Origin of the sequence: Streptomyces hydrogenans, assembly GCF_014656075.1 — a bacterium.
GTDB lineage: Bacteria > Actinomycetota > Actinomycetes > Streptomycetales > Streptomycetaceae > Streptomyces > Streptomyces hydrogenans.
This window is the reverse complement of the sequence record NZ_BNBS01000029.1, coordinates 1-56,152: the sequence shown is the minus strand read 5'-3', so window position 1 is coordinate 56,152 and position 56,152 is coordinate 1. Positions and strand designations below refer to the sequence as shown.

The window sequence follows — 56,152 nt, the reverse complement described above, 5'->3', positions numbered from 1 at the left end:
CATCAGGATCCGCTGCTCGCGCTCGGGCAGCTGGACGAGCAGGTGCCGGACCAGGTCGCGGTGCTCGACGCCGGCCAGCGCAGGGTCCTCGTAGCCGAGCCGGTCGAGCAGTCCGGGCAGCCCGTCGCCCTCCTGCGCCGCCTCCAGGGAGGTGGCGTGGTAGGACCGTCCGGCCTCGATGCAGGCGAGCACCTCGTCCTCGCCGATCCGCAGCCGTTCGGCGATCTCGGCGGTGGTGGGGGAGCGTCCGTGAGCCGTCGTCAGGTCCTCGGTGGCGCCGTTCACCTGCACCCACAGCTCGTGCAGCCGACGCGGCACGTGCACGGTGCGGACGTTGTCCCGGAAGTACCGCTTGATCTCGCCGACCACGGTGGGCATGGCGAAGGTCGGGAACTGCACCCCGCGGTCCGGGTCGAAGCGGTCGATCGCGTTGATCAGCCCGATGGTGCCGACCTGGACGACGTCCTCCATCGGCTCGTTGCGCGAGCGGAAGCGGGCCGCCGCGTACCGCACCAGCGGGAGGTTGGCCTCGATGAGCGCCCCGCGCACCCGGTCGTGCTCGGGAGTCCCCGGCTCCAGGTTCTTGAGCTGCCCGAACAGCACCTGGGTGAGGGCCCGGGTGTCGGCGCCGCGGCTGCTCCGGGGGCGGGGGGTGTCCGCCGCCCCGGCTCCCTCGTGCTGGGGCGGGACCTGAGGCGCTGTACTGGCCGGCACGTTCACGCCACCCCTTTGGCTGGTGTAGCTGGCTATGGGTCAACTACAGGCAAACGATCAATTCATCCATCAAAAGCGGTCATAGCATCACAAGACATGTCCACTGTGTGCAAGCACCGCATAACCACGTGTTGAAGGCATGGTGGACGAAAAAGCGGAGGCCAGAGGCGCCTGAGGTGGAAACGCGCGAGACCCCCCGCCCGTACGGCGGGGGGTCTCGGAGACGCGCGGGGCCGAACGGCCCGGATCAGCCCTCGAAGGGGTAGTCCGCGATCACCCAGGTGGAGAACTCGCGCCACAGCCCGACACCGGCCTGGTGCGCCGGGTGGTCCAGGTAGCGCTGGAGCGCCTCCAGGTCCTCCACGGCCGAGTTGATCGCGAAGTCGTAGGCGATCGGCCGGTCCGACACGTTCCAGTCGCACTCCCAGAACCGCAGCTCGGGGATCTGCCCGCCGAGCGCGCGGAACGCCTCGACGCCGGCGACGACGCGCGGCTCGTCGCGCTTGACGCCCTCGTCGAGCTTGAAGAGGACCAGATGGCGGATCACGGAGGGCTCCTAGTTGATGAGTTCGGTCATGAACTCTCCGACACCCTTGGCGGCGCTGGAAAGGCCCTCGAACCCTATCTGGACCAGCTCCGCGGAGCGGTCCGGGGCCGTGATGATGGCGTACAGGATGAAGACCCCGAACGCGTAGACCGCGACCTTCCTCGCCTGGGACATCGGCCCCTCCCCTCCCCGTACCGTCACCCCGCCTCGGCGGTGGCCCACTCTAACCGAGGCTTTATGGACCAAGGGCCCGGCGTTCGGGGTCTTTCGCCGTCCCCCGGAAGGGTGAGGGGGGAGCAGGATGGATGTCGAGCCCGGCGGATCTGGCAGGAATCCGCGGGGCACATGGAACCGGACCGCACTGCGGGGTCCGCGCCGCGAGCTTCCCCCTGACTGCGGCGCAGGACTTGTCGGACCGGTTCTCATCGGGGGGAGCGGCTTGTCCCCCCGATGCCGCTCCCCCCGTCCTCTTCCAGGGCGGACGGCACGAGAGAGGGCCCCGGCGGCGCGCCGGGGCCCTCTCCCGTACGCGGTCGTACCCGTCGCGGCAACGCCGAAGGGCCCGACGCTTTCGCGTCGGGCCCTTCGTAGTGGCGGTAGCGGAGGGATTTGAACCCTCGGTGAGTTTCCCCACACTCGCTTTCGAGGCGAGCTCCTTCGGCCGCTCGGACACGCTACCGAGAGAGAGCTTAGCCCAAAGTCGGCCAGGCAAGAAATCCGTATCCCCGCGCAGGTCAGCGGGTGCTTCGACGGGTGGCCGACGGGTGGCCGACGGGTGCTCAGCGGGTGCGGAAGAAGGCCGTGAGCTGCTCCGCGCACTCCTCGCCGAGGACGCCGCGGACGACCTCGGGGCGGTGGTTGAGGCGCTGGTCGCGGACGAGGTCCCAGAGGGAGCCGGCGGCGCCCGCCTTCTCGTCGTCGGCGCCGTAGACGACCCGCGCGACCCGGGACTGGACCAGGGCGCCCGCGCACATCACGCAGGGCTCCAGGGTCACGACGAGGGTGCAGCCGGTCAGCCGCCACTCGCCGGTGGCGGCGGCGGCCCGGCGCAGGGCCAGGACCTCCGCGTGGGCGGTCGGATCGCCGGTCGCCTCCCGCTCGTTGCGGCCGAGGGAGAGGACCTCGCCGGAGGGGGCGAGCACGACCGCGCCGACCGGTACGTCACCGGCCGGCACGGCCGCGGCGGCCTCGGCGAGGGCGAGGCGCATGGCGTCCCGCCAGGATTCCGGCACGGGGCCGGGTGCCGCGGACTGCACTAGCGGACGGCCTCCAGGATGTCGGAGGCGCCGATGGCGTCGGCGATCTCCCCGAGGGCGTCCTCGGTCAGCCCGAGCAGGGTCCGCTCCGGCATGCCGAGGTCCGCGAGGATCCGGCCGTCGCCGAGCGGGCCGGCCGGCGCGATGCCGGCGCTGCCGGCGGAGGCGTCGTCCTCGTCACGGTCCTCGCCGGCCGCGTGCTCCGGCTCGCCGTCCTCGGTGCCGTCCAGGTCCGCGAGCTTGTCGAGCTCGTCCAGCTCGCGGTCCGGGTCGTCGTCGCCGAGCAGTTCCGAGGTGAGGATCTCCCCGTACGAGGAGCGGGCCGCGGCCGCCGCGTGGGAGACGTAGACCCGGGGGTCGTCCTCTCCGTCGACGCGGACGACGCCGAACCACGCGTCCTCCTGCTCGATGAAGACGAGGACGGTCTCCCCTTCGTCGGCCGCCGCCTCACGGGCGAGATCGACCAGGTCCGCCAGCGTCTCCACGTCGTCGAGCTCCGTATCGCTCGCTTCCCACCCGTCTTCGGTGCGCGCGAGCAGTGCGGCGAAGTACACCTGACTCTCCCACTGATCAGAGGTGTGATGATCCGGCGGCGCGCTCCTGAGCCCCGCCCAATCGGCATCGTGACAGAAACGACGGCCTCAGGAGAGGTCTTCGGCTCTTGCGTCGTGCATCAGTCTGAACCACACCGCGTTCGGGTGGGCGTACGACCCCGGCGCACAGAGGGGGCGCACGGCGGGCGCGGGCCGGGCGGGTGCGGCGGGGGCCGCCCGGGCCGCGCCCGGGGCCCGGTGCGCTCACCAGCGGAAGGTGCGCATGCGCATGGCCTGTCTCATCCGGGCCGCCCGGGCGCGCCGCGGCTGGACGCGGTCGCGCAGCGCCTTCGCCTCGCCGAGCTCGCGGAGGAACTGGGCGCGGCGCCTGCGGCGCTCCGCGTCGGTCTCCGTGCCGGTCTCCGGCTGTGTCTCCGGCGCCCGGGGCTCCGTGTCGGCCCCGGCCTGGCCGGATCTGTTCTTCGGGTCGGGCATCGGCCACACCACCCCATCGCTGGGTCCCTGTGCTCCCCACCTTGCCGCAGCGGTCCGGATCCATGCCAGTGGTAGGTCACCGACTTGCCAGGCCCGTGGGAGCGCCGGGGCGCAGGTCCGGGACGGGGCGGTGTCTTCCGTGCCCCGGCCCGGGTCGGGGACGGTGTCGCCCGTGCCCCGGTCCGGGTCGGTGTGGACGGCGCACGGCGCGGGCTACTGTTGAGTCATGCGTCTCCACGTCGTCGATCACCCGCTGGTCGCCCACAAGCTCACCACCCTGCGCGACAAGCGCACGGACTCCCCGACCTTCCGCCGGCTCGCCGACGAGCTGGTCACCCTGCTCGCCTACGAGGCGACCAGGGACGTGCGGACCGAGCGGGTCGACATCGAGACCCCCGTGACGCCGACGACCGGCGTGAAGCTGTCGTACCCGCGTCCGCTGGTGGTGCCGATCCTGCGCGCCGGGCTCGGCATGCTGGACGGCATGGTGCGGCTGCTCCCGACCGCCGAGGTCGGCTTCCTGGGCATGATCCGCAACGAGGAGACGCTGGAGGCGTCGACGTACGCCACCCGGATGCCGGAGGACCTGTCCGGGCGCCAGGTGTACGTGCTCGACCCGATGCTGGCGACCGGCGGCACGCTGGTCGCGGCGATCCAGGAGCTGATCCGGCGCGGCGCGGACGACGTCACGGCCGTGGTGCTGCTGGCGGCCCCGGAGGGCGTCGCGGTCATGGAGCGCGAGCTGGCGGGGACGCCGGTGACGGTCGTGACGGCCTCGGTCGACGAGCGGCTCAACGAGCACGGCTACATCGTCCCGGGCCTCGGCGACGCCGGTGACCGGATGTACGGCACCGCCGAGTAGCGGTGCCCCCGGGCCCGGCGGCCGCCGGGTTCAGCAGCGGGTCGGTGCCGGCTTGGGCTTGTTGAGGGCCACCAGTGCCGCGTCCGCGGTCGCCTTGGGCGACAGGGCCTTGAAGGCCGTACCGATGATCAGGTCGACGTCCGCCGTGGTGCGGGCGTCGACCTTCGTCGTGGCGCCCGCGAGTTGGGTGCCGAGGACGGCGAAGGAGCCCTTGGTGGCGGCCGGGGCGCCCAGCAGCAGTCCGGCGCCGGTGACCTTCTTGTCGTAGGCGGCGGGGGCGTTCCCGATCTTGCCGATGGCGAAGCCGCGCTTCTTCAGCTCGTCCGCGGTGGCCTTGGCGAGCCCCTTGCGCGGGGTCGCGTTGTAGACGTTCACCGTGACCTGCGCGGGCTTCGGCGGCTTGGCGGCGGCGGGGGTGGCGCTCGGCGCGGGTGCGGGCTTGCAGTCGGCCTGCTTGCCGGCGGTGGTCTTCCTGGTGTCGTCGCCACCGGAGAAGACGTCGACGAGCTGGAGCGTGCCCCAGCCGGCCGCGCCGAGCACGACCACGGCGGCGGCGGAGGCCAGGACGATCCTGCGCCGGCGGTGGGGTCGACGCATGCGCGGGTAGACATCCCCCGTGATGCGGTACTTTCCGCCCATGCCGGGGGGAGTGAGCATGCTCATGGGCGCAGCGTAATGCCGCCCGTGCGCGATGCCTACTTGATGATCATGTGATCACGGCCGGATGGGGGCGAACTGCCCCCGAAAGGATCAGCGCGCGACGGCCTCCGGCGAGGCGTCAGTCCAGTTCGAGCACGCGGGCGTGGAGCACCTGGCGCTGCTGGAGGGCCGCGCGGACGGCGCGGTGCAGTCCGTCCTCGAGGTACAGGTCGCCCTGCCACTTCACCACGTGCGCGAAGAGGTCGCCGTAGAAGGTGGAGTCCTCCGCGAGCAGGGTCTCCAGGTCCAGCTGGCCCTTGGTGGTGACGAGCTGGTCGAGGCGGACCGGGCGCGGGGCGACGTCCGCCCACTGCCGGGTGCTTTCCCGGCCGTGGTCGGGATACGGCCGGCCGTTTCCGATGCGCTTGAAGATCACACGGAAAGCCTACCGGGCGAGCGGCTCCCGGCGCAGCCACGCGGCACCGATGGGATGCTGGTGCAGACCATGACATAAGCGACATTGGGGTGCCGCATGAGCGAGACGGAGCAGCCGCCGACGACCCCGGAACGGCCGCCGGCGCCCCCGGAGCCGGTGCCGGGGCCGGTCGCGGAGATCGCCGCCGGGTACGCCTTCGAGGGCCCCGCGCTCGACCTGGGCGCCGTGCTGTGGGACGGCGTCTGTCACCCGGACGCGCGGGTGCGGATCCCGCTGCCCGTCCTCAACCGGCACGGCCTCGTCGCGGGCGCCACCGGCACCGGCAAGACCAAGACCCTCCAGCTGGTCGCCGAACAGCTCTCCGCCCAGGGCGTCCCGGTCTTCCTCGCCGACATCAAGGGCGACGTCTCCGGCGTCTCCGCCCCCGGCCGGGACGGCGAGAAGGTGCGGGAGCGGGCCGCGCAGGTCGGCCAGGAGTGGACGCCCACCGGATTCCCCTGCGCGTTCTACGGCCTCGGCGGCATCGGCCCTGGCGTCCCGGTCCGCGCCACGGTCACCAGCTTCGGCCCGGTGCTGCTCTCCAAGGTGCTCCAGCTGAACCGGACGCAGGAGCAGTCCCTCGGCCTGATCTTCCACTACGCCGACTCCAAGGGCCTGGAGCTGGTCGACCTGAAGGACCTGCGGGCCGTGGTCGCCTTCCTCGTCTCGGACGTCGGCAAGCCCGAACTGAAGGGGATCGGCGGCCTGTCGACGGTGACCGCGGGGGTGATCCTGCGCGCGCTGACCGCCTTCGAGCAGCAGGGCGCGGCCGGCTTCTTCGGGGAGCCGGAGTTCGACACCGCGGAGTTCCTGCGGACCGCCCCGGACGGGCGGGGGACGGTCTCCGTCCTGGAGCTGCCGTCCGTGCAGGAGCAGCCGCAGCTCTTCTCCACCTTCCTGATGTGGCTGCTCGCGGACCTCTTCCACGACCTGCCGGAGGTCGGCGACCTGGAGAAGCCGAAGCTGGTCTTCTTCTTCGACGAGGCCCACCTCCTCTTCAAGGGGGCGTCGAAGGCGTTCCTGGAGTCGATCACGCAGACGGTCCGGCTGATCCGGTCCAAGGGCGTGGGCGTCTTCTTCGTCACCCAGACCCCCAAGGACGTGCCGGCGGACGTCCTCGCCCAGCTCGGCAACCGGGTGCAGCACGCGCTGCGCGCCTTCACCCCGGACGACGCCAAGGCCCTGAAGGCGACGGTGCGGACCTTCCCCGACTCGGCCTACGACCTGGAGGAGGTGCTGACCTCGCTCGGTACGGGCGAGGCGGTGGTCACCGTACTGAGCGAGCGGGGCGCGCCGACGCCGGTGGCCGCGACCCGGCTGCGGGCGCCGGAGTCCCTGATGGGTCCGGTCGACCCGGCCGTGCTGGAGGCGGCGGTGAAGGGCTCGCCGCTGTACGGGCGGTACGCGCAGGCGGTGGACCGCGAGTCGGCCTACGAGCGGCTCTCGGCGGACGAGGCGGCGCGCTCCGCGCGGGCTGCGGAGACCGCGGCCCGCGCGGAGCGGGAGAAGGCGGAGCGGGAGGCCGCGAAGAAGGCGGCGGGAACGGAGCGGGCGAGGGCCCCGGAGGAGGAGCCCTCGCTCGTCGATCAGGTCGTCGGCAGCGGGATGTTCAAGTCCCTCGCCCGGTCGATCGGCACCCAGCTGGGCCGGGAGATCAGCCGCTCGATCTTCGGCACGGCCCGCCGCCGGCGCTGAACCACCCGGCTCGCGTCCGGACCTACTCGGTCACGCCGTGGTCGTGGTCGTGGCCGCCGCCCGCCGTGCCGCCGGCGGTCGGCACGGAGTCGACCGGCTTGCGCAGCGAGGAGATGTCGTGGGCGTAGGTGCCCACGGCGTTGGCGATGACGTCGATGTTGGCGTCGAACGCCTTCATGTTGACGTTGGTGATGTCGTCGCCCTTGGCGTGGTAGTTCACGTCGTAGGCGACGCCCGCCTCACCGCCGAACAGGGCGGCCTGCTCGGGGGACTTGATGCCCTCGGCGCCGGTGAAGGTGCCGCCGGAGGCGATGCCGGCGTCGACGAACGGGCCGTAGTCGGAGCGGCCGTCGAAGTCGGTGCCCAGGTGCGGGAGACCCTGCTTGTCCATGAAGTCGGTGATGTCGCGCTCCAGCTGGGCCGAGCCCGCCGGGCCCGCCTCGGCGCCCACGCCGTCCGAGTTGTCGCCGTCGTACACGAACAGGCCGTAGTTCGGCGAGGCGATCATGTCGAAGTTCAGGTAGAGCTTGATCTCCTTCCTGTCGAGCTCCGACAGGTTGGCGACGTAGTGCTCGGCGCCGAGCAGGCCGTTCTCCTCCGCGGACCACCAGGCGAAGCGGACCTTGTTGCGGACCTTGTCCTTCGACTGCGCCAGCTCCAGGGCGGCCTGGAGGATGCCGGCGGAGCCGGAGCCGTTGTCGTTGATGCCGGGGCCGGCGGTGACGGAGTCGAGGTGCGCGCCGAGCATCACGGTGTTGGCGGCGTTGCCGCCCTTGGTCTCCGCGATGACGTTGTTGGTGGAGCGCTTCTCGTTGAGCTGGCGGACCTCGAAGGAGAGGTTCACCGCGCCCTTGGCGAGGTCGGCGGCGAGCTGCTCGCCCTCGGCCTGGGAGAGGCCCGCGGTCGGGATCTTGCCGGCGTCGGCGGCGCCGAGGGTGCCGGAGAGCAGGCCCGCGGTGTTGTTGTAGACGATCGCGCCGACGGCACCGGCCGCGGCGGCGTTCTCCTGCTTGGCGGCGAAGGTGCAGCCGCCGCGCTTGATCAGGGCGATCTTGCCGGTGAAGGTGCCGGAGGCGAAGTCGCCCGGCTCGCAGCCGGTGGTGCCGTCGGCGTCGACCGGGACGGCGGCCAGCGCGGCGGTGAGGCCGCCGACCGGGGTGGACTTGGTGTAGGTCATCGCCCGGATGTCGAGCGCGCGGGGCGCGGAGCCGAGGACGGAGGCCTTCTCGGCGAGGGTCTCGGTGTAGACGAAGTCGAACTTCTGGTACGAGACGTTGTAGCCGGCCTTCTTGAGCGTCGTGTAGACGTAGGCGGCCGAGGCGTCGTGGCCGAGGGAGCCGGCCGCGCGGTGACCGCCGGCGGAGTCGGCTATGGCCTGGAACTTCTGCAGGTGCTTGAAGGCGTCCTTGCCGGTGGTCTCGCGGACCAGCTTCTTCGCCAGCTTCGCGGCGTCCCGGGCGGGCGCTGCGGCGGGGTCCTTGACGGCGGTGGCCGGCGAGGCGAGGACCAGGGGAGTGGCGAGGGCCGCCGCGGCGAGGATGGCCGCGGCGCGACGCTGTGTTGCGTTCACAGAAGTCCTTCCCGATGGGGACGAGGTTGAGGGGAAGTTAGCCACCGTGAGGGTGTTCTGTGAACACGTTCGGCGCAATTCATGTCACCTTGAACAGGATTGACATCTGGAATTCTCAGTTCCCGGACGATTTGCTGTCCTTGGCGGCTTTCGTGGCCGCTTCGTCGGCGGCGGCGGAGCGGTGGCCGCCCTCCTCGCCGTACGCTCCGGTCGTCTTCCGCCGGCCCCCGGGCCGGGGACACGTCGAGGGACGCGGCGAGCGGGGAGCGGCCGGTGCGCGCGTCGGTGGCGGGCCGCCGGGCGAGGGGGGTCCCGGGGCCCTGGGTGCCCGGGGTGCTCTCGGGGCTCATGCTTCGATGATCCCGCCGCGGGCGCGGGGCCGCCCGGTGGAGTCAGCCGTCCGCGAAGCGCTCCAGGGCCTCGACGACCAGCCGGCGGGTCTCCCCGCCGCCCAGGTGGCCCGCCCGCTCGACCACGCGCAGCTCGGCGTCGGGCCAGGCGCGGGAGAGCTCCCAGGCGGTGGTGAGCGGCCCGCCCATGTCGAGCCGGCCGTGGATCAGCACGCCGGGGATGCCGGCGAGCCGGTGGGCGTCCCTGATCAGCGCGCCCTCCTCCAGGAAGGCGCCGTGCGCGAAGTAGTGGGAGCAGATCCGGACGAAGCCGAGCCGGGTGTCGTCGACGCGGTCGGTGTACGGGGTTCCCATGCCCTCCATCGACAGGACGGCGTCCTCCCAGGCGCACCAGTCGGCCGCGGCCCGCTCCCGGACGGCCCGGTCGGGGTGGTTCATCCGGGCCGCGTAGGCGCCGACCGGGTCCTCCGCGTGGTCCACGCCGGCCCGGAACCGCTCGTGCGCCTCGGGGAAGAAGCGGCCGACGCCCTCGTACAGCCAGGCCGTCTCGGAGCGGCGGGTGGTGGTGACGGCGGGGATGACGATCTCGCTGACCCGCTCCGGGTGCGCCTGCGCGTAGGCCAGGATCAGCGTCGAGCCCCAGGAGCCGCCGTACAGCAGCCAGCGGTCGACGCCCAGGTGGGCGCGGAGCCGCTCCATGTCGGCCACCAGGTGGGCGGTGGTGTTCACCGAGAGGTCGGCGGCGGGGTCGCTCGCGTGCGGCAGGGAGCGCCCGCAGCCGCGCTGGTCGAACAGGACGATCCGGTACTTCTCCGGGTCGAAGAGCCGGGTGGAACCGGGGGAGGACCCGGAGCCCGGCCCGCCGTGCACGACGAGCGCGGGCTTGCCGTCCGGGTTGCCGTGGACCTCGTAGTGGACGCGGTTGCCGTCGCCGACGTCGAGCAGGCCGGTCGCGTACGGGCTGGTCTGGGGGCGCATCCGCCCGACGTTACTCGGCGCCGACGATCCGGGTCTCCGGGTTTTCGCACCAGCGCAGGACGGCCGGCCAGGGCCCGAAGCCGGTGTCGGGGTTGAGGTGCCCGCCGCCCGCGACGAGGTCCGGGTCGAGGCCGAGCGGGGTGCCGTAGTGCGCGTCGGCGCCCTCGGGGCAGTACGGGTCGCCGTCGCCGTACACGAGCCGTGCCGCCACCCCCTCCTCGGCGAGGTCGAGGCCGTCGGCGAAGGCGGCGATCTCGGGGATGGAGGCGGTGACGCCGGGGGAGGGCGGGGCGACGAGCAGCACCCGGTCGCCGGCCGGCCGGCGCGCGCCCGCGCGCAGCCAGAGCAGCACGGACAGGCTGTGCGCCAGGACGACGAACTCGCCCTCGGCCGGCCGCTCGCCGTGCTTCTCCAGGGCCGCCAGCCAGTCGTCGAGGACGGGCGCGTCCGGCTCGGGCAGCTGCGGATGGCGGACCTCGTGGCCCCGGGCGCGCAGCTCGCCGGCGAGCCAGTGCTGCCAGTGCCCGGCGGGCCGGTGGTTCTGGAAGCCGTGGAGGATGAGGAAGGTCTTCGGCGCGGTGGTCATGGGGCGATCGTGGGTCGTCGCCGGAGGCCCGGTCCAGGGGATTCCGAGGGGTGGACGGGCGGGGCGACGGGGTGGACGGGCGGGGCGCCGCCCTACGTCCGCAGTGCGAGCAGCTGCCGCACCCCCGCCTTGACCCGCTCGGCGGGCAGCCCCTGCTCCACCGTGAGGTGGTGCATGAGGTCCGGCGAGAAGGACCCCAGGAGGAGGTGGGCGAGCAGCGCGGAGTCGGCGCCGGGCCGGATGCGGGACAGCAGCATCGCGACGTGCGTGTGCATGACCTGGTAGGCGCCGCTGTGGTAGCGCGCGCGGGGGGCGGCCGAGTGCGCGGCGAGCAGGATGGCGCGCTGCTCGGCGACCCGGTCGACGAGCGCGTCGAGGAAGGCGTCGAGCCGTTCGCCGGCGGGGGCGCCGGGGCCGAGCGGCGGCGGGCCGCTCATGTACGCCTCCTGGAACTGGCGCTCGCGGTCGTCGAGGAGCGCCCACAGCAGCTGGGAGACGTCGCCGAAGCGGCGGTAGACGGTGCCGACGCCGATGCCGCTGGCGTGGGCCACCTGGTTCATGGTGACGGCGTCGGGGCCCTTCTCGGCGACGATCCGGGCGGCGGCGTCGAGGATCCTGCGCCGGTTGCGGGCGGCGTCGGCGCGCTCGGTGGCGGGGCCGGCGGCCGGTCCGGTGCCGGGCGCGGCCGGCAGCACGGTGAGCAGCGGCGGGGATCCGTCGCCGGTCCCCGGTGTGCCCGGTGTTCTCGTGCCCATCGGCCCGTCCCTGCCCTTCCTCGCGCCCCCGGTCGTCGGTCTCCCCGTCCTTCGAGCATACCTGCCCCGGTTGCCATCCGGATTGCTATCCGTTTAGGCTCGCCCCAGCTAAACGGAAACGAATCCACTTAGTCGGTCCGCAGGGATCGGTCCGCAGCGAGGAGCCCGTCATGTCCGTCAAGGTCGCCGTCGTCTACTACTCGTCCACCGGTGCCGTGCACCAGCTCGCCCAGGCGGTCGCCGAAGGCGCGGAGAAGGCCGGCGCCGAGGTGCGCCTGCGCCGGGTCCCCGAGCTGGCCCCGGACGCCGCGATCGACGCCAACCCGGCCTGGCGCGCCCACGTCGACGCCACCGCCGGCGTCGAGCTCGCCACCCTCGACGACCTGGAATGGGCGGACGCGTACGCGCTCGGCTCGCCCACCCGCTTCGGCAACGTGGCGGCCCAGCTCAAGCAGTACGTCGACACCACCGGCGGCCTGTGGCAGCGCGGCGTCATGGCGGACAAGCCCGCCACCGCCTTCACCAGCGCCCACAACCTCCACGGCGGCAACGAGTCCACGCTGCTCGCCCTCTACAACACCTTCCACCACTGGGGCTCGGTCATCGTCTCCCCCGGCTTCACGGACCCCGCCGTCTACGCGGCCGGCGGCAACCCGTACGGCACCGCCCACCCCGCCGCCAACGGCGCCCCCGCCGAGAACGTCCTGGCCGCCGCCCGCTACCAGGGCACCCGCCTCACCACGATCGCCAAGCGCCTGAAGGGCCTCCCGGTCGACTGACCCCCTCCCCCGCACACGCGCGCACCCCCGGCGGAAGGCTTCCACCGGGGGTGCGTACGCGTCGTACGGGGTTACGCGGGCGCCTCGGCGCTCAGGCGCTCAGAGGCGGGGGCGCTCGGTGGCACGGGGGCTCAGGCGCTCGGGCACTGAGACGCCAGGGTGCACGGGCGCCCAGGTGTTCGGGCACTCAGATGTCCGGGTGCACGGGCGCCCAGGTGTTCGGGCACTCAGGCGCGCAGGCGCGCAGACGCTCAGGCGAGCGACAGGAACAGCTTCTCCAGCCGGGCCCGCATCTTGTCCGGGTCCTCGCCGTCCCGCTTCCCGTTCTCCATCTCGGTCAGGCACTGCTGGAGCCCGGTCGCGATGATCGCGAACCCGGCCCGGTCCAGCGCCCGCGAGGCGGCCGCCAGCTGCGTCACGACCTCCTCGCAGTCGCGCCCCTCCTCGATCATCCGGATCACGCCGGAGATCTGGCCCTGCGCCCGGCGCAGCCGGTTCAGCACGGCCTTGAGCTCCGCGCCCGCGAGATCGAGTTCCACAACCACTCCTCCAGCAGATACCCCAGGGGGCAGTACAACCCCCGCACCGGGGATCCATCGACTTCCAAGGATGACACCCACCCCCGCCATTCCCGGCGCCACGGTCCGGACCCGCGCCCCTCCCCACCCGCCCCCTCCGGGCCCGGCCCCGCTCAGTCCCGTGAAGGCCCCATCTCGTCGATGCGGCGGATGACCACCGGGTGGGTCGGGGCGCCGGGGGGCTGGGGGCAGCGGTTGATGCGGGCGGCGATCTCCGTGACGCGGTCCAGGTCGGCGCAGTCCAGGACCCAGTAGCCGGCCAGGACCTCCTTGGTCTCGGCGTACGGGCCGTCCGTGACGACCGGGCGGCCCTCGGCGTCCAGGGAGACCAGCCGGGTCTCGCCCGGGTCGGCCAGGCCCTGGCCGTCGAGCATCTCGCCGCTCTCGATCAGCTCCTTGTTGAGCGCGTTCATGAAGTCGAACATCGCCGTCAGGGACTCCTGGTCCCAGGCCGGGCTCTGCGCCGCGCCGCGCCCGGACATCGCCTCGTAGTCGGCGTGCGATCCCTGCACCATCACGAGGTACTTCATGGTGTCCTCCGTACGTGCGTGTCGTGTGAACCTCTCTCGAAGGTGGGTCGGAACCGGACCGGGGCTTTCGACACCGCGCGGGTGGAATCCCCAAATCCATCCGGAATCACCCGACCACCCCATGATGTCCGCTGTGCAGTCCTTCACCTTCTCCGCCGCGTTCATCACGTTCTTCTCCGTCATCGGCCCACCGAAGGTGCTCCTCGCCTTCGCCGGACTGGCGCAGGCCCACCCGGTCCGGCAGCTCCGCACCATCGCCCTGCTCTCCTCCGCCGCGGCGGTCGTCGTCGGCATCGTCACCGGCGGCACCGCCCCCTGGCTCCTCGACGTCTTCCACATCAGCACCCCCGCCCTCCAGCTCGCGGGCGGCGTCATCTTCTTCATCTACGCCGTCGGGCTCGTCCTCGGCATGCACCTCGGCTCCGACGGCCCGCACGACGACTCGCCCGACACCGTCAGCGGCGTCCGCGAACTCCTCATGCCGTACGTCGTCAGCCCCCTCGCCATGACCGCCCTGCTCATCGAGGCCGCCGCCCGCTACTCGGTCAGCTGGCGTTCGACCGTCGTCGGCGCCTACATGGCGGTCATCGCGCTCGACCTCGTCTGCGTCCTGGCGCTCGCCCGCGTCCTGCGCCGCACCCACCACACCACCATCGAGCTGCTCGGCCGGCTCCTCGGCCTGCTGCTCGCCGCGGTCGGCGTGGACCTCGTCCTCGACGGCCTCTCGGACCTGGGCGTCCCGGGCCTGGGCCGGTACGAGTGACCGAGCGGCCCGCGGGCCCTCGACGGCCTCACACGTCCAGGAAGTCCGTCACCGTCCGCACGAACTCGTCCTCCTTCTCGAAGAAGACGACGTGCCCCGCGTCGATCTCCGCGTACGCGCTGCCGCCGATCGCCGCCGCCAGCTCCCGGCTGTTCTCCACGGGCACGGTCGCGTCCCGGGTGCAGCCGACGACCAGCACCGGCGCGGTGATCCGGGGCAGCAGCGCCCGGATGTCCACGCCCAGGTCGAGCGCGACGTGCCGCAGCGTGCCGGGCGTGGGCGGCATGTTGGGGATCAGCGCCTCGACGCCCTCGCGGCCCACCCCGTTGAGGAACCCCCGGCTGAACCCGGTCATCGTCACGCTGCGCCCGAAGCCCGCCGGGTCGTGCTCGCCCAGCCGCTCCCACAGCGTGAACAGGTTCCGCAGGTACTCGTCGCCCTCGGTGTGCGCCCAGCCGGCCACCAGGACCAGCCGGTGGACCAGGTCGGGCCGGAGCGCGGCCACGGCCGCCGCGACCGGCGCCCCCATCGAGAACCCGAGCAGGTCCACCGGCGCGCCGCCGGCGTCCTCGACGACCCCGATCACCTGCGCCGCGAGCCCCTCGACGGTCAGCTCCCCGCCGTCGTCGACGGTCCGGTCGGCACCCGACAGATCGGGGGTGATGACGGTCCGGGAGGACGTGAACCGGGGCGCGGTCCGCCCCCAGTTGATGACCGCGCCGCCCGAACCGGTGCCGTGCACGAGCAGCAGGGCCGGTGCGGCGGAGGCGTGCCCGGCGGACGTGTTCCCGGAGGCGTGGACGTCGTAGTGGACGCGGGCGGCGCCGACGGCGACGGTGCGGGCGGTGACGGTGGGGACGGCGGGGACGACAGAGGTGGCGGGGGTGGCGGTGGCAGTGGCAGTGGCAGTGGTGGTGATGGTCATGGCGGTGGGTGCTCCCGACGGATACGGATACGGATACGGACGCGGATCGGATACGGATCGCGCTCCGGCCGGCCGCCGCGGCGGACCGCGGCGTCACCGGACCGGCTGACACCGAGGACGATGCCGCCGTACGGAGACCACCGGGAGAGCCCTCCTCACCCTGGGACCGCCGGTCCCTGGTTCGGCCCCCGTCCCTCCGGCAGGATGATCGTCATGGCCACGACGATCGACCGGCGTGAACTCGCCGACTTCCTGCGCCGCCGCCGCGAGCGGGTCACCCCCAAGGACGTGGGCCTCCCGGCCGGTCCGCGCCGCCGCACCCCCGGGCTGCGCCGCGAGGAGGTCGCGCAGCTCGCGGGCATGTCGGCGGACTACTACATCCGCCTGGAGCAGGCGCGCGGCCCGCAGCCCTCGCCGCCGATGCTCGCCGCCCTCGCCCGCGCGCTGCGCCTGGACGCCGACGAGCGCGACCACCTCCACCTGCTGGCCGGTCACCGCCCGCCGGCCGGCGCCGTCGCGGGCGAGCACGTCGCCCCCGGCCTGCTGCACCTCCTGGACCAGCTGCCGACGACCCCCGCGCAGGTCCTGAGCGACCTCGGCGACGTCCTCGCCCAGAACGCCCCGGCCCGCGCGCTGCTCGGCGGCGTCTGCACGGTCTCGGAGCACGGGCGGAACGTCGTCTGGCGCTGGTTCGCCGACCCCGCCGCCCGTACGGCGTACCCGGCGGAGGAGCACGCGTACTACAGCCGGCTCCACGTCGCCGACCTGCGCGCCGCCTACGGCCGGCGCGGCGGCGACCCGGCCTCGACCCGCCTGGTGCAGCGGCTCCGGGCGGCCAGCGAGGAGTTCGCCGGGCTGTGGGCCGAGCACGAGGTGGCCGTCCGCCGCCACAGCCGGATGCGCGTCCAGCACCCGCTGATCGGCCCGGTCGACCTGGACTGCCAGGTCCTCCTCGCCCCGGAGGGCGAACAGCGCCTGGTCTTCCTCACCCCGCCGCCCGGCACGGACACCGCCGACCGCCTCGCCCTCCTCACGGTCGTGGGCACGGAACAGTTCGACGCCGTCTGACCGGCCAGGGGAGGGGAGGGGAGGGGAGGGGAGGGGAGGGGCCGCCCGGTCATGATCCGGAGGACGGGGGCCCACCCCGGCCGGTCAGGCCCGCCCCGGCCGGTCAGGTCCCGTTCCGGCCGGCTGGGACCCTCCAGCCGCCCCGCTCGCCCCGTCAGGACCCGGCGGCCGCCCGCTCACCCAACGGCCGCCTCCGCAGGGCCGGTTCGGTGAGCGACGGCGGGCGCCAGACGCCGTCCGCCCGGTAGAGGTCCGTCCCCGGCGGAACGATCGCGTCGATACGGTCGAGCACCTCGTCGCTCAGCACGAGCGAGGCGCCCTTCAGCAGTCCGTCCAGCTGCTCCCCGGTCCGCGGCCCCAGGATCACGGAGGTGACGGCGGGGTGCGCGGCGACGAAGGCGACCGCGAGCTCGGGCAGCGTGCAGCCGATCTCCTCGGCGAGCAGGGCGAGTTCCTCGACGGCGTCGAGCTTCGCCACGTTCTCGGGGAGGGCCGGGTCGAAGCGGTGCGGGGTGATCGCCGCCCGCCCGCGCGTCAGATCGACCCCGCGCCCCTTCCGGTACGCCCCCGACAGGTAGCCGGAGGCGAGCGGCGCCCACGTCAGCACGCCCATCCCGTACCGCTGCGCCACCGGCAGCACCGCGGTCTCCACGCCGCGCGCGAGCAGTGAGTACGGCGGCTGCTCGGTCCGGAACCGCCGCAGCCCGCGCCGCTCGGCGACCGCGTGCGCCTCGACGATCCGCTCGGCGGGGAAGGTCGAGCAGCCGAAGGCCCGGATCTTGCCCTGCGAGACGAGGTCGCCGAGGACGTCCAGGGTCTCCTCGACGTCGGTGCGGTGGTCGGGCCGGTGCACCTGGTAGAGGTCGATCCGGTCGGTCCCGAGCCGCGCCAGGCTGGCCTCCACGGCCCGCGTGATCCACCGCCGGGACAGCCCGCCGCGGGCCGGCCCGTCCTCGCCGACCGGGAAGTACACCTTGGACGCGAGCACGGTCTCGTCCCGGCGGCGCGGATCGCGCAGCGCCTTCCCGACGATCTCCTCGGACTCGCCCGCCGAGTACATGTCGGCGGTGTCGACGAAGTTGACGCCCCGGTCGAGGGCGGAGTGGATGATCCGCACGGCGTCCTGGTGGTCGGGGTTGCCGACCGATCCGAACATCATCGTGCCGAGGCAGTAGGTGCTGACTTCGATCCCGGTCCCGCCGAGTATCCGATAGCGCATGCGCCGCACCCTAGGGCCTGGAGCGGACTCCAAGGCAAGCCCCGTCCGGGTCCGCCGGCCCGTCGAGCTCCCGCAGGAACGCCGCCACGGCCCCGTACACCTCGTCCGGCCGCTCCAGGTGCACGTCGTGCCCGGCCCCCGGCAGGCAGACCCCGCGCAGCCCCGGCCGCCGCCGCGCCATCCCGTCCCACTGCTCCGCGTCGACGATCCCGTGCTGCCCGAGGACCGCGAGGAGCGGTACGTCGACGGCGTCCCACTCCTCCCACCAGGAGCGGACGGCGTTCTCGGCGAGCGAGGCGGCCAGCACGCCGGCGTCGAACCGCGGCCACCACCCGCCGTCCCGCTCCTCCAACCCGGAGGCCCACCCCTCGCCGACGGCCCCGCCCCCGAAGTGCGCGACGGCCGCCTCCCGGCTCGCGAACGGCACCGGCCACCCCCGCAGCCACCCGGCGACCCCCGCCACGTCCTCGGGCGTGGACCCGGCGGGCCCGGCCTCCACCAGTACGGCCCCGGTGACCCGGGGATCCCGCCGCGCCGCCGCGAGCAGCGCGGCATGCCCGCCGTACGACTGCCCCACGAGCGCGAACGGCCGCCGCCCGGACCCCCCGAACGCCTCCACCACCCCCAGCACGTCGTCCACGTACGCCGCCCGCGACACGTCCTCCGGAGCCCGCTCGCTCCCCCCGTGCCCCCGCTGGTCGAGCGCGAGCACCCGGTACCCGTCCCCCCGCAGCGCCCGTGCGAGCCCGTCCCACTCCCCGCAGTGCCCGGCGAGCCCGTGCAGCAGCAACACCCCGACCCGGCCCTCCTCGTCACCGCCCCAGTCGCGCAACGACAGCCGCACACCCGCCCGCACGAACTCCCGAGTGACGTAGCTCACACCCATCCGCCCCCTGCCCCTGTCACAACCGCCCCCCGCCCTCCGTCAACCCATTGAAAGCACAAGGAGCCCCCGGAGAACACCCCGGCAAGGCACCACCCGACACACCCAACACACCCAACACACCCAGCTCACGCAGAACTCACGGAGGAACCCCATGGACGCCCGCCTCAACCTCTTCGCCAGCCCGATCGCCGCCAAGGTCGTCAAGCACCTCGCCTCGGCCGGCTTCGGCATCCCGGACGCGGTCCTCCCGCACAGCACCCAGGAACTGGTGAAGATCCGCGCGAGCCAGATCAACGGCTGCGGCTTCTGCCTCGACATGCACACCAAGGACGCCGCCGCGGCCGGCGAGACCGCCCTCCGCCTCCACCTGGTGTCCGCCTGGCGCGAGGCCAAGGTCTACACGGAGGCGGAGCGCGCCGCCCTCGAACTCACCGAGCAGGGCACCCGCCTCGCCGACCACCACACCGGCGTCACCGACGCGGCCTGGGAGAACGCCGCGAAGCACTACGACGAGGAGCAGCTCGCCGCGCTGGTCTCGCTCATCGCGCTCATCAACGCCTTCAACCGCCTCAACGTCATGACGCAGCAGCCGGCCGGCGACTACGTCCCGGGCCAGTTCGCCTGACCGCCTACCGGCCGTCCTCGGCCCGGACGGCCGCCACGAGCGCGTTCGCGTGCCCGTGCCCGAGCCCGTACTCGCTCTTCAGCCAGGCGACGAGATCCATGTGCCTGTCGAGCGGCGAGGAACGGATGACCTCGAACCACTCGGACACGGGCCGCCCGTACTTCTTCTCGATCGACGGGAAGTAGCTGGCGGGACCCTTGGGAGCGGAAGCGGTGGACACGATGACCTCCAGGACGACTCGGAAACGGGGACAGGACATGAGACCCCTCATCCCCCGGAAACTCATCGCACCGCGCCCACCCGCTCCTCAGTCCCGCCGGATGTGCTCCGGATCCACGTGCCGCCGCACCATCGGCACGGAGGCGACCCCCGCCACCACCAGCACCCCCACCGCGCTCCCCACCAGCACCGGCAACCCCTCCCAGTCCCAGTGCACGGCCCCGCCCCCGGTGATCAGATAACTGGCCTCGGCCAGCCACCCCGCCACCACGGCCCCTCCGAGCCCCACCCCCAACGGCACCACCACCTGCACGACCTGCACCCCCCGCAACGTCCCCGCCCGAGCCCCCAACAACCCCAACGCGGCCACCTGCCCCCGCCGCTCCAACCCCCGATCAGCCACAGAAACCACAAACGCGGCCACACCCACGACGAGCCCCAGCACCATTCCGGTGCCGAGCAGTCCCCGCACGACGGCGAGCTGGGCCAGTGCCTCGACGGCGATCCCCACTGGTTCGACCGGCGCGGTGGGGACCACGGCCCCGATCCCGTCGAGCACCTTCCGTACGGTTTCGGCATCGGCCCCGGAAACCAGCGTCAGACTTCCGGACCGGGCCGCGAGCCCCCTGGGTGCCAGAGAAGGTGGCACGAGCAGGCTGCCGGAACTGGCGATGGAGATGTCGTACGGGCGGATGTCGACCCGGTCGGGCGGGACGGCGAGCGCGGTCTTCCGGCCGCTCTCCAGCTCGAAGGGAAAGCGCCCACCGGGTTCCGGGTCCTCCCAGTACGGCGCCTGGACGTCACGCAGCTGCTGGATCCTGCCATCGAGGCAGCCGGCCGCCCGCTCGGTCAACGCCTTCAACTGCGCGCAGGTGGCGACGATCGCCGTCACCGTCGGCTTCGTCTCCCCGTCGAAGTCGGTCCATGACTCGTACGACACGACGTGGTTTCGGACACCCGGTACCCGCGTCAGCGTCGCCCGTTGCGCGGGGCTGACGTTCTTCAAGTCGATCCGGTACTCCTGAACCGGTGCCGTACGCCGGCTCACCTGGTCCAGCTCGATGAGCACGCCCTGGGTGAGCGAGGCCCCGAACACCAGCAGGACCAGCCCGGTGACCACCCGCAGCGAGGATCCCGGGTCGACTTCCGTACGCCGCATCGCCAGCGTCAGGGGAAGCGAGGTGGAGACCTTGGCGATCCGCCGCGCCAGCCAGGCGGTGACCGGAGGCAGCCCGAAGACGAGCCCCGCCCCGGTCAGCAGGACGGCACACGGTACGAGCGTCGAACTGGCGGAACCACCGGACGGGTCCTTGCCCATGACGCTCATCGCGCAGTAGCCGCCGATCACCCCCAGCCCCGGGACCAGCAGCAGCGCCCCGAACCTTCGCGGCGGCGTGCGCTCAGCGGTCCGGCGCACCGAGATCGGCGAGAGCGCGGCCCGCCGGGCGCTGAACAAACCGACGACCCACGCGAGCGCGGGACATCCCACCAGACACACCGCCACGGTCGACCACTCCGGCCGCCCGTCCGCCGGGTACCACCGCAGCCCGGGGAGCCCGGTCCGCGACACGACCTCGTTGACCGCGAGGTATCCGGCGAGCCCGAGCACCGCTCCGAACGACGCCGCCGCGACGGTCTCCCCGGCGTTGACCCGCACGGTGCCTTTGATGCTGAGACCTACCAACCGCAAGGCCGCGAGCCTTCGCGCGCGCGACTCGCCGGAGAGACGCGCGCAGACGGACAGGAAGATGACGAGGGGAAGGAGGACGACGCAGGCGAGCGTGAACCGGAGGATGTCGAGCGTCGAGGGTTCAAGAACGGGATGCCAGGGGTGGGCGTTCCCGAAGCTTCCGAGGGGAAGCGCCTCCGGGATCCGGTCGGCTGTGGTCCCGATGTAGGCGTAGAGGTCGTCGGGTCCCCCCAACCCTTCCGGGGCGATCATGCCGATGACCTCTCCCGGAACGAGCCCCCGTGCTCCGGGGTCGGTCGCCATGATCCGGCGGAGCTTCGGCGACACGATCGCTTCGCCGGCGGCGGGCAGCCGGTCGATTCCTGGAGGCAGCGGAGTGGTGCCCGGCGCCGTGCGGGCCAGGAACGTCCGCTGGAACGGCTGCGAGCCGTAAGGGTCCAGCAACTCGTAGAAGAGGACGTTGCTGTGCTTGGCGGGCAGGAGCTCCCTGGCCTGCGTCCTCGCGTCGTGTGCCGAGATGATCGTGGGGATGGTCATCACGGCGGCGAGGCAAGCCACACCGACTGCGGCTCCGAGCGACATGAGCAGGAATCGGATGCGCCCCCGCCGGCCGCTGCCCCAGAGGAGACGCAACCCGAGCAGGAAGGGGCTCACGCCATCACCCGCTGGGCAAGGACCCCGTCCGACATCGTGTACTGGGAGTCGGCCTTCGCCGCGACAGCGGCGTCGTGAGTGACGATGACGACCGCTGTGCGTTGGCTCCTGGCCAACTGCAGGAACTCATCGAGCACATGGGCCGCGTTCGTGCTGTCGAGGGCTCCGGTCGGTTCGTCCGCGAAAACGACGTCCGGCCGGTGTACGAGGGCGCGGGCGACCGCGACTCGTTGCGACTGCCCGCCGGAGAGTTTCGAGGTCCTGCGGCGAAGGAGGTCACCCATGCCCAGTCTGCCCAGCAACTGGGCGGCGATCACGTGCGCACGAGCCTTGTCGATGCCGGCGAGGCGCAGCGGCAGGGCCGCGTTCTCCTCCACGGTCAGCTCGGAAAGCAGCTCTCCGTACTGGAAGACGAACCCGATCCGCTCGCGACGTAAGGCGCTCAACTCCGTGTCGGGAAGCGCCGAGAGCTGCACTCCGTCGAAGGAGACGCTGCCGTTGGTGGGTGGGAGCACGCCGGCGAGGCAGTACAGCAGCGAGGATTTGCCCGACCCGCTGCTGCCCATGATCGCCGCCACTTCGCCGCGTGCGAGGGTGAAATCGGCGGAGCGAACCGCATGCTGCTCGCCGTAGAAGAGGTCCACGCCCTGGGCGCGGAGGATGATGTCCATCGTTCGAGCTCCCATGAGAAGGGGAGCCGCCCGAAGGCGGCTCCCGTGACTGTCGACTACTTCCGCTTGTACAACCGGAGCGGCGTGCAGTTGTCCGGCCTCAGGGAGCCGCGGTCCCGGCAGAGATGCATGCGGACCTCTTTCGTGACGAGGACCGCGCCGTCGGAGAGCACCTTGTCCACCTTGACGGACTTCCGCTGGACCCCCCTGATCTCGCCCCACGGGTAGGAATAGACCCTCAGGCGGAGATACACGTTGTGCCCGTCGTTGGCCTTCTCGTCCTTGAGGACGCCCTTCACGTGCAGCCCGCTCGGGACGACCTTCTTGGACTGCCACGCCCACGCGCCCTTGAAGCTGGCGCCCGAGGTGGTGAGGTTCAACTCGTGCCAGGAGTCCGCGACCGCGACCCCCGCCCCACCGAAGAACAGCCCCGCGACGATCGCCGCGGTCATCGACTTCCGCAACTTCCCCATGAATTGCTCCTGTTCGCTAAAGAGCCGACTGGCCGTCACAGAAAGTATCGGCTCCGCTACGGACAGATCCGAGCAGGAACGTAAATCCCCTCCGATCAGCCCCCGATCCGGTGAACGGAAGGTCGAAAAAGAAGCTCTTCGGTACCCCGGCGGGCCCTGGTCTGCACCCGCAGTACGAAGTGAACGTGCAGGTCAGGGCGGGTGTGCGTGAGCGAGAGGAGGAGTGGGACCCGAAGGGGTGATATGCCCCTGGGAAGTGACCAGGGGGTGTGGCCGCTCTCGTCGGGGAGGCGGGAGGTGGCAAGGCCGTGATACCGACCGGCGCGGGTGCGGTGTAGGGCCCCGTCACCTCAACTCCTCCTGAGAGTCCGCCTTCTGAGACTCCGGCCGAGCTCCTGACCGAGGCCCGGAAGCTCGGCGCCTGTCTCCGGGAGAACGGGCTTCCCGATTGCTCGGACCCTGGTCCGGTCACGGGGAAGACGAAGGAGGCGGGAGGCGGAGGGCGCTGTCCCGCACCCCCGATCTTCAGGTCGCCCTGACGGGGCGCGCGCCGACCACCGGCGGCGTGGACGTCACGGGCGGCATCATCGGCGGCTGAGCCGACGGCCCTGTCTGGGGGAGGAACGACGAAGGTCCCGGCCGCTATGCGGTCGGGACCTTCGTACGCCCTGCTGGGCGCTGGCGGAGGATACGAGATTCGAACTCGTGAGGGGTTGCCCCCAACACGCTTTCCAAATGTTCGTACGGGGGTCCGGCGGGGGCCGTACCCGTCCTGACCTGCGGCGGATCGCTCGGGATGACCCTGGCCGGACGTGGTCGGACGGGGGTGAATGAGACCACAACTGAGACCACCGTCTCCCAGGCGGGCGCACCGGCTAGGGGGGGGTGGTGACCCCTGGCTGGGCCGACTGCGCCGAGGCCATCGGTGGAATTTGATGCCCCTCGGGCGCTCGACTCTGTGCGACCCGCTTGGAGGTACGCGCCGACCGCGAGTGCGCAACTGCATGGTAGGGATAGTTGCGATCATGGGGAGCGGTTGCGACACTTGACCAGGAGAGATTGCCGCGCGGGGAGGCGCTCATGGGAAACGGACTGACAGGACTGGAAGCGCTCGGCTCACTGGCGCCAGTGGTACCGCCGCCCAGTGCTGCTGTGGCAGCCGAGATCGGGCAGAGGGTCGGACAGGCTCGCTTGCGTCGGGCGCTGACTGGAGAAGCCTTGGGTGAGCTCGTAGGGCTCGGCAAGGATCAGATCTCGAAGATCGAGAACGGTCGGCGCAAGGTAAGCGTCCGAGAGCTGCCTAGGTTCGCTGAGGCACTGGGAGTGACCGTCGCCTATCTGCTGGGCCAAGCGTCCCGACCGACCCTGGCGATGGCTCACAGGCTGGCCGGCAACACGGGCGCGCATGAGGACAGCAGTGCGAAGCGGCGTGCTCTGGAGCTATTGGAAGTCGAGGACATCCTGGCCCAGCGGGCGAAGCCGTGGCCCGCGTCGGCCAGCCCCTTGGGTCAGCAGGTGCTTGCGTTTGCACGAAGTGAGATGGGTGAGCGACCGCGCAATAGGTCCGAGGCGCAACGCCAAGGCAAGCGGCTGGCTGAACGCACACGCAGTGCACTGGGGCTTGGGTCTCATGAGCTGGGCGACTTGCCTGGGCTTATTGAGCGCCACTTCGGGGTCGACGTAGCGCTGTCCCCTCTGGGGACTGAGGCGGACGGACTCTGCGTTCACGGAGACAACGTGGCCTTGATCGTGGCGAGCACCAATTTCTCTCAAGGGCACGTTCGGTTCACGCTCGCGCACGAGCTCGGGCATCACCTCTTTGGTGACCCCAGGGACATCATCGACGAGGGCGAGCGGGACATGTTCGCCGATGACCAGCAGGAGCGGCGTGTCAATGCCTTCGCAGGACATCTGCTGATGCCCGAGGAAGGTATTCGTGAGACCCTTCGGTGGCTCAGCGCAGGCCGAGTCACTGAACGCAGTCTGGTGGCGCTGATGGAGCAGTTTGGTGTCTCCTTGGCCGCAATGGTCTACCAGCTGTGTGTCATGGGATTGATCACCTTCGAGCAGGGCCAGCAACTACGTAGTCAGCGGGTTAGCGATCTCGTTGCTCGCCATGCCTCGGTCGCTCCCACGGGAGCTGGCGTCACTCCGCAGCATGTTGTCCGGGCACCTGAGCGCCTTCTTGGCGCTGCAGTGGCAGCCGCCCGCGGGGAGCAGGTGGGCTTGGGGGTGGTCGCGACGCTGCTTCAACGCGAAGACGACGATGCACTGTGGGACGCGGTGATGGAAGCGGACTCTGAGGTGTTCGCCTGAGTGGGAGCGGCGCGGTGACTGTTCCCGCGCCTGCTAAGCCACAACTTTGGTTCGTCGACACGTCCTCCGTGCTGAGTCTTGCGACGGATGACGGGTTGCGAGCGGCCATTCAGCGTGAAGTCGGTACGCAGCGTCACGTCGTGCTAGACGTTGTCTCCGATGAACTGGAACGCCTGGCAAGTCAAGGCCGCCCGGCCGAGAAGACTCTGGCCGCAGCGGCCCTGGGGCAACTCGGTTGGCTAGGAGAGCCAGTGGACACGAGCACTTTTGTCGACCCGAAGCGCGTTGCGGAGATTCAGGATGTCCTGCGTAGCGGACGGGTCCTGAAGCACCCGGGGGAGCATTGGGCCGAGTCAGTGATCATGGCCATGGCCGAGCGGTTGGTCGAGGTGGATCCGCACCTACTCTGCGAGGACTACAACGCGCGCATCGAGTCGATCCACCACAACCTGACCCCCTTCAGCGTCCATAAGCTGCTCTCGCAGATGGTCCGTAAGGATTGCCTCTCCGTTGCGGAGGCGGTCTCATTTGCCGGTGCCATCCAGGCCGCTGAGCGAGGAAGTGACTACACCGCAGCGGATTTCATATCCGGGAGGTTGGGCCGCGTGGGCCGCCCGTAGCCCCGAGGCAGCCCTGCAGCCTCCAAGCTGATCTGCGCTTGAGTTGCCCGCACTTGGCCTCTGGCATGGGGGCGAGAGGCGGCTTTGGCGAAAGTCGGCGATGGGACCACCAGAGCTGGCTCAATGAACCCATGGAGATGGGTGAGTACTGGGCCTACCGAGCGAGGCCGAAGGAGTTGGGCGGCCCGGTTCGTCGGGTCGAGGTCGTACGGGTAGGCGGTCGTGGCCGGGCTGATTGGCTTCACGTGCGGTTCCTCGACGGTGACGACGCCGGGCTGCAGGAGTGGGTCGACGCGACGTCCCTTGTGGCGCGCTGGGAGGACGCGGAGGCGTTCCGTGCGGACGACGCGAGCGAGCTCGCTCTGGCCGAGGCGTCACGGCATGTGCGGGGGAGTGCCGACTTCGAGGCTGCACGGTTGATCCTCGGGTTCGTCCGCCCGAAAAGCAAGCTGCGGCTGCGGCGCAGTGTCGCGGACGCAGGGATCCTGGAGATGGGCAGTCTCGACGGCAGCGCTCCCCTTGTCGGCATGGATCCCGCGGAGCTGCGAGGCGATCCGATGGTCTGCGAGAACCGCCACGGCACGTGTCTGGCAGGGTGGCCGGTCACCGAGCGCATCGCGCGCCTCGTGGCCGGCCGTCTTGCCGAGGACATCCTTCCGGAGGTGGACCGCAGACAGCAGGCCATCGATCAGGAGCGCACGCAGTCCTCCTGGTACTCCTACAGCCGCCGGGACGACCGCAAGCTGGACGCGGAAGCGGCCGTCCTGCGGACCGTCCGGGAGTGGTGTGGTCAGGACAAGGCCGAGCGTTACGACGAGCTGGTCGCCCTGCGCGAGGAGGTCGTCCGGCTCGGGAAGCTCGTGGAGAAGTCGGTGAAGGCCCTACGTGACCGCGGGCACGGCGTCATCGCCTCCACCATTGAGCGCGACCTTGGGGTCCATATCTCCAGCCTTGGCCCAGACGTTCGTCGGTGAAGCCGCGCCACCGCTCCGGCTCCGGCTTGGGCGGTTCGGCCTCCGCCTTGGGTTCTTCCTGCTTCGGAGGCTTCTCTTTCTCTGGCCGCTGCGGGTGCCAGCCGTCGAGGAAGGGCCTTAGCTGGTCGGCCGTGGGTTCCGCGTGGAGGCTGTGGCCGGTCAGGCTCCTGCCGGCCACGGTCGGGTCGAGCCGGTCAGCCTCCGCCTTCCCCCACGCTGACCACTCGCGAAGCCGCTCGGCTTCGTGGGCGTCGTCCGAGACGGAGGCGGCCTCGTCGAGCGCGGCGCAGAAGGCCCGCATCTCCCCTGCGGCCCGCCACTGCGCCAGGGCGGTGCCGAACAGGTCGACCCGTACGGCGTCCACCGCCTTGATCGTCGCGACGCTGATCGCCGCTTCCCACTCCCGCCGCGTGCGCTCCTTCTTCTCCGCCTTCCGCCGGCGGTGCTCCTCTTCTTCCTGGGCCTCTCGCAGGCGGCGTTCCTTCTCCTGTCGCTCCCGATCCTCACGCTGACGCTGCTGTTCCGCCTCCCGCGCCAGCCGGGCCTGCTCCTCATCCTCCGCGCGGGCCTTCAGCGCTCGGAGGACGGCGTCGATCTGGTCCTCCAACGGCTTCTTGGCGGTGTCGGACCATTCCTTCGTCCAGCCGTAGCGGTAGCCGTAGCTGTACCCCGATTGCTGGGCCACCTGCAGCTCCAGCTCGCCGGACGGTTCGAGCCGGTGGGCCGGGGTGACCCGCTGCCATTCGTACGTCCGCCGGCCCGGCTGCGTGGGTACGTACCGGACCTGCTTCTGCCGTTCCTTGAAGCTGATCTCGTACGTCCTGCCGTGGACCGTGAGCAGCGGCCGCACCTGCCTACGCTTCTTCGACACCGCGATATCGCCGTGCCGCGCGAGGGCCTGCTCGGCGAGGAGCCGAAGGAGAGAAAGCACCCGTGGGAGGACCTCGTCCGAGATCTCGAAGGCGCTGTGATCCGCGGTGACCGCTGCGATCACGTCCTCGACGTCGGTGATCACGCGGCTGCGCGCCAGGCGGATCCGGTTCCACTCGGTGTCGTCCTCGCCCGTCACCCGGAGTAGTCCGAGGAAGAAGTCTCCCTTTGCCCGCCCGCTGTACTTTAAGTGGAAACCGTCCGGGGCACACTGCCGCGCGGCGTCGAATGCCCGGCGATAGCGGGCCCGCTCTTCGGCACTTGGATCGGGGATCCGAAGGAATCGGCCGGCCTTCTGCACCTCCGCGATCAAGGCCGCGCCGACTTCCGCCGGTGACCGGCGTGGCGGCTTCGCAGGGAGCGCTGGCGCCGGCTTTGTCTCAGGCGGGGGTGCCACCCGCTGACGGGGAGGCGTCGCGGCCTCCGGCTTCGGCTTGGCGGCTGCCGGTCGTTGCTTGCGCGGGGCTGGCTCGGGCCGGTCCGGGTGGTGGCCGTGTTCCAGGTAGAAGCGACCGTCATTGGTGATCTCCGCCTGCCACCTCCCACTGTGCTTGGGCATGGTGATGAGGCCCCTGCTCTTGAGGGCGCGGGCGGTGACGGCAAGTTCCGGGCTCGCGGAGGTAACGGGATCCGTTCCTTCTTCGATCCGGGTGAGCGTGGCTAACTGTCGATCGTTGAGCGGCGACCATCGGTACATGGTGACCGTCGTACCGGCCCCACCGAGCGCTCACAAGCGGAACGCTGACATTCCCGACCCCCACCTGTCTGAGTGTCAGGTGCTGAGTGGCATCTCCACAGCTGGCGTCGCGAGGATGGCGGACCTGGTGCTGCTGAGGCTGGGGCCCGAGGCTTGGGGTTTCCTGGTGGCTAGGCCGTCTCGACGTCCAGGTCCAGCGAATCTTGCTCCACGGCGAGATAGGTATCTGCAGTCGCAGCCTCAAGGAATCCGTCCTCAGACGGCGACGTGAGGCGCGGTGTGATAGGGGTGAACGCCTCCCAGGGGCTGGCATCGCCCGAATCGAATCCCCGTCGAGCAGCCTGGCCGAAAGCGTCTCGGTGTCGCTCTCGATAGCTGCGTACTCGCTCGTCTCGCTCGGCCATGTGCCTTTCGTACTGCCGCTCACTCACATCACTGGGCGCCGTTGCGGCAAAGCCCGTGCGCATGTCAGGGAGCCGTTGCGGTGACGAGTACACGGTGGGCATGGCCGAGGATTCCTCGATTTCCGCGACCATCCTCCTGTCCATCTCCGCCAGCGCCCGGCAGGCCCCGAAGAGACGTCGGGACATGCCGATCATCAGATCGGTGCCCGGAAGCCTTCCAGCGAGCATGTCGACACCGTTCCCTTGCGTGATGTCGAGTCCAGTCGCTCTGCTGTCGAGTCGACGTCGCAGGTCGGCTGTCGCGTCGTCGCTCTCGAGGAGGTGGACAAGACCCCCTGCTCGTCGCCGAGGATTATCAGGCCGTCGGCCGCCCACGGCGGTGAGTTTCAGACTGCCCGGAGCGATGGACACCAGGGCGAGGTACATCAGCATGCGAGCACGCGCGAGCTCCACCAGCGCGTCGTTGTCGTGCTCCAGCGTGTCGTCCACCTGCTCCGAGGAATCGGCGCTCTCCGAGTAGGACGGACCGCTCTCGATATCGATCATCATGAAGAGTCGCCGTTGCAGGCTCGTACCGCAGAGAACCTTCTGGTGAGCCACCGGCACGAGAGAACCCACATCCAGCTGCCGTGCGCCCTTCCGGCGGCTGTTCACACCAAGAACGCGGCCCCCCTTCGCTTCAACCAACCAGAGATCAGACGTCGACGTGTGGGTGCCGAAGAGGTCTGGAAGGCTCTTGCGTTGTTGCCAGCCAGGCAGCGCGCCAGGGGGTATGGCGCTCTCGGCGTGGGTTGTCGGGCCGAGGCCCATAAGCCCCCTGCATGCCCACTCCGCCATCGTCATGCCGATGTGATAGCCAAAGGCGGAGCGGGTCGAGCTTTCCGTCCCGTGTGTGTACACGACACTCGGCACGACAGCGTGGCCCGAGCCGTGTTGGTGCGCCGCAGTTCCACTTCGGACCAGGTAGGCCGCGAGCGGGTATCGCCGTGCAGCGATCTCGCGGCGAGCCAGCCGGGGTACGGCCGCGACCCACGGCGCGATATCCCTGCCAACTGTGGTGGCGGCATCCAGGATGTCGCGCCACGTAGTGGTCACGAGGTAATTGCCGTCTGGTGGCACGCTCGCAGGAGCTGGCCATGCCTTGGCGGCTTGGGACAGCGCCTGCGCCTTGGGACGCGGCGCCGGCTCCAAAGGCGAGCTTCGTCGTATGAATACGGGAATGTCGAAGGCATCGGGCGCTGACAGGGTGATGTCGGCGGCCCCCAGTGGCGGCAGCATCCGAATACTCTGCCAGAGGGGACAGACACCGCCCTGAGAGATGCTCGCTCTCGCGTGATCAGGTCAGGGAAGGGGTGGGGATTCAGCCGCAGTCTGACGGGGACTGGGTCCTCTCCGCGTCGCACCGTCTAACCTGCGGAGCATGATTCGTGCGGTGGTGTTCGACGTGGGTGAGTGTCTTGTCGACGAGACCCGGGAGTACGGGACCTGGGCGGACTGGCTGGGGGTGCCGAGGCATACGTTCGCGGCGATGTTCGGGGCGGTCATCGCGCAGGGGCGCGACTACCGCGAGACCTTCCAGGAGTTCCAGCCGGGGTTCGACCTGACCGAGGAACGCGAGAAGCGCGCGGCGGCCGGGAAGCCGGAATGGTTCGGCGAGGACGACCTCTACTCCGACGTGCGCCCCACGCTGGCCGCGCTGCGTGAGGCCGGCCTGTGGGTGGGCATCGCAGGAAACCAGACCGTGCGGGCCGGTGGCCTGCTGCGCGGGCTGGACCTTCCGTCCGACCTGATCGCCACCAGTGACGACTGGGGCGCGTCGAAGCCGGACGTGAAGTTCTTCGAGCACGTCATTGATGCGACGCCTGCCGAGCCGGGCGAGATCCTTTACGTCGGCGACCGGCTCGACAACGACATTCGCCCGGCCGTGCAGGCCGGGCTCCTGACAGCTCTGATCCGGCGTGGGCCGTGGGGCACGATTCAGCAGCGTGACCCGGACGCGGACTCGATCACCACGATGCGCATCGACTCGCTCGCGGAGCTGCCCGAGAGGATCGCCAAGTTCAACGCTGGAGAGCGCTGACAGTCGTGCCCCAGTCGTAGAGACGATCGTCGAGGTCTCGGACGCACTGCTCGTTCTGCCATGGGGCGAGCGTGCGTCGGACTTCGCGGATCCTCTCCATGCCCGTCGCGTACCAGGTGATGGCGAGCTGGTCGAGGGCTTGGACGGCATACTGGCATGCCGCCTCCGGGTGGCTGTCCGCGGCTTCGACTGCGGCGAGATCACCGAGGACGACCGTGCGCTGCTTGTCCGACTCTGGCGGCAGGTCTTCGAGAACCTCCTGGAGGGTCTGGCGGGCTTGCGGCAGGTGGCCGGCCTTCAGCTGCGTGTTCCCCTTAAACGCGGACAGGCGCACCCGGCTGAACCAGTCCAGCCAGTCGGGAGTGGGGTGCTCCGAGCCCGAGGAAAGGACGTCCTCGGCGTGATGGATCAGACGGAGCGCCGCACGAGGGTCGCCGCATCGGGTCTCGCACTCCGCCTCGACCGCGTCCAGCCACGCCCAGAGCTCCGCGGAGGCTTCTCCGCGTCGAGCGTAGGTGCGAGCCGCCATCATGCGCTCGATCGCCGTTTCACGGTCATCGGCCCAGCCGGGGGCGAAGGCCATGTGCGCGAGGATGGCCGATCCGAGAAGAGGGTCGTCCGCTTCCCCTGCCGCCTGCAGGGCACGCAAGAGGGTTTCCGAGGACTGCTCGGGCTGGCGTAGGTCGAAGAACTCGATGCGGCCAGCCAGGAGATAGGACTCGGCGAGTGCGCCGGCGAGAGTCTGGCGAGCAGGGTTCGCCGTCTCGGGCAGGAGAGCGCATCCCAGACGGGCGTGCTCCAGGACCGCGGGGTGAAGTACAGCCGGGGCCACGGACCAGTAGAGGTGCCGATGGGAACGGGTGACGGCCTCGAAGTCCTTGCCCACCGTGACTGGCTGCCTTGTGACGCCCACCTGCGCGGGGACGCTGGCTAGCCGCGCACCCGTCAGGGGGGTGCGAGGGGTACTGCGGACCGTCGAGCCGGCAGGGCGGCTCTCGGTTCCCCAGGGCGGGGTAAATCCCAAGTCCTCCATGCTCTGACCCAGGAGGTGGGTCAGGACTCGGTGGACGTCAGGCTGTGGCCAGGGCGGTGTGGCGGACTCCCAGCGCCGGATCTGGCGGACGCCAACGGCGAGTCCCCTGATGCCCAGCTTGGGTGCTGTCTTGGTGATGGCGTCGGCCAGGGCCTGTTGCGAGTTGTATCCGGCAGCCAGGCGAGCGGACTTGAGTCGGGTGTTGCCTGCGGGACGGGACATGAATCTCCTCCGGGACGAACTCTCGTCTGAGAGTGACATGCGGTGTCCTTGTCGCGGCGCGAAATCATCCATGAGAAGCCAACAAAGCCCTGTGGAAGTCCTCTTGATGACCTGTCGGGGCCCTCGAATAGGACCTGTGGGGCCCGGATAGTTGGCACCTCCGCAAGACCAGTAGCGCTCGTCTCTGCCCTGTCCCCCGTGAACGGGAGTTCGTGATGCCCCGTACGAGCACGACCATCAACCACAGCCACCTCGTCATCGACACCGGCATGGCCAAGCCCGACGCGACGACCATCGTGGAGCGGAAGGGCCTCGGCCACCCGGACACCCTGGCCGACCACCTCGCCGAGCGGCTGTCCCGCGCGTACAGCCGCTACACCGTCGAGCGCTTCGGCGCCGTGCTGCACCACAACTTCGACAAGCTCGCCCTCCTCGGCGGCGCGAGCGAGGTCCGCTACGGCGCCGGCCGGATGACCGCCCCAGTCAGGGTCCTCGTCAACGGCCGCGCCGCGCCCATGTGCGGCGGCGAGCGGATCCCCGTAGAGGAGATCGTGGAGGCCGAGGTGCGGGCGTTCTTCGCCCGCCGGCTTCCCGAGGTCTCGGACCACCTGGACATCTCCTTCAACATCACCAGCAACTCCAGCCCCGGCGCCGTCCTCACGGGCGACGAGGTGCCCGACCGGACGCGGTGGTTCAACCCGCGGTCGATCGAGGACCTGCGGGAGCGGCGGGTGCGACTGTCCAACGACACGTCGTTGGGAACGGGCTGGGCGCCGGAGAACGTCTTCGAGTCGTTCGTGCGCGATCTGGTCGACCACTTCTCCGGCGAGAGCGACTTCACCCTCTCGCACGCGTGGTGCGGATCGGACGTGAAGCTCATGGGCTACTGGGACGGTGAGCAGGCGGACATCGTCCTCTGTGTCCCGCAGAAGTCGCGGCTCGTCGCCAGCCGCGCGGAGTACGTGCGGAACACCGAGAGTGTCCTGGCCGAGTGCCACCGGCTGGCCGGCCTCCGGCTGCCCGGAGCCGAGACCCGCTTCCGGCTCAACGCGCGCGACGTGCCGGAGAAGGACGAGCTGTACCTCACGTACACCGGCAGCTCGATCGAGTCGGGCGACGAGGGCGTCGTGGGCCGCGGCAACCGCGTCAACGGCCTCATCACGCCCCTGCGGCCGATGAACCTGGAGGGTGCCAACGGCAAGAACCCCGTCTACCACGTGGGCAAGCTCTACAACATCGCCGCCCGCCGGCTCGCCGAGCGGCTTCACGAGGCGACGGATGGCCACGCCGAGGTTCACCTGGTGAGCACGACCGGGCAGCGACTCGACCAGCCGTGGCGCGTTCTCGTCCGTCTGTCGTCCCCGGACGTCGAGGTGGACAAGGTGCAGGCACTGGTGGCGGAGGCCCTGGACGAGTTCCCGGCGCTGACCGACGAGCTGGTCTCCGACGGGATCGTGCTGAGCTGATGGAGAAGCGGACGCTCGGCGAGGTCTCCGAGGAATGCCGCCGGCGGCTGGTCACGCACTACGGCCCGGGAGTCGCCGGCTGGCTCGACGCCGTGCCCAGGCTGATGGAGCGCGCGGCGGAGCGCTGGAAGCTCACACTCGGGACGTACCACGACGCCGGACACGCCTCAGTGGTCGTGACGGCCGGAACCCTCGACGGACGTCCGCTGCTTCTGAAGGCGTGGGTTGATCCCGCCCGCTTTTACGATGAGGTCACCGCCTTACGCCTATGGGCGGGCGGGCCGACGGCGGGCGTCGTCGAGGCGGCAGACGACCTGGCCGTGGCGGCCCTGGAGATGATCGGAGGCCGCCCCGGCGGTGGTGAGCGACCGCCTCGCGAGCTTCCCACCGTGGCCGCCGCCCTCCAGGGCCTCCACACCTTCGGTCGCCGTCGGCGCCGGCTACGTGAGCTTCCTTCCCTGACCGCGTATCTCCACCAGGAGGTACGCCCCCGGGTGCGGCGCCGACTGGAATCGGTCGACGTCGGCCCGTGGCAGGAGCACGTGGACGCGGCCCTCCCGTCCCTCGTGGCCTTGGAGCAGGACTCCGCTCGGTCCACCGTCCTGCACGCGGATCTCTACCGCGAGAACGTGCTCTTCGACTGGCTGGGCCACCCCCGCCTGATCGATCCCCTCCCCATGGTGGGCGACGCGGCCTTCGACTGGGCCTTCTGGACCGTGTACTACGACCTCGGACACAGCACAGACGCTTGCTTGGCCGCAGCGGCTCGGGTCTCCCGTATCCCGGTGCCCGTCCTGGCGCCATGGTGCAGGGCCCTGGCCCTGGACGGCCTGCTCTTCTACCTCGACACCGGTGATCCGCGCGCGCCGAGGATGGCTGACGTCCTCGCATGGCTGTCGGCGCCGACCTCAAGGAACCGATCATGACGACGTACGTTCTCCGCCACGGACAGACCAACTACAGCCGGCGCTACCTCGTCAACGGCGATCCGACCAAGCCCATCCACCTGAGCGAGGAGGGCCGCCGGTCGCTGAACAAGGGATGGAGCAGCGTGCCCCTCCACAGCGTGAAAACGTGGCTGGCCAGCGAATTCCCCCGCGCCCAGCAGACTGCCAATCTGCTGATGGGAGTCCCCGGGCCCGAACTGATCACCGATCCTCGATTGAACGAACTCGACTACGGGGAATTCGAGGGAGGCCCGTTCCTGGAGTACGCCGTCTGGCTCGACGGCCACGGCACCCACGAGCGCCCGCCCGGCGGGAGCGAGTCACAGCGTGAGGGCATCCGCAGGATGCTCACCGGGGTGCTCGCGGCCCTGGATCACCCCGGTCCACGCGTCCTGGTAGCCCACGGGCTGCTGGTCTCGGTGCTCCTGTGGCACCGTGACCGGGCTCCCGGCGAGGCCATGCCCCTGTTCTTTCCGGAAGCGCCGTACGTCGAGCCCTTCACGATCCCGGACATGGAGCTGCCGGAATTCATCGCAACGCTGATGAACGATCTTGAAACTGGCGTTCAGGACCGCACCGGCGGCATCGGTGACTGGGGGATATTCCGGAACGGGGACGGCTCGGCGGTTGCTACCGTCGATTCCGTATCCCCATCCCACTCGCAGGATCAGAAGGATCTTCCCCATGCATGATGCCCGCGCCCTGATCGACATGGGTGCCGACGCGGTTCGTCGGCTCGCTCGTCGCGGTTACTCCCTGGACCTGTCCGAGCTGGAGTCCCTCCAGTCTCGTCGGAACCAGAACATCCGCTCGGCCGACGAACTGCGGGCAGAGTCCAAGCGAGTGGCGAGCGAGGTCCAGCAGACGGCCAAGCAGGGCGGCGACATCAGCAAGCTCAAGGAGCGCGCCCGCGAGATTAAGGACCAGGTCCGCGACATCGAGGCTGGCCAGGAGGAGATCGAGGCCCAGCTGCGCGACCTGCTCCTGAGCATCCCGAACCTGCCGGACGACTCGGCCCCCGACGGCGACTCCGAGGAGTTCGCCGTCGAGATCCGGCGCGTGGGCACGCCGCCCACGTTCACGTTCGAGCCGAAGGACCACGTCGATCTCGGCGAGGCCACCGGCATCCTCGACTTCGGTAGGGCGACCAAGCTGTCCGGGCCGCGCTTCGCGGTCTCGCGCGGCGCCGGCGCCGCCCTGGAGCGGGCACTGGCCACGCTCTTCCTCGACATCCACACCCGTCGCCACGGGTACACCGAGTACGCGGTCCCCTACCTGGTCACCCGCAAGACCATGACCGGTACCGGACAGCTCCCGAAGTTCGAGGAGGACCTGTTCAAGACCGGCGTCGCCGACCGCGAGCTCTTTCTCATCCCGACGGCCGAGGTCCCGCTGACCAACCTCTACGCCGACGAGATCATCCCTCCGGCCGAGCTGCCGGTGGCCATGACCGCCCACACCCCGTGCTTCCGCTCGGAGGCTGGCTCGTACGGGCGGGACACTCGCGGTCTGATCCGCCAGCACCAGTTCGCCAAGGTCGAGATGGTCAAGATCGTCGACCCGAAGACGGCGGACGCCGAGCTGGAGACGATGGTCGGCCACGCCGAGGCGTGCCTCAAGGAACTCGGCCTCGCCTACCGGGTCATCAAGCTGCCCGCCGGTGACACCGGCTTCTCCGCCCAGCTCACGTACGACATCGAGGTCTGGATTCCGAGCCAGAACACGTACCGCGAGATCTCCTCGGTCTCCAACTTCGGCACCTTCCAGGCCCGCCGGGCGAACATCCGGACCCGAGGCGAAGACGGCAAGCCCAAGCTCGTCGCCACCCTCAACGGCTCCGGCCTGCCCGTCGGCCGCACGCTGGCCGCGCTCCTCGAACAGTGCCAGCAGGAGGACGGCTCGCTCGTCCTTCCCGAATCCCTCTTCCCGTACCTCGGCTTCCGCCGGATCAAGGCGGACGGAACACCGGAGGCATAACGTGCTCGTCGGCGTCTGCGATTTCCCTGGTAGCTACGCCTTTCCGCCCGCCGGCTACGGCGGGATCGAACGATGGCTGTGGGCGGTCGCCGTAGGCGCCCGGGCCGCAGGCGCCGACGTACACCTCCTCGGGCCGGGCTGGCTCGCGGACCTGGAGAACGACTGGGTCCGCAAGCCGGTCCGCCTGGAGGACATCACCCCCGGATCGCTCGCCGAGCGCGACGTCCGCGACACCAAGTACGACCTCCTGGTCGTCGGGCACGAGTACCCCTCGCTGCCCGCCTGGACCCGCACCTGGAATGCGCTGGACTGCGACGTCGCCACCTTCCAGCACTCCCCAGTCTTCCAGCACGCCACCACCGCCTTCGACGGCAGGCGTTCCCGGCTGTACTGCTACTCGCCCGAGATGATCGAGCGGTACGCGGACCACCGGCCGATCCCCGAGCTGGCCGTGCACCTTGGCCTCGACGAGGAGGAACCGCCGGCGACCGCCGGACGCGACCTCGTCTGGCTTGGCCGCGTCGACGCAGAGAAGGCCCCTCACCTGGCGGTCCGCGCCGCCCAGATCCTCGGCCGCCGCATTCGCGTCGTCGGCCCGGTATTCGACCACGACTACGTCCAGAGCCACGCCCGTCTCTTCGACGCGGACCACGTCGAGTGGATCGGCGAACTCGGAGGGCCGGCCAAGACGGCCGCCATCCGCGACGCCTCCGTATTCGTCTATACCTACGCCCGCACGTACGTGGAAGCTGGCGCCGCCGTCTTCGGCGAGTCCCTCCGCGCCGGCACCCCCATGGCTGCGCTTGCCTGGCGCACGGGCACTTGCGCCGAGGCGGCCCTGTGTGACCAGACGGGCGCCATCACCGTCGTCGACCCGGACGAGGACGACGAGACCGCGGCCCAGCGACTCGCGCTCGCTATTGAGCAGGCGGAGACCCTCGACCACCGGCAGGTTCAGGAGATCGGCCAGCACCGCTTCGACCCCGCCCGGCACTTCCTGGCGATGGCGTCCCGGTCGTGCTGACCGGCACAGCTCGTACGACCGGAGACGCACTGGCCTCGCGGATACCCTCCGTGCTCCGCAGGTCGTTATCCCACTCGCAGTGGGAGTTCACCATCGACGGCCCTCACGTCGACATCCGACACCAGCGGCGAGGCACCCCGTACCGCCCGCCACGTCGGCCGCCCTCGTGGAGAGAACTCCTCCGCAGCCTGGAGACCGCCTTCGCCCACGTCGGAGCTCCACGCGACGACTGTCTCCCGCTCCGCTGGGGGCGCGACACAGAACTGACCATCTCGGCGATCCAGGCCCTCGACCCGCTCCTCAAGGATGGAAGACCCCAGACGTACCGCCGAGGCTTCCTCCCCCAACCGGTTGTCCGCCTCACCGGTGAACGCGATACCGCCGGCGACCTCTGCGACGGCTTCCTGACCTCCTTCGTCAACGTCTCCCGCGTCCAACCCGTAGGAGGACTTGACGCGTACGGCGCGATTCTCGACGGCTGGTTTTCCGTCCTCTCCCAACTCGGCTTCCACGCCCGCCACCTGAGTGTCCACGGGACCCTGACCCCCTGGCGCCGGCGCGAGGTGGAGGGCATCACACTGCACTTCCGCCACCTCGGGCTCGATCTCGGCGACATCGTCCTGCTGTGGAACGCCGAGGACTCGACCCGCATGGCCGTAGACCTGGGAACCGGACTGGAACGCCTCGCCTGGGCACGCACCCAGCAACGCTGGCACGAGCTGATCTACGGAGGCTTCGCCGGCACGGCGCCACCCGCCACGCTGGACGCCATCCGTACTGCGACGCTCCTCCTCGGCAGCGGGATCACCCCCGCGCCCCGCGGGGCCGGGGGTGTCACCCGGAGGGTCATAGGCACGATCGACCCCGAAGCGGTACGCCTCGGGGCCAGCGCCTTAGTTCGCGAGGCACACGGCTACTGGTCACTCGTCGGTGCCCTACGTGCTCCGTGGCCGCAGATCGCTTGTGCCATCGAGGAAGAGGTACGCAGATGAGGGAAGGCGGCCAGCGGCCCGTAGCCACAGCCATCGTGGTGCATGAAGGACGCGTGCTCATGGTGCGGCGACGGATAAGCGAGGGCGAGCTCTCCTGGCAGTTCCCGGCCGGAAAGGTCGAGCCGGGGGAGTCTCGCGAGGACGCCGCCGTGCGGGAGACCCAGGAGGAGACCGGCCTGGACGTGGTCGTTGTGAAGCTGCTCGGTGAGCGGGTTCACCCGAAGACGGGCCGGCTGATGTCGTACACAGCCTGCGAGGTGGTGGGCGGCGCTGCTCACGTCGCGGACACCGAGGAGTTGGCCGAGCTTGCTTGGGTCGCCCACGGCGAGATTCCGAAGTACGTGCCGTACGGGTTGTTCGAGCCGGTGCAGCAACACCTCGATGTGGTCCTGCACCTCTGACGAAGGTCATTGAGTGCGCCGGAGGAACCGGCGAATCGATGTGGCGTCCGCTGGCGGGGAAGTCTCCCAGCCGCTGGCCGCTGGTTACTACGTGGGCGCCTTGCCTGTGTGCTCAGCCCTCGCGCGGGCGGAAGCCGTCGGCGCCCGCAGCGACGGTAGTGACCAACCGGTCGTAGTCGATGAGGTCCTCGTCGGTCATGAGGGCGGCGAGAGCTTTGTGGTGCTGGACGGCGTACTTGAGCAGGAGCTCGGCCAGTACGAGCGAGGCTGCCTCCGCCTCCGCTCCGGCCTCGGGGTTGTGGACGTGGACACCGGCGGCCTGGAGTTCTTCGAGGGTGGCGTCATCGGCGAGGGCCTGTTCCTCGTCGGTGAAGGGGCGTCCGTCGAGGTGGCGGAAGGTGCGGGTACCCGACGGTCGGTTGAAGTCCGTGTCGAACAGCAGGGCCATGACGTGGGGGCGAGGGGTGGATGCGGGCATAGGGGTTCTCCTCAAAAGGGGCGGGGGTGGGTGCCGATGTGCCCATGGTCTGGAGAATCCCCGGTTAGCCTAACCGGGGATTGTCGGTTACCTTTTGCGGCTCGGTTTTCGCGGTTCAGCGTCGTCGTGGGGAACCATTCGCGGGCCTGGTCCCGGTTTGCGCGGTCCGTCCCGGCGAGGCGACCACGTGCTTGCCGGTGGCGCGCTGGCCCTGGGCGTTCTGGGGATCCGCAGGGAGGTTGGCCATCCGGCGTAGCCGCCACACAAGTACGTCGCTCATGCGTTCCGCCGTGTCCAGTTCCCGTTGGGCGGCAGCCTGTGTGAGCAGGGTGGTGGGGTTGTGGCCGGCGCTCTGCGTCTCGGCGAGGGTGGCTGCGAGGGCGGGCCAGCCGGGTTCGGCGAGGATTCGGTCGGCCAGTTCGGGCAGGGTCTGGCGTACGGCGGTGGCGTGGTGGCGTTGCCAGGATGGGGCCAGGCGAGCGCCCCGCTGGTGGAGCAGTGCCAAGGGCTGGGTGGAGGCGGCCTGGTAGGCGGCACGCAGGTGTTCGGCGGCCCGGTGGGCGGCTTCGGCCTGCTGGGCGTGCTGCTTCTTGGCGTGCCAGTGTGCGGCGGCGGTGATCAGGAAGAACAGCATGTCGAGCGCCATGGCCGTGGTAGCGCCGTCCTCGCCTCGGCCGAGGGCCGGGCCGCTGCGGACGAGGTCGCGGGCGGCTCGGCGCAGGGCGCTGTCGTGGCCGCGTGCGGCGCGGATGTGGGATCGGGAAGCGCGTTCGAACGAGGTGGATGCTGAATGGAGTTCGTTGCGGGTGTGGGCGGCGGAAGTCTGGGCGAGGGCGTCGAGGACTTCGCCGGTGGCTGCGATCTGCGCGGCGATGACGTCGTCGTCGCTGTGGTCGATGACGAGCAGTGCCTGCCAGGCGGCGGTGGTGGCGCGCCGACGTGCGGAGGCGGGCCCGGTCACCGACGGCTGGGTCGGCTGCTGGGTGGCGTTGTCCGGGTTCTGGGTCCAGCGTTCGCGGATGCGGGGCAGGGAGAGGTCCGGGGCGAGCTTGGAGCCGGAGTAGAAGACGGGCTCGCCCTTGGCGTTGCGGTCGCCGGGGAGGGCGACGGTGTAGCCGAGGGTGTCGCCCGACGGCGCGACGCGGCGCCGGATGAGCAGACCGGCCGCGGCGAGGCGGTCGAAGAACTCCTCCTCGCTCGCCGCGCCGGCCACCGAGCGGCGGACCGCCTCGCGCAGTTCCTCGCGCGGGGTGCGCTGCCGGCCACGGCGGTCGGCCTTGTGGCGCTCGGCGCTGGTGGGGCGCTTCGCGGCGGTGCCATCGCCCGGCGTGACCCGGCGCAGGCCGTAGTCCGCTTCGATGAGGCGGGCCTCGGCCTGGGCGCGGCGGGTCTCGTTGTGTAGGCGGGGCCGTCGGCCGTCCTCGCGGACCAGGGTGGCGATGATGTGGATGTGGTCGTCGGCGTGCCGGACGGCCGCCCACCGGCAGGCGGCGTCGTCGCCGTCGGGGGCGATGCCGGTGGCGGCGACCATGCGGCGGGCGATGGCGGCCCAGTCGTCGTCGGACAGGATGGGGTCTTCGGGGCTGGCACGTACGGACAGGTGCCACACGTGCTTCTCGGGGCGCCGGTCGGCGGGCAGGGCGTCGACGGGCTGGTCGAGCAGCCGCTGTAGCTGCCCGTAGGTGGCCTGCGGGTCGCGGCCGGGGTCGGGGGTGAGCGGGTCGAAGGCGGCGACCAGGTGCGGGTCGATGTGCTCCTCGTGGGAGCCGGGGCCGTACAGGTAGCGGATCAGACCGATCGTCGCGCCGCCGCGCTTGTGAATGCGGGGGATCACGCAGCGGCACCGCCGTCCCGGTGGGCGAGCAGGGCATCGGTGGCCTCCTCCATGCGACGGGCCGCGCTCAGGACGGCCCCGGCGGCGGCGCCGAGGTGGGGTGCGTCGGCGCCGGAGTTGAGAGCTTTGGCAACCTGGTTGAACAGGCCGTGGATCCGGCCCAGGTGCCGGCGCGCGGCGAACAGCTCGCCGATGACTTCCCGTTCGGTTGCGATCTCGGCGGCGGTGAGGGTCAGGTCGCGGGTGGCCTTGTCGACGGCGTAGGCGAGGAAGGAGGCGTTGGTCATCTGGCACTGGGCGGCTGCTTCGGTGAAGCGCTTGTATTCGGCTTCGTTCATGCGGCAGCTGGGCTGGCGCAGGCGCTTGCGGGGCTTCGGCTGACGGGCACGCTGACGCCGCCGCGAAAGGGGCTCGGCCTGCCGGTCCCCTCCAGGCTGCGGTCCGCCCTCGGTCGCTGCCTGCCGGTCCGGCGCCCCCTGGCGCAGGGCTGCTCCCGCCACCCCTGGGGCGGGAACTCCGGGAGCATTGCTCCCGGTACAACTTGCTCCGTCTGGTGCTGGGGTGGTGGTCGGCTGCTGCTGGGGAGTGGCGGGTTCGTGGTGGGCGTCGTGCACTGGATCTCCGTCTCAGGCCATCGCTGCGGCGAGTAATTGCGGTTTCGGGGATCAGGCGCCTGTGCGCGTGGCCCCGAGTTGGTCCTTGAATTCGCGGACGACTCGGCCTGCGTCGTTGCTGGCGACGCTGTAGCCGGCGTCGCGCACGGCGTCCTCCACTCGGTCGCGTCCGACGCTGCCGGTCTCCTCGTACATGCGGCGGGCGAACTGGAAGATGACTTCGTCGGAGGCACTGGACTTGCGACCGGACCGCTTCGGCTTCGGCGTGGGGCGCTTGGCCGGTGGGGTGGGTGAGCCGCTGCCCGTGGATGGTGGAACGGCCTCTTGTGGGCGGGCCGCCCGATTCGGGCGGGCAGATCGCGGGCGGGCGCCCGGGCGGGGTTCCTCGTCGCCCGGATCTGATGGGTGCGGGCGGGCGCGGTCTTCTGCCCGCTCGTCTCCACCCGCCCGCCCGTCGCCGTCTGCCCGGGAGCGGTCGGGCTGTGCTGCGCGCGGGCTGACGGGCTGCCCGGCGGGCGGGGCCCAGCGCTCGGGCAGGCCGATGGTGGCCAGGGCGGCTGCTTGGCGGCGGGTGGCGAGCTTGCGCAGCAGCTGCTCGTTGCGGAGCGGGTCGGCGTCGATGCCGGAGCGGGCGAGGGCCTTGGACAGACGGCGCACGGTGCGCTGGCCCGCCCGTCCGGTCCGCTGCCCGGGCGTCATCTCGGCGAGGCGGGCAGCCAGGGCGACGGCCCGGTGCGTGGCCCGGTCGCGGATGATTTCGGCGGCTCCCTGGTCCTGCTGGACGATCCCCAGGCGGGCGAGCAGCCGCTCGCGGGCCTGCCGTGTGAGGACGGCTGCGAGTCCGCGCGAGGCGGCATCGGGGGTCCGCTGTCGCAGTTCGATGCCCATGGCCAGGTGCCACAGCACGGCGGCCATCACGGGGCCGGTGAAGGCGCGCACGGTGCCGCCGACGGGGCCGGCCTCAGCGTAGGCGGGGATGGTCTGCATGGCGGTGATCACCCAGACCAGGACTCCGGGCAGGCCCGCTGCCTGCCTCGGCCCGTGCAGGTTCTGGCGGGCCATCAGGGCCATCGAGAACAGGGCGAGCTCCGCAGCGGCGAACATCGCGGTGCGCTCGGCGGTGTTGCGCATGTCGAGATAGTGGGCGGCGAACCGCCAGCTGGTGTCCGCGCTGTAGGCGGTGCACACGAGCGCCGCCACAGTCGCTGTGACGACGGCGGCCGAGATGCGCGGCTTTCGCTCGTGGGTGCGGTGTTGGTGGCGTCGCGGCCTCAGGCCCGCGAGCAGTGCGCCGGCGGCAACGGCCAAGACGGCCACGGGCAGGAGCGGGCCATCAGCGAGCGGGAGCGAAGCGGTGGCGAGCATGTCGGTTACGGCAGGGGGCATGTACGGGGCTACTCCGGGGAGAGCGAGGAGGCGATCACGGCGTTCACGGAGGGGGCGTACACGCGGGCCCCCTTCTAAAGGGGGCCCCGCGCGTGATCGCTTGGGTGCGTGTACGGCGTGGACGGTCGTGTGATCGCTCTACCTGCGGTTTTTCGGTGAGCGTGTGCGCTGTGAGCGGTTCACGGCGGTCTGCGGGCACGAGGGCCGCGTGTACGGTCGCGTGAACGCTTTCAGGGGTCGGTGCGGGGCTCAGCCGACGGCGGTGAGGTGGCGGGCGGAGGCGTAGTAGCGGGCCTGCTGGCCGCCTCCGGCCCCTCCGGCCATGCCGTCGGCCTTGGTGGCCAGGCCGTCGTCGACGAGGCGGCTGAGGTGGCGTCGTGCCTTCTCGATGTCGGCGCGTTCGGGGTCGCCGCCGATGAGGATGGCCGCCAGCTCTCGTGCGCTCATCCCGTTAGGGGCATTGCGCAGTAGGGCGGCGGGGTCCTTGGTGGGGTCGACGGTGGTGGTGCCGCGTACGTGGTCGTGGGTGACGTCCAGGGGGCCGGCTTCACCGGTGGAGGTCTTGAGGTGGTGCAGGGTGACGGCGGGGTCGCCTGCCCGGCCGGTGACGAACAGGACGCTGCCCGCGCCGGAGGTGAACCAGGTGGAGCCATAGACCTGGTCCAGGGTGGGGCGCTGGCCGCGCGGCGCGTCGGCGGTGGCCTTCCGCTGGTGGTGCAGCTCCATGATCTCCACGCCGTTGCGAATGGCGCGCATGCGGGCGTTGTGGAAGGCGACCGCGAGGCTGTCGTCGACCATCGTGCTGACCGCGTCCTTGAGGCTGTCGATCACGATGGTGTCGGCCTGGTGGGCGGCGGCGAGGTCGGCGAGGAGGTCGGGTTCCTTGTCGAGGGTGGCGGGCAGCGGACCTTCCCAGACCACGAGCCGCTCGCGCAGGATCTTCTCGTCGGTGGGGAAGACGCGGCGGGCCATGGCCTTGGCGATCTGCTTGGGGCGGTCCATCGCCAGGTAGAGCACGCGCCTGCTGGGGGCGACGGGCATCTCCAGGACGGTCTCCTGCAGGCCGATGCGGGCAAAGATCACCTGATGGGCCAGGGTCGTCTTGCCGACGCCCGGAGCGCCGACGATCATCAGGCTCTCGCCGGAGGCCCAGACGGTCTTCTCGCGGGTGCCCCACAGAGGCTCGGTGTCCGCGCCGCTCTCTTTGACGAACGACCATCCGTTGGTGGCGAAGCGGGACAGCCGTCCCTGTCCCGAGGCGAGTGCGCGCTCGCGTTCGGCGCGTACCTCCGCTTCGACCTCGCTGCGGATTGCCTCGGGATCAGCGCCGGGTTCCTGGGCCCGCTGGAGGGTCCGTACAGCGGAGGTCATCAGGCGGCGTAGGTCGGCCTTCGCGCGGACGATCTCCGCGTGGTGCTCGGCGCTGCCGGTGCCGTAGGGCGCGTCGGCGAGCTGGAACACATAGGTGGGACCGCCGACCCGTTGCAGATCGCCTTGCTGCTGCAGCAGTTCGGTGAGGACGATCGGGTCGGTCGGCTTGTCCTCGCGGTGCTGGGTGAGGAGCGCGCGCCAGATGGTCTCGTGCGCGGGCCGGTAGAAGGCGTCGTCGCCGAGGACGGGCCGGACCGCGTCGATGACGTCGGCTTTGTGCATGCAGGCGCCAAGGACCGCGCGCTCGGCGTCCAGGTTGAACGGAGGTTCCGTCGGGGTGGGACCTTCGTCGAAGCGGGATGGCGTCTGGGATGGCAGGGTCGTACCCTGGGTCACGGAGCTCCTCATCCGGCAGGCCATTACGGGGCGGCAACCCCGGCCTCCGGTTTCGATCGTTCAGGGATGGATGGTTGTGCGGTGGAGCCTCTACTTCGGCCCCGGTGTTCGTAGCACCGGGGCCGCTTGCGTGTGCGGATCCGTCCACCGCTGTACGGCGGACTACGACCATAGCCGAGATTTTCGGCAGCGCAACGCCTTGCATTTCACTCCGCAACGATGTTTAGTTGTGGATGCTGGCCCCAGTGGACCCGTTGTCGCGTGAAGGGAGGTGCGAGTGAGCGGTGAGGAAGGTGCGGAGCGCGCCGGCCCCGGTCGTCCGATGCCGGAGGAGCACGTCGCCGCACGCATCAAGCTGGAGCGCGAGGTCCGCGGTTGGAGCACGGTGAAGCTCGCCGAGGAGATGGCCGCCGTCGGCCATCCGATCAACCAGTCGGCGATCTGGCGCATCGAGAGCGGCAAGCCCCGTCGCAGGGTCAACCTCGACGAGGCGCTCGGCTTCTGCAAGGTCTTCGACATCACCATGCAGGACCTGACGGGGCCGCCAGGAGAGCTGGCCACGCCCCGCATTCGCGAGCTTGCCCGTGAGTACGTCCAGATGACGCGCGAGTACCACCAACTGCGAGCGGCGATCGACCGGAACCAGATGCACCTGCACGAGATCGACATGGAACTCAATGCATACGGGGACAAGGGACCCGAGCAGAGAGGACAGGTCGACGAACTCCTCCGCCTCGAAGAACGGGCCCTGCAGAGGAGCCTGCACCCATCGCGGGCGCACCTGCGAAACCAGGGGCAGCCACCCACCGGCGAATAGTCGGCCGCTGCCCCCTCACGGCGCTACGAACGCCGAGAACCCCTATGTGCGGCGACCTCCGTCGCCGACGATCAACCGCCGACCCATCCATCCCTGAACGACGCCACCGGCCAGGCCGACGGGAGTTGCCGCTCCCGCGACGCCGCGATGCCGGCGGGAGGAGTACCCCATGCCGCAGCCCGCTCTGCCCATTTCCCAGATAGCCCAGCTCCTGGACGTCCCCGAAGACGCCCTGCGCACCTTGATGGTCGAGCGGCGATCCGCCGGCGACACGACCCTGGTCGCTCTCACCGTCACCGAAGCAGCTCGCCGGATTGGCATCGGCCGCACCAAGCTGTACGAGTACGTCTCGTCCGGCGAGATCGCTTCCGTCAAGATCGGCAGCTTGCGCCGCATCCCAGCGGAGGCGGTGAACGACTTCCTGGCCCGCCGACTGTCGGCGTCCGACTTCGGGGCCGCCGCGTGACGCGAGCCTCCGCACCGAAGTCTCGCCAGCCCAACGGTGCCTCGTCCATCTACCTCGGCACGGACGGCCGATGGCACGGCCGCGTCACCGTCGGCGTCAAGGACGACGGCACCCCGGACCGGCGCCACGTCAGCCGCAAGACCCGACCCGAGGTAACTAAGGTCGTCCGCGAGCTGGAGCGCCAGCGCGACAAGGGCGCCGTCCGCAAGGCCGGCCAGTCCTGGACCGTGAAGACCTGGCTCACCCACTGGGTCGAGAACATCGCCGCCGCGCACGTCTCGGAGAACACCATCGACGGCTACCGCGTCGCGGTGAACCACCACCTCATCCCCGGCCTGGGAGCCCACCGCCTGGAGAAACTCGAACCCGAACACCTGGAGCGCTTCTACAAGAAGATGCAGGACAACGGGAGCGCCGCCGGCACCGCCCACCAGGCGCACCGCACGATCCGCACGGCGCTGAACGAGGCCGTGCGCCGCAAGCACCTCACCGCGAACCCGGCCTCCATCGCCAAGGCACCCAAGGTCGAAGAGGAGGAGGTCGAGCCGTACACGGTCGAAGAGGTCCAGCGGCTCCTTGCCGAGGCCGCCAAGCACCGCAACACCGCCCGCTGGGTCATCGCGCTCGCCCTCGGCCTGCGCCAGGGCGAGGTCCTCGGCATGCAGTGGGACGACGTCGACTTCGAGCTCGGCGTCATCCGTGTACGCCGTGGCCGGCTGCGGCCCCGCTATAAGCACGGCTGCGGAGACCGCTGTGGCCGGAAGCCCGGCTACTGCCCCCAGAAGATCAACACCCGTCGCGAGACGAAGAACGCGAAGTCCCGCGCGGGCCAACGGCCCATCGGCGTCCCCGAAGAGCTGCTCCAGCTCCTGCGCCGACACAAGGAGGACCAGGCCCGTGAGCGAACCGCGGCCCGCGACCTCTGGACGGAGAAGGGGTACGTCTTCACCTCGCCCACCGGCGAGCCTCTGAACCCGAACACCGACTACCACAAGTGGAAGGAGCTCCTGAAAGCCGCAGGCGTCCGCGACGCCCGCCTTCACGACGCGCGCCACACCGCGGCGACTGTCCTGCTCATCCTCGGCGTCTCCGACGCGGTCGTCGACGCCATCATGGGCTGGGAGCCCGGCAAGTCCGCTCGGATGCGCCGCCGCTACCAGCACCTGACCAGCCGCGTTCTCAAGGACACCGCCGCCAAGGTCGGCGGCCTCCTGTGGGGCACGGACCAGGCTGCGGATAATCCCACGCCGGACGCCGGCCAGGGCCCCGTCCCCGCCGAGCTGGCGATCCACATCGCCTGCCTCGGCGAGCGGCGCGTCCCCTTCCTCCACCGCGAACACGCCGACGAGGTCGTCGCACGATGGCGCGCCGATTGGCCCGACCACACCGCCGAGGTCGAAGAATGGGACCGCTGGCGCTGGGAGCACCAGGGCCCCGACGGCGCGAGCGCCATCCGCGACCGTGTACCGGAGCGGGCCGTGGTCTTCCACGCCCGAGCTCTGTTCCTCCCCGGCGGGGAACGCGCGGCGACCGGGGTCTCGGAGCAGTGGTCGGTGCCGGCCTGGGACTTCGAGACCGACCGCTACACCGACCGCGCCTCGGCCTGGCGGACGGCCCGTCGCCCCAGCACGGGCCAGGAGGTCGAGGCTCAGGTGCGTGGCACGGACAAGGGCGCCGTGGAGGCGGCCTTCGTCGAGGCGTGTGCACAGGCTGTGGACCGTGCCCGGAACCCGGGGAAGTACGGCGACATCGACGAGTGGTAGTGCCCCGGGCTAGTGCCCACCGTGGCCGAAACCACACCGGAGCACCGGCCAGGTGAGCCAGTGGGTGGATCAGGAGTGATGCAGCGCGACGAGGCCCGGCAACCGCCACAGGTTGCCGGGCCCTCCGTGCACTCGTCAGTCGACGAGGTAGTGGGCTTCGATGTAGGCGACGGTGGAGTCGTACGGCTCCCCCACCGGCTTCAGCATGTACCGGCGGAAGACCGCGGCGGTGGCACGGCGGGCGCCTCGGTTGCGAGCGTCGGCGTTGTCCCATGACCGGGCGAGGGTCTGGGTGACCACTTGATCGATCTCCTCGGCCAGGTTCCTCTCCGTGACCGTGAGGCCGGATGGTGAGTGATCGAGGATGATCCGTGACAGGACACCCACGTGGTCGTCATCCAGCACGATGACGGCGTCGGCGGGGTGCTTCTCGGCGTTCACGATGGCGCGGGCGATCCGGAGTGCTTCGGACAGGAACTCCAGGGCATCCTGGGCGTTTTGGATGATCCGGTCCCGTAGCTGCTTGATCCGCTCTGCGAGGGCGGTGTACTTCGCGGATCCCGGTTCGACGCCCTTGTCGAGGGCTGCCTTGATGTGGTCCAGGATCTCCGCCGCGGACGGTGGCGTCTTGTCCTCGCTGCCGTCCTTGTCGGCCTTGGGGCGGACGAGGGCCAGCAGTTCCTTGAGTATGGCGATGCCCTGTGCATCCAGGACGAGGGCTTCCTCCTGGGAGGCGACCACGGAGAAGGAGTGGACGTGGGCATTGATGATCTCCAGGACCATCGGTCCCAGCTCGGCCAGCCGTTCCTTTCTCTCCTCGTCGGAGGACTTCTTGAACAGGGTCGTGTACACGGACCCGAACAGCCCGAAGCCGTCGCGATACTTGGCGACCCGCTTGTCGGTGTTGATGAGCGGGTACAGGCGGGCCAGGAGTCGGTAGTCCTTGGAGAACACCTCGGCGGCGCCCGGGTCGGAGTCCAGGAAGACGTTGACGGCCCGTACGGACTCGTATCCGTGGACCGTGAGATCCAGGCCGTCCACGTCCACGAAGAGGTCTTCGATACGGGCGAAGACGATGCGGAATTCGTCGACCAGCGCGGAAAGGTCAGTGACGAACCCGCCACCCTTGCCGGCCCCCGCCGAGGTGGGGTCGGCGACAGCCCGCTGGACCTCTTCGCCCAGGCTGACGTAGTCCACGACCACGCCAGAAGTCTTCACGAAGCCGCTCGGGGACACCCAGGTGCGGTTCGGGCGGGTGATCGTCTGGAACAAGGTGTGCGCCTTCAGCGGCTTGTCCAGGTAGAGGACGCCCTCGTTGGGGGCGTCGAACCCGGTCATCAGCTTTGCGGTCACCACCAGGAAGCACAGCGGGTCGTCGGGGGTGAGGAATCGCCGCTTCTGCTCCTCCTCCTCGGCCTCTGAGAGCTGGTACGGCCGCATGGCGGGGTCTTCGTCCTTGGAGTCCGAGACGGAGATGTTCACCTCGGCGGTGATCCGGTCATGCTTCCCGACCTTGGCGAGCACCTGTGACGCCTCGAAGCCGGCCAGCAGCTCGTTGATCTTGTCTGTGTATGCCACGGCCAGCTCACGATTGAAGGCGACGACCTGCGCCTTGAGACCGTTGCGATAAGTGCCGGCCAGGTAGTGGTCCACGATGTCCTGGCAGACCGCGTGGATGCGGTCAGGGTTGGTGAATACCGAGGTGAGGCGCCCAAATTTTCGGGACAGGGCTTCACGGTCGGGGTCGTCGAGGTCGAAGTCGTCGGCGAACTGGTCGAACTCGGCCTGCAACGCCTGGTCGTCTATCTCGAAGTCGACGGGGTGCGGGTCCAGCATGACCGGGACGGTTGCCTCGTCCAGCAGAGACCGGGACACCGAGTAGCGGTGCAGGACCCTGTCCGGGTCGGTCTCCTCGCCGAAGAGGGCGAAGGTGTCGGTGGCGAGGTTCCTTACGGGGGTGCCAGTCATGCCGAAGAACTTCGCGTGCGGCAATGCTGCGCGCATCTGCCCGGCCAGGGACTTCGACTTGGCGGACTGGGTGCGGTGTGCCTCGTCGACCAGCACGATGATGTTGTCCCGGGTCGACAGGTTCTTGCCAGCGTCGGCGAACTTGTGGACAGTCGTGGAGATGACGCCGCGCACGTCGTCGGCTAGCAGGGCGCGCAGTTCGGCGCTGGTGGCGGGCAGGTGGAAGTAGGCGCTCCCCATCGCGGAGGTGAACACCCCGGAGGTCTGCCGGACGAGCTGGGTCCGGTCGGAGAGCAGGATGATCGTGGGCGACTCGGTGCGGGTGTCGGCCAGCAACAGCGAGGCGGCGAACACCATCAGCAGTGTCTTCCCGGATCCCTGGTGGTGCCAGATCAGGCCCTTCGACCCGCCCTCCAGGACCCGCTCGTGGATGAGGTGCGCGGCCTCCATCTGCGGATAGCGGGGCAGGTACTTCTTGTCCGCTCCGCCCCCAGAGGTGTCGAAGAGGGCGAAGTTGGCGAGCATGTCCAGGACGGTCGCCGGGTTCATCAGCAACTCGACGGAGCGCTGCACATCGGCCTGCCCGGACAAGTTCTCGTCGTCGGCGGTGGACCGGAACGGCTGCCATAGATTCGTGGGCGCGCCGGCGGCACCGAACCGGAGCTTCAGACCGTCAGAAGCGACGGCGAAGACGTTGGGGGTGAAGAACCACGGGTACTCGGTGACGTACACATCGTTGATCTCGCGGGCGGCGTCAGCCCACCCGGACTTGGCGGTCGGTGACTTCACCTCGACCACGACCAGGGGCAGGCCGTTGACCCAGTACACGAGGTCGAACCGGCGAGAGGTCTTGCCGGGGACGGTTATGGTCACCTCGTCCGACACGACCAGTGTGTTGGCAGTGGGGTGCTCGAAGTCGATGAGCTTCAGGGCGTGCCATGCGCCGTCAGCGTCCCGGAACTCCTTATGCCCACGTAGTAGGTGCAGTACCTGTTCGTTGGCCCGCACGAGTCCGCCTTCAACGGCGTTGACCGTGGCGACGATCTCCTCGACCACCGCGTCCACGTCGAACCCGTCGATCACACCCAGGTTTAACCGGATGATGGCGTCACGCAACTGACCGACGATCACTGTCTGTGTTGTTTCACGTGGCAACCCACGCCCCGCCGTGAAGCCCCACCCCAAGGGGAGGGACCACCGGATCATCAGGTTCTGGAACTCACGCTCCCGAACGCCCTTCGCCACGGGTCAGACCTCCAGCTCAACAGATTTGATGTCGATGGTGTGCTCCAGCAATCCGGACACCAGTGCCGCTCGTGCCTGACGAAGGCGTTCCGCCTCATCGCAGAGAGCGTTGATCTGCGCGTCCATTGCGGTAGCTACCCCTGAGATGCGCTGCTGTTCTGTACGAGGGGGAACAGGCATAACGATCTTCTTGAGGTTGGTGGCAGAGATGCGGACCACCTTGGTCTCGCTTGTGAATTGACGTTTGCGGTGTTGAAAGAGGGGCGAGGCGAAGAAATAAGAGACGAACTTCGGGTCAAGATCATGGCGGAAGATGAAGCAGTCATCGTGAACGGCCACGCCTTCATCACCCAGCCATGCGACAGCCTTTCCGACGTCGTCGACATTCTCGCTTGTGCCGGCAATTACTACGTCGCCGTGCTGTGCCAGACGCATCGAGCTGCGGAGGCTCTCTGGTAGATGTGTCACCGTGCGTGTAGCCGACGCCCCATAGTCCGTGTAGATCTGGCCGTAGTGGATGCACCCCAGGCCGGACTCCACGTAGTCGCTCTTTACGAACCGGCGGCCGCGGATAAGCGTGCCAGCTTCCGACAACGGAGCAGACAACCAATCGTCACCGCCCTGAGAGAGCATCTCTCCGAGAGCGGCGTTACGGACCCGAAGGAGGCTGTCCGCCTCAACCTTGAGTGCCACCACCTTTTCGTCAACCGTGCCGATCACCTCGACGATCCGTTCCTGCACTGGCAGCGGAGGAAGGGTGATACCGATGGCGCTGAATGCCTTGAATGGCAGACTGCGTCTGCGGTTTACACTGCCCTGTGCGTTGTTGGTGTATTCGGCCAGCATCCGTGGGCTGCGGACCAGCAGTTCTGCGTACTCAGGTAGCGCAACCCTTTCACCCCGCCATCGAAGGGTGGTGTACATCGGGCTGATGACTCCGGTCTCGCCCAGGTTGTTCCGGGCAATGGACCCTTCGTCGATGTGGATGGTGGAATACGCCCACTCTCCCGGTTCGACGATCTTATATCCGTCGAGTTTTTCTGACGCGATCCTCTTATCGAAGTAGTCGTCGGCGCGAACGAACCCGTCGTACTTCGACAGGCTCATCACAATCGGCTCGTCTGTGTGCGGCCCCAATCTCGTGTTGTCCGGTGAGAAGAGGCGCCCCATGGTGACTTGCTGCCAGTCGCTCATTGAGGCATTCGGCCCTTGCAGCGGAATGGGCACAGTACGGTGGGCGTGAGCCTGTGGGTCGTCGAGGGTGGTCTGCTGCCAGTCACTCATCGAAGCCCTCGATCCCTGCAGCCGCGAGGAGAGCGTTCATGCGCTGCTCGGTTTTCTGGCGCTCGGCTCGGGCGATGTTGTAAGCGTCGATGAGGGTACCGAGATCTTCCTGCTCGGCAGCAGCTTGCTTGATGTAACGGCCGATGTTGAGGTCGTATTCGTTAGCCGCAATCTCCGTGGTTGGAACAAAACGAGACGAGAGGCTGTTCGCTTCGGTGGGATCCGCCGATTCGTCACCCGCGTCCATTTTCAAGTGGCAGGCGGCCACGATGTCAGAGACGTTGGCGTCTGTGATGATGTTGCGGTTCTTGGCCTTGATGAAGTTCTTGGAGGCGTCAACGAATAGCACGCCGTCCTGTCGATCCGGGACCTTGGTGCCGGGCGCGCGGAACACCAGGATCACCGTGGGGATGCTGGTGTTGTAGAAGAGGTTGGGGGGCAGGCTGATGACTGCTTCGAGAAGGTCATCGTTCACAACGCGGCGGCGGATGGATGCTTCCTGGCCGCGGAAGAGGACGCCGTGGGGTAGGACGACGCCGGCGCGGCCCTTCTTTGGGTCCATGCTGGCGATCATGTGCTGCACGAACGCCCAGTCCGCCGACGATTGCGGGGCGATCCCGCCGAGGGCGCGCGGGTCGTTGCTCCAGGGCTTCCACTTCAGGCTGTAGGGCGGGTTGGCGAGGATCACATCGAACTGCTTTACGGACCCATCCGACTTCGTGAAGCGCGGGTCCTTCAGGGTGTCGCCGACTTCGACCTTGAACTGCGTGAGGTTGTGCATGAACAGGTTCATGCGCGCCACACCTGCAGTGTCTGGTACGGCCTCCTGCCCGTACAGCTTGAGCGTGTAGCCGCGCCCGCCGTGGGCCTTCAGCAGACTCGCGGAGGCGATGAGCATGCCGCCCGACCCGCAGGTCGGGTCGTACACCGACTCAAAGCTCTTGGGCTCCAAGATCTCGACGAGCAGCTCGACGACCTCGCGCGGAGTGAAGAACTGGCCAGCGCGGGTGCCGGACCCGTCGGAGAACCGCTTCAGCAGGTACTCGTACGCCCCGCCGAGCACGTCATGGGACATGTTGCCCTCGTGCATCTTCGGAGTGCGGTCCATCGCCTGCATGACCGCTGCCAGCACCTCCCCTGACAGCACCTCTTCGGAGGCCCACGCCATGGATCCGAACAGGCGGGAGAACTTGTCAGGGTTGGCCGTCTCGATGGCCTGCAGGGAGGCGCGGACCCGCTGACCCAAGCCGGGCTGGGTGACGGTGGCCAGGATGGACGACCAGGAGGCGCGGCGCTCGGCGACGGTACCAGGGTGGATGAAAGGGATCTTGAACGTCTGGTAGGTGCTGTACTCGACCTCGTGGGCTTCCTCGGCTGAGAGGCCGAGGGCCTCGTTCTCCTTGAGGAAGGTCTGGTGGTTGTGCTCCCAGGTGTCCGACAGGTACTTCCAGAACATCAGAGGGAAGATGACCGAGGAGTACTGCGCTTCGGGCATCGCTACGCGCAGCTCGTCGGCGGCGTCCCACAAGCGGTTCTCGATCTCCTGCTGGGTCACTGCCATCAGATGGGGGTGTCCTTGCTCGTCAAGAGGGTGGCGGTCTGGAAGCCGTGGCGTTCCGCTGGGCATCCTATTTTGTCCCTCCGACAGTGGGGCGTGGTTAGCCTTTCTGCTGACTGGATCAGGTCGACGGAGGTCGGCGGTATAGGCGGGCCAGTGGGAGGTGAGGAGCACGCATACGCGGCGGCACCGGCCAGGAGCTGGTCCATGGAGCAACATCCACGCTGAGTGTCGAGCGTGGGAAGCGCAGGACGAGGCGCAGAGGAGGTTCGGGCTCTCACTCGATGCCCCGATCCGCGAGAAGGGCCGACACCGGAGTCTGCCCGCAGAGGTTCAGGGCTGTCCGCCCGCGCAACTGAGACCAAAACTGAGACCACACACGTCGAAGGGCCCCACCGCGAACGGTGGGGCCCTTCGACAACGTGCCCGGTGAGGCACTGGCGGAGGATACGAGATTCGAACTCGTGAGGGGTTGCCCCCAACACGCTTTCCAAGCGTGCGCCCTAGGCCTCTAGGCGAATCCTCCGTGGAGAACATTACATGACCGCGGAGGGTGCTCGCGAACGTGATCCACGAGGTCCGGGGGTGGGGGTCGAGGGTCGGGGTGGGTGGGTTCGGAGGGGGGTTCGGATCGGGTACGCTGGGCGGAGCCCCTCACGCGGCGCTATCTGACTGAACTCCCCCAGGGCCGGAAGGCAGCAAGGGTAGGTCGGCTCTGGCGGGTGCGTGGGGGGCGCTTGCGTTTCCAGGGCAGTGCGAGGGGCTGACGGGTCAGAGACGGGGGCGGCGGGTCGCCGCCGGGGCTCCCCCGGGCAGCGACGCGGCTCGCCAGGGCGAAGCCGGCGCGCGCCAGGTGTCGCCAGGCCGGCGCCGGACGTACGCGGGGCCGAGCCCGAAGGCGCGCCCGACCGCAGCCGCCGGGACGCAGCCGTCGGTACGCCGGGCCGAAGCCGGACATGCGCCTCCCCAAAGTCGCCGGCACACGGGGCCGAAGCCGCACATGCCCCGGACCGAAGCCGCCCGCACCCCAAGCCAAAGCCGCCCGCCCCCCGCCCCGAAGCCCGACACCCCCCGCCCCGAAGCCCGACACTCCCCCCCGCCCCCGCCCAAGGGCCGCGCGGGGTTTTCCCAGGTTGTCGGTGGCCGCCTATAACCTCGTATACGTGTCGTCTCTCGCGCTGTACCGCCGCTACCGCCCCGAGTCCTTCGCCGAGGTCATCGGGCAGGAGCATGTCACCGACCCGTTGCAGCAGGCCCTGCGGAACAACCGGGTCAATCACGCGTACCTGTTCAGCGGGCCCCGTGGCTGCGGCAAGACGACCAGCGCGCGGATCCTGGCCCGCTGTCTGAACTGTGAGCAGGGTCCTACGCCGACGCCCTGCGGGGAGTGCCAGTCCTGTCGGGACCTCGCGCGCAACGGGCCGGGATCCATCGACGTCATCGAGATCGACGCAGCCTCGCACGGTGGTGTGGACGACGCCCGTGACCTGCGGGAGAAGGCGTTCTTCGGGCCCGCGTCCAGCCGGTACAAGATCTACATCATCGACGAGGCCCACATGGTCACCCCGGCGGGCTTCAACGCCCTGCTGAAGGTGGTCGAGGAGCCGCCGGAGCACCTCAAGTTCATCTTCGCGACGACGGAGCCCGAGAAGGTCATCGGGACCATCCGGTCGCGGACCCACCACTATCCCTTCCGGCTGGTGCCGCCGGGGACGCTGCGGGAGTACCTCGGCGACGTGTGCGGGCGGGAGGGGATCCCGGTCGACGAGGGCGTGCTGCCGCTCGTCGTGCGCGCCGGCGCCGGGTCCGTCCGTGACTCGATGTCCGTCATGGACCAGCTCCTCGCCGGTGCCGGCGAGGCGGGTGTGACGTACGCCATGGCGACCTCGCTGCTCGGTTATACGGACAGCGCGCTGCTCGACTCCGTCGTGGACGCCTTCGCCTCGGGTGACGGCGCCGCCGCCTTCGAGGTCGTCGACCGGATCATCGAGGGCGGGAACGACCCCCGGCGGTTCGTCGCCGACCTGCTGGAGCGGCTGCGCGACCTGGTGATTCTGGCCGCCGTGCCCGACGCCGCGGAGAAGGGGCTCATCGACGCGCCCGCCGACGTGGTGGAGCGCATGCAGGCGCAGGCGTCCGTGTTCGGCGCCGCCGAGCTGAGCCGCGCCGCCGACCTCGTCAACGAGGGGCTGACCGAGATGCGCGGCGCCACCTCGCCTCGCCTCCAGCTGGAGCTGATCTGCGCGCGCGTGCTGCTGCCCGCCGCCTTCGACGACGAGCGCTCGCTGCTCGCGCGCCTCGACCGCCTGGAGCGCGGGGCCGCCGCCGCGCCGCCGGCCGCCGACGTCTTCACG

At 70.0% G+C, this 56,152-nt stretch carries 54 protein-coding genes, 2 tRNA genes and 1 other RNA gene (1 of these 57 cut by a window edge); 22 read left to right on the top strand and 35 right to left on the bottom strand.

The window, feature by feature from the left end; genetic code table 11:
- The 7 genes from IE321_RS15125 to IE321_RS15095 form a co-directional block, all read right to left on the bottom strand.
- Positions 1-714, bottom strand: partial view of an RNA polymerase sigma factor SigF gene (locus tag IE321_RS15125; protein WP_043224893.1) — the 5' portion only. 129 nt of this gene lie to the left of the window's left edge; 714 of the gene's 843 nt are visible here — the first part of the coding sequence; the start codon lies at positions 712-714; its stop codon lies beyond the left edge, outside the window.
- 247 nt (positions 715-961) lie between these two features.
- Positions 962-1,261, bottom strand: coding sequence for a Dabb family protein (locus IE321_RS15120; RefSeq protein ID WP_043224806.1), 300 nt, complete (start codon positions 1,259-1,261; stop codon positions 962-964).
- Between the two features lie 9 nt (positions 1,262-1,270).
- Positions 1,271-1,435 (bottom strand): hypothetical protein, encoded by a 165-nt coding sequence (locus IE321_RS15115; RefSeq protein WP_189949201.1) that lies wholly within the window; start codon positions 1,433-1,435, stop codon positions 1,271-1,273.
- A gap of 417 nt (positions 1,436-1,852) precedes the next feature.
- Positions 1,853-1,940 (bottom strand) — tRNA-Ser (locus IE321_RS15110).
- A gap of 100 nt (positions 1,941-2,040) precedes the next feature.
- Entirely contained in the window at positions 2,041-2,493 is a 453-nt protein-coding gene (tadA, locus tag IE321_RS15105) for a tRNA adenosine(34) deaminase TadA (protein WP_051842191.1), read from the bottom strand.
- Positions 2,494-2,516: 23 nt separating this feature from the next.
- A complete protein-coding gene (locus IE321_RS15100; protein ID WP_043224805.1) occupies positions 2,517-3,071 on the bottom strand; it encodes a tRNA adenosine deaminase-associated protein in 555 nt (184 codons plus the stop codon).
- A 243-nt stretch (positions 3,072-3,314) separates the two neighbouring features.
- Positions 3,315-3,545, bottom strand: a complete 231-nt coding sequence (locus IE321_RS15095) for a hypothetical protein (RefSeq protein WP_043224803.1) — start codon at positions 3,543-3,545, stop codon at positions 3,315-3,317.
- Between the two features lie 226 nt (positions 3,546-3,771).
- Here IE321_RS15095 and upp point away from each other — a divergent pair, with 226 nt between their 5' ends.
- Positions 3,772-4,407 carry a uracil phosphoribosyltransferase gene (upp, locus tag IE321_RS15090; RefSeq protein ID WP_043224801.1) on the top strand — a complete coding sequence of 212 codons (636 nt, stop codon included), beginning with the start codon at positions 3,772-3,774 and terminating at the stop codon, positions 4,405-4,407.
- Between the two features lie 30 nt (positions 4,408-4,437).
- Here upp and IE321_RS15085 read toward each other — a convergent pair whose 3' ends face one another.
- Positions 4,438-5,070, bottom strand: coding sequence for a LytR C-terminal domain-containing protein (locus IE321_RS15085; protein WP_043224800.1), 633 nt, complete (start codon positions 5,068-5,070; stop codon positions 4,438-4,440).
- A 115-nt stretch (positions 5,071-5,185) separates the two neighbouring features.
- Positions 5,186-5,482 carry a type II toxin-antitoxin system VapB family antitoxin gene (locus IE321_RS15080; protein ID WP_003999914.1) on the bottom strand — a complete coding sequence of 99 codons (297 nt, stop codon included), beginning with the start codon at positions 5,480-5,482 and terminating at the stop codon, positions 5,186-5,188.
- A gap of 96 nt (positions 5,483-5,578) precedes the next feature.
- Between IE321_RS15080 and IE321_RS15075 the strand changes: the two genes are divergently transcribed.
- Complete coding sequence (locus IE321_RS15075; protein ID WP_190223273.1) at positions 5,579-7,216, top strand: helicase HerA-like domain-containing protein; 1,638 nt, start codon at positions 5,579-5,581, stop codon at positions 7,214-7,216.
- A 22-nt stretch (positions 7,217-7,238) separates the two neighbouring features.
- On the opposite strand, the gene IE321_RS15070 is transcribed toward IE321_RS15075, so the two are convergent.
- The 4 genes from IE321_RS15070 to IE321_RS15055 form a co-directional block, all read right to left on the bottom strand.
- Positions 7,239-8,786: a M28 family metallopeptidase gene (locus IE321_RS15070; protein WP_190223272.1), complete on the bottom strand. Its 1,548-nt coding sequence runs from the start codon at positions 8,784-8,786 to the stop codon at positions 7,239-7,241.
- Positions 8,787-9,178: 392 nt separating this feature from the next.
- Entirely contained in the window at positions 9,179-10,114 is a 936-nt protein-coding gene (gene pip / locus IE321_RS15065) for a prolyl aminopeptidase (protein ID WP_190223271.1), read from the bottom strand.
- Between the two features lie 10 nt (positions 10,115-10,124).
- The gene (locus IE321_RS15060; protein ID WP_190223270.1) at positions 10,125-10,700 is read right to left on the bottom strand and encodes an RBBP9/YdeN family alpha/beta hydrolase; all 576 of its coding nucleotides are present in this window, start codon (positions 10,698-10,700) and stop codon (positions 10,125-10,127) included.
- Positions 10,701-10,792: 92 nt separating this feature from the next.
- A complete protein-coding gene (locus IE321_RS15055) occupies positions 10,793-11,455 on the bottom strand; it encodes a TetR/AcrR family transcriptional regulator (protein ID WP_190223269.1) in 663 nt (220 codons plus the stop codon).
- 170 nt (positions 11,456-11,625) lie between these two features.
- On the opposite strand from IE321_RS15055, the gene wrbA reads away from it, so the two are divergent.
- Entirely contained in the window at positions 11,626-12,234 is a 609-nt protein-coding gene (gene wrbA / locus IE321_RS15050; RefSeq protein WP_043224792.1) for an NAD(P)H:quinone oxidoreductase, read from the top strand.
- Positions 12,235-12,485: 251 nt separating this feature from the next.
- On the opposite strand, the gene IE321_RS15045 is transcribed toward wrbA, so the two are convergent.
- Entirely contained in the window at positions 12,486-12,773 is a 288-nt protein-coding gene (locus IE321_RS15045) for a metal-sensitive transcriptional regulator (protein ID WP_043224790.1), read from the bottom strand.
- A 152-nt stretch (positions 12,774-12,925) separates the two neighbouring features.
- Positions 12,926-13,342 carry a YciI family protein gene (locus IE321_RS15040; RefSeq protein WP_190223268.1) on the bottom strand — a complete coding sequence of 139 codons (417 nt, stop codon included), beginning with the start codon at positions 13,340-13,342 and terminating at the stop codon, positions 12,926-12,928.
- 133 nt (positions 13,343-13,475) lie between these two features.
- Between IE321_RS15040 and IE321_RS15035 the strand changes: the two genes are divergently transcribed.
- A complete protein-coding gene (locus IE321_RS15035; RefSeq protein ID WP_079022060.1) occupies positions 13,476-14,105 on the top strand; it encodes a MarC family protein in 630 nt (209 codons plus the stop codon).
- Positions 14,106-14,133: 28 nt separating this feature from the next.
- Here the strand turns inward: IE321_RS15035 and IE321_RS15030 are convergent, their stop codons facing one another.
- Positions 14,134-15,030, bottom strand: coding sequence for an alpha/beta fold hydrolase (locus IE321_RS15030; protein WP_190223267.1), 897 nt, complete (start codon positions 15,028-15,030; stop codon positions 14,134-14,136).
- 213 nt (positions 15,031-15,243) lie between these two features.
- Here IE321_RS15030 and IE321_RS15025 point away from each other — a divergent pair, with 213 nt between their 5' ends.
- A complete protein-coding gene (locus tag IE321_RS15025; RefSeq protein ID WP_226652060.1) occupies positions 15,244-16,098 on the top strand; it encodes a helix-turn-helix transcriptional regulator in 855 nt (284 codons plus the stop codon).
- Positions 16,099-16,252: 154 nt separating this feature from the next.
- Here the strand turns inward: IE321_RS15025 and IE321_RS15020 are convergent, their stop codons facing one another.
- Both IE321_RS15020 and IE321_RS15015 read right to left on the bottom strand, forming a co-directional pair.
- Positions 16,253-17,317 (bottom strand): aldo/keto reductase, encoded by a 1,065-nt coding sequence (locus IE321_RS15020; protein ID WP_043224787.1) that lies wholly within the window; start codon positions 17,315-17,317, stop codon positions 16,253-16,255.
- Positions 17,318-17,327: 10 nt separating this feature from the next.
- Positions 17,328-18,197, bottom strand: a complete 870-nt coding sequence (locus tag IE321_RS15015) for an alpha/beta fold hydrolase (protein ID WP_372470246.1) — start codon at positions 18,195-18,197, stop codon at positions 17,328-17,330.
- A 157-nt stretch (positions 18,198-18,354) separates the two neighbouring features.
- Between IE321_RS15015 and IE321_RS15010 the strand changes: the two genes are divergently transcribed.
- Complete coding sequence (locus IE321_RS15010; protein WP_043224784.1) at positions 18,355-18,828, top strand: carboxymuconolactone decarboxylase family protein; 474 nt, start codon at positions 18,355-18,357, stop codon at positions 18,826-18,828.
- A 4-nt stretch (positions 18,829-18,832) separates the two neighbouring features.
- On the opposite strand, the gene IE321_RS15005 is transcribed toward IE321_RS15010, so the two are convergent.
- Genes IE321_RS15005 through IE321_RS14990 form a run of 4 tightly spaced genes read right to left on the bottom strand, consistent with a single transcriptional unit; the run spans position 18,833 to position 22,535 of the window.
- Complete coding sequence (locus IE321_RS15005) at positions 18,833-19,087, bottom strand: DUF4287 domain-containing protein (protein ID WP_051842179.1); 255 nt, start codon at positions 19,085-19,087, stop codon at positions 18,833-18,835.
- A gap of 48 nt (positions 19,088-19,135) precedes the next feature.
- Positions 19,136-21,391 carry an FtsX-like permease family protein gene (locus IE321_RS15000; RefSeq protein ID WP_190223264.1) on the bottom strand — a complete coding sequence of 752 codons (2,256 nt, stop codon included), beginning with the start codon at positions 21,389-21,391 and terminating at the stop codon, positions 19,136-19,138.
- Complete coding sequence (locus IE321_RS14995) at positions 21,388-22,062, bottom strand: ABC transporter ATP-binding protein (protein ID WP_190223263.1); 675 nt, start codon at positions 22,060-22,062, stop codon at positions 21,388-21,390. The genes IE321_RS15000 and IE321_RS14995 overlap by 4 nt, the downstream gene beginning before the upstream one ends.
- A 56-nt stretch (positions 22,063-22,118) precedes the next feature.
- Positions 22,119-22,535 (bottom strand): protein kinase family protein, encoded by a 417-nt coding sequence (locus tag IE321_RS14990; RefSeq protein ID WP_226652059.1) that lies wholly within the window; start codon positions 22,533-22,535, stop codon positions 22,119-22,121.
- A gap of 1,080 nt (positions 22,536-23,615) precedes the next feature.
- On the opposite strand from IE321_RS14990, the gene IE321_RS14985 reads away from it, so the two are divergent.
- The 3 genes from IE321_RS14985 to IE321_RS14975 all read left to right on the top strand — a co-directional run bounded on the left by IE321_RS14985 (position 23,616) and on the right by IE321_RS14975 (position 26,445).
- Entirely contained in the window at positions 23,616-24,851 is a 1,236-nt protein-coding gene (locus tag IE321_RS14985) for a helix-turn-helix domain-containing protein (protein WP_190223262.1), read from the top strand.
- Positions 24,852-24,865: 14 nt separating this feature from the next.
- Positions 24,866-25,471 carry a hypothetical protein gene (locus IE321_RS14980; protein ID WP_190223261.1) on the top strand — a complete coding sequence of 202 codons (606 nt, stop codon included), beginning with the start codon at positions 24,866-24,868 and terminating at the stop codon, positions 25,469-25,471.
- A 131-nt stretch (positions 25,472-25,602) separates the two neighbouring features.
- Positions 25,603-26,445, top strand: coding sequence for a PE-PGRS family protein (locus IE321_RS14975; RefSeq protein ID WP_190223260.1), 843 nt, complete (start codon positions 25,603-25,605; stop codon positions 26,443-26,445).
- On the opposite strand, the gene IE321_RS14970 is transcribed toward IE321_RS14975, so the two are convergent.
- Entirely contained in the window at positions 26,375-28,072 is a 1,698-nt protein-coding gene (locus IE321_RS14970) for a PE-PGRS family protein (protein ID WP_190223259.1), read from the bottom strand. The two genes, IE321_RS14975 and IE321_RS14970, sit on opposite strands and share 71 nt — an antisense overlap.
- A 170-nt stretch (positions 28,073-28,242) precedes the next feature.
- Positions 28,243-29,754, bottom strand: coding sequence for a hypothetical protein (locus tag IE321_RS14965; RefSeq protein WP_190223258.1), 1,512 nt, complete (start codon positions 29,752-29,754; stop codon positions 28,243-28,245).
- A gap of 142 nt (positions 29,755-29,896) precedes the next feature.
- On the opposite strand from IE321_RS14965, the gene IE321_RS14960 reads away from it, so the two are divergent.
- The gene (locus IE321_RS14960; RefSeq protein ID WP_190223257.1) at positions 29,897-30,556 is read left to right on the top strand and encodes an HAD family hydrolase; all 660 of its coding nucleotides are present in this window, start codon (positions 29,897-29,899) and stop codon (positions 30,554-30,556) included.
- Here IE321_RS14960 and IE321_RS14955 read toward each other — a convergent pair.
- On the bottom strand, positions 30,537-31,811 hold the full coding sequence (locus IE321_RS14955) for an NsdA family TPR-like regulatory protein (RefSeq protein WP_190223256.1): 1,275 nt from the start codon (positions 31,809-31,811) through the stop codon (positions 30,537-30,539). The genes IE321_RS14960 and IE321_RS14955 overlap by 20 nt on opposite strands.
- 215 nt (positions 31,812-32,026) lie before the next feature.
- On the opposite strand from IE321_RS14955, the gene IE321_RS14950 reads away from it, so the two are divergent.
- The 5 genes from IE321_RS14950 to IE321_RS14930 are packed head-to-tail and all read left to right on the top strand — an operon-like array spanning position 32,027 to position 37,225.
- Positions 32,027-33,277: a methionine adenosyltransferase gene (locus IE321_RS14950; RefSeq protein WP_190223255.1), complete on the top strand. Its 1,251-nt coding sequence runs from the start codon at positions 32,027-32,029 to the stop codon at positions 33,275-33,277.
- A complete protein-coding gene (locus tag IE321_RS14945; RefSeq protein WP_190223254.1) occupies positions 33,277-34,203 on the top strand; it encodes an aminoglycoside phosphotransferase family protein in 927 nt (308 codons plus the stop codon). Before IE321_RS14950 ends, IE321_RS14945 begins: the two co-directional genes overlap by 1 nt.
- The gene (locus IE321_RS14940; RefSeq protein WP_190223253.1) at positions 34,200-34,916 is read left to right on the top strand and encodes a histidine phosphatase family protein; all 717 of its coding nucleotides are present in this window, start codon (positions 34,200-34,202) and stop codon (positions 34,914-34,916) included. The genes IE321_RS14945 and IE321_RS14940 overlap by 4 nt, the downstream gene beginning before the upstream one ends.
- Positions 34,909-36,201, top strand: coding sequence for a serine--tRNA ligase (serS, locus tag IE321_RS14935; protein WP_190223252.1), 1,293 nt, complete (start codon positions 34,909-34,911; stop codon positions 36,199-36,201). The genes IE321_RS14940 and serS overlap by 8 nt, the downstream gene beginning before the upstream one ends.
- A gap of 1 nt (position 36,202) precedes the next feature.
- Positions 36,203-37,225, top strand: a complete 1,023-nt coding sequence (locus IE321_RS14930) for a glycosyltransferase (protein ID WP_190223251.1) — start codon at positions 36,203-36,205, stop codon at positions 37,223-37,225.
- A gap of 65 nt (positions 37,226-37,290) precedes the next feature.
- Here IE321_RS14930 and IE321_RS41965 read toward each other — a convergent pair whose 3' ends face one another.
- On the bottom strand, positions 37,291-37,737 hold the full coding sequence (locus IE321_RS41965) for a hypothetical protein (protein ID WP_226652058.1): 447 nt from the start codon (positions 37,735-37,737) through the stop codon (positions 37,291-37,293).
- A gap of 51 nt (positions 37,738-37,788) precedes the next feature.
- Between IE321_RS41965 and IE321_RS41960 the strand changes: the two genes are divergently transcribed.
- Together IE321_RS41960 and IE321_RS14920 are read left to right on the top strand one after the other, a co-directional pair.
- Positions 37,789-38,217 (top strand): hypothetical protein, encoded by a 429-nt coding sequence (locus IE321_RS41960; protein ID WP_226652057.1) that lies wholly within the window; start codon positions 37,789-37,791, stop codon positions 38,215-38,217.
- Positions 38,214-38,618, top strand: coding sequence for an NUDIX hydrolase (locus IE321_RS14920; protein ID WP_190223249.1), 405 nt, complete (start codon positions 38,214-38,216; stop codon positions 38,616-38,618). The genes IE321_RS41960 and IE321_RS14920 overlap by 4 nt, the downstream gene beginning before the upstream one ends.
- A gap of 112 nt (positions 38,619-38,730) precedes the next feature.
- On the opposite strand, the gene IE321_RS14915 is transcribed toward IE321_RS14920, so the two are convergent.
- The 5 genes from IE321_RS14915 to IE321_RS14895 all read right to left on the bottom strand — a co-directional run bounded on the left by IE321_RS14915 (position 38,731) and on the right by IE321_RS14895 (position 44,697).
- Positions 38,731-39,096 (bottom strand): hypothetical protein, encoded by a 366-nt coding sequence (locus IE321_RS14915; RefSeq protein WP_190223248.1) that lies wholly within the window; start codon positions 39,094-39,096, stop codon positions 38,731-38,733.
- Positions 39,097-39,211: 115 nt separating this feature from the next.
- Positions 39,212-40,930: a relaxase/mobilization nuclease domain-containing protein gene (locus IE321_RS14910; RefSeq protein ID WP_190223247.1), complete on the bottom strand. Its 1,719-nt coding sequence runs from the start codon at positions 40,928-40,930 to the stop codon at positions 39,212-39,214.
- The gene (locus IE321_RS14905) at positions 40,927-41,268 is read right to left on the bottom strand and encodes a plasmid mobilization relaxosome protein MobC (RefSeq protein ID WP_190223246.1); all 342 of its coding nucleotides are present in this window, start codon (positions 41,266-41,268) and stop codon (positions 40,927-40,929) included. The genes IE321_RS14910 and IE321_RS14905 overlap by 4 nt, the downstream gene beginning before the upstream one ends.
- 327 nt (positions 41,269-41,595) lie before the next feature.
- On the bottom strand, positions 41,596-42,930 hold the full coding sequence (locus tag IE321_RS14900; RefSeq protein ID WP_190223245.1) for a hypothetical protein: 1,335 nt from the start codon (positions 42,928-42,930) through the stop codon (positions 41,596-41,598).
- A gap of 249 nt (positions 42,931-43,179) precedes the next feature.
- The gene (locus tag IE321_RS14895; protein ID WP_190223244.1) at positions 43,180-44,697 is read right to left on the bottom strand and encodes a DnaB-like helicase N-terminal domain-containing protein; all 1,518 of its coding nucleotides are present in this window, start codon (positions 44,695-44,697) and stop codon (positions 43,180-43,182) included.
- Between the two features lie 322 nt (positions 44,698-45,019).
- Here IE321_RS14895 and IE321_RS14890 point away from each other — a divergent pair, with 322 nt between their 5' ends.
- From IE321_RS14890 to IE321_RS14880, 3 genes are all read left to right on the top strand, one after another.
- Positions 45,020-45,514 (top strand): helix-turn-helix transcriptional regulator, encoded by a 495-nt coding sequence (locus IE321_RS14890; protein ID WP_150163650.1) that lies wholly within the window; start codon positions 45,020-45,022, stop codon positions 45,512-45,514.
- Positions 45,515-45,683: 169 nt separating this feature from the next.
- Positions 45,684-45,980 (top strand): helix-turn-helix domain-containing protein, encoded by a 297-nt coding sequence (locus tag IE321_RS14885; protein WP_190223243.1) that lies wholly within the window; start codon positions 45,684-45,686, stop codon positions 45,978-45,980.
- Entirely contained in the window at positions 45,977-47,743 is a 1,767-nt protein-coding gene (locus IE321_RS14880) for a tyrosine-type recombinase/integrase (RefSeq protein WP_190223242.1), read from the top strand. The genes IE321_RS14885 and IE321_RS14880 overlap by 4 nt, the downstream gene beginning before the upstream one ends.
- Before the next feature lie 135 nt (positions 47,744-47,878).
- On the opposite strand, the gene IE321_RS14875 is transcribed toward IE321_RS14880, so the two are convergent.
- The 4 genes from IE321_RS14875 to IE321_RS14860 all read right to left on the bottom strand — a co-directional run bounded on the left by IE321_RS14875 (position 47,879) and on the right by IE321_RS14860 (position 54,324).
- Positions 47,879-50,956: a type I restriction endonuclease subunit R gene (locus tag IE321_RS14875; protein ID WP_190223241.1), complete on the bottom strand. Its 3,078-nt coding sequence runs from the start codon at positions 50,954-50,956 to the stop codon at positions 47,879-47,881.
- 3 nt (positions 50,957-50,959) lie between these two features.
- Complete coding sequence (locus tag IE321_RS14870) at positions 50,960-52,240, bottom strand: restriction endonuclease subunit S (protein ID WP_190223240.1); 1,281 nt, start codon at positions 52,238-52,240, stop codon at positions 50,960-50,962.
- On the bottom strand, positions 52,233-53,801 hold the full coding sequence (locus tag IE321_RS14865) for a type I restriction-modification system subunit M (protein ID WP_190223239.1): 1,569 nt from the start codon (positions 53,799-53,801) through the stop codon (positions 52,233-52,235). The genes IE321_RS14870 and IE321_RS14865 overlap by 8 nt, the downstream gene beginning before the upstream one ends.
- A gap of 435 nt (positions 53,802-54,236) precedes the next feature.
- A tRNA-Ser gene (locus IE321_RS14860) sits at positions 54,237-54,324 on the bottom strand.
- A gap of 119 nt (positions 54,325-54,443) precedes the next feature.
- Here IE321_RS14860 and ffs point away from each other — a divergent pair.
- Positions 54,444-54,542, top strand: an RNA gene (ffs, locus tag IE321_RS14855) — signal recognition particle sRNA small type.
- A 419-nt stretch (positions 54,543-54,961) separates the two neighbouring features.
- The coding region (locus tag IE321_RS14850) for a DNA polymerase III subunit gamma and tau (protein ID WP_190223238.1) at positions 54,962-56,152 on the top strand (1,191 nt) is incomplete at its 3' end.

Coding starts and splice junctions, on each gene's coding strand:
- IE321_RS15115 (WP_189949201.1), bottom strand. CDS start 1,435: ATGTCCCAGGCGAGGAAGGTCGCGGTCTACGCGTTCGGGGTCTTCATC.
- IE321_RS15095 (WP_043224803.1), bottom strand. CDS start 3,545: ATGCCCGACCCGAAGAACAGATCCGGCCAGGCCGGGGCCGACACGGAG.
- upp (WP_043224801.1), top strand. CDS start 3,772: ATGCGTCTCCACGTCGTCGATCACCCGCTGGTCGCCCACAAGCTCACC.
- IE321_RS15085 (WP_043224800.1), bottom strand. CDS start 5,070: ATGAGCATGCTCACTCCCCCCGGCATGGGCGGAAAGTACCGCATCACG.
- IE321_RS15075 (WP_190223273.1), top strand. CDS start 5,579: ATGAGCGAGACGGAGCAGCCGCCGACGACCCCGGAACGGCCGCCGGCG.
- pip (WP_190223271.1), bottom strand. CDS start 10,114: ATGCGCCCCCAGACCAGCCCGTACGCGACCGGCCTGCTCGACGTCGGC.
- IE321_RS15060 (WP_190223270.1), bottom strand. CDS start 10,700: ATGACCACCGCGCCGAAGACCTTCCTCATCCTCCACGGCTTCCAGAAC.
- IE321_RS15055 (WP_190223269.1), bottom strand. CDS start 11,455: ATGGGCACGAGAACACCGGGCACACCGGGGACCGGCGACGGATCCCCG.
- wrbA (WP_043224792.1), top strand. CDS start 11,626: ATGTCCGTCAAGGTCGCCGTCGTCTACTACTCGTCCACCGGTGCCGTG.
- IE321_RS15040 (WP_190223268.1), bottom strand. CDS start 13,342: ATGAAGTACCTCGTGATGGTGCAGGGATCGCACGCCGACTACGAGGCG.
- IE321_RS15030 (WP_190223267.1), bottom strand. CDS start 15,030: ATGACCATCACCACCACTGCCACTGCCACTGCCACCGCCACCCCCGCC.
- IE321_RS15025 (WP_226652060.1), top strand. CDS start 15,244: ATGGCCACGACGATCGACCGGCGTGAACTCGCCGACTTCCTGCGCCGC.
- IE321_RS15020 (WP_043224787.1), bottom strand. CDS start 17,317: ATGCGCTATCGGATACTCGGCGGGACCGGGATCGAAGTCAGCACCTAC.
- IE321_RS15010 (WP_043224784.1), top strand. CDS start 18,355: ATGGACGCCCGCCTCAACCTCTTCGCCAGCCCGATCGCCGCCAAGGTC.
- IE321_RS15005 (WP_051842179.1), bottom strand. CDS start 19,087: ATGTCCTGTCCCCGTTTCCGAGTCGTCCTGGAGGTCATCGTGTCCACC.
- IE321_RS14995 (WP_190223263.1), bottom strand. CDS start 22,062: ATGGACATCATCCTCCGCGCCCAGGGCGTGGACCTCTTCTACGGCGAG.
- IE321_RS14990 (WP_226652059.1), bottom strand. CDS start 22,535: ATGGGGAAGTTGCGGAAGTCGATGACCGCGGCGATCGTCGCGGGGCTG.
- IE321_RS14985 (WP_190223262.1), top strand. CDS start 23,616: ATGGGAAACGGACTGACAGGACTGGAAGCGCTCGGCTCACTGGCGCCA.
- IE321_RS14975 (WP_190223260.1), top strand. CDS start 25,603: ATGGAGATGGGTGAGTACTGGGCCTACCGAGCGAGGCCGAAGGAGTTG.
- IE321_RS14970 (WP_190223259.1), bottom strand. CDS start 28,072: ATGTACCGATGGTCGCCGCTCAACGATCGACAGTTAGCCACGCTCACC.
- IE321_RS14965 (WP_190223258.1), bottom strand. CDS start 29,754: ATGCTGCCGCCACTGGGGGCCGCCGACATCACCCTGTCAGCGCCCGAT.
- IE321_RS14960 (WP_190223257.1), top strand. CDS start 29,897: ATGATTCGTGCGGTGGTGTTCGACGTGGGTGAGTGTCTTGTCGACGAG.
- IE321_RS14955 (WP_190223256.1), bottom strand. CDS start 31,811: ATGTCCCGTCCCGCAGGCAACACCCGACTCAAGTCCGCTCGCCTGGCT.
- IE321_RS14950 (WP_190223255.1), top strand. CDS start 32,027: ATGCCCCGTACGAGCACGACCATCAACCACAGCCACCTCGTCATCGAC.
- IE321_RS14945 (WP_190223254.1), top strand. CDS start 33,277: ATGGAGAAGCGGACGCTCGGCGAGGTCTCCGAGGAATGCCGCCGGCGG.
- IE321_RS14940 (WP_190223253.1), top strand. CDS start 34,200: ATGACGACGTACGTTCTCCGCCACGGACAGACCAACTACAGCCGGCGC.
- serS (WP_190223252.1), top strand. CDS start 34,909: ATGCATGATGCCCGCGCCCTGATCGACATGGGTGCCGACGCGGTTCGT.
- IE321_RS14920 (WP_190223249.1), top strand. CDS start 38,214: ATGAGGGAAGGCGGCCAGCGGCCCGTAGCCACAGCCATCGTGGTGCAT.
- IE321_RS14915 (WP_190223248.1), bottom strand. CDS start 39,096: ATGCCCGCATCCACCCCTCGCCCCCACGTCATGGCCCTGCTGTTCGAC.
- IE321_RS14905 (WP_190223246.1), bottom strand. CDS start 41,268: ATGAACGAAGCCGAATACAAGCGCTTCACCGAAGCAGCCGCCCAGTGC.
- IE321_RS14900 (WP_190223245.1), bottom strand. CDS start 42,930: ATGCCCCCTGCCGTAACCGACATGCTCGCCACCGCTTCGCTCCCGCTC.
- IE321_RS14890 (WP_150163650.1), top strand. CDS start 45,020: ATGCCGGAGGAGCACGTCGCCGCACGCATCAAGCTGGAGCGCGAGGTC.
- IE321_RS14885 (WP_190223243.1), top strand. CDS start 45,684: ATGCCGCAGCCCGCTCTGCCCATTTCCCAGATAGCCCAGCTCCTGGAC.
- IE321_RS14870 (WP_190223240.1), bottom strand. CDS start 52,240: ATGAGTGACTGGCAGCAGACCACCCTCGACGACCCACAGGCTCACGCC.
- IE321_RS14865 (WP_190223239.1), bottom strand. CDS start 53,801: ATGGCAGTGACCCAGCAGGAGATCGAGAACCGCTTGTGGGACGCCGCC.